The organism is Phormidium sp. CCY1219, from assembly GCF_055795085.1.
The window spans coordinates 1-54,318 of the sequence record NZ_JAYFEQ010000761.1 but is presented as its reverse complement, the minus strand read 5'-3'; the positions used below and the strand labels follow the sequence as shown (position 1 = coordinate 54,318).

Below are 54,318 nucleotides of genomic sequence, written 5' to 3'. Positions count from 1 at the left end.
CCATTTCCCCTGGCTCTCATCCCGACGCTCACCAAGCACGGGTAGAGCGCGGGGCTTCCCGCCGAGAAGCTAAAAAGAGTGCGTTTCCCTTAGCTTATCCACAACCGCTGACGCGCCGATGACGCATTTACGCCTCATATCTCCTTTGCGGTTCTATTGCTTGCTAAACTGAGCCGCTGAAATCTCAACTTAGCAAGCGTGTCTGCCGCCGACGCCAACTTATTCTTTTGATGACAACTTCTGCCCAGAAGAGATGACTGAGGGGTTAAAAGCTCTTCAAAGTCTTGCATTTTCCTAAAATACATGGTATGGTATGGTATTAAAGGTTTATAGTGGTTTTCATAGTGGTGCGGTAAAGAATTTCTCACCGATTCAGTGCATTCGCGGGAATGCTAGATGAGAGTTGCTTACCACATTAATTTGAAATCCGCTATAAGTAACCATAGGCTAGACTGTTTGGGCAGGTTATGCACCGTCTTATGCCAAATCAGGTGGAGATAGGTCGGTCTGAAAAGGCATCCCAGAAGGGAGAGTCAGGCGTTGGTTCAAACCAAGCCAGGTATTCGGCAATAGCCCTTCGTTGCCCTAGGCAGGCTACGTTAAAACAGACTTTTGACAAGCAGATTTTCTATACCTTACCCTAATGAGCTTTTTGAATCAGCAAAAGTATTCTGGGCATGGTTAAATCAAGGAAGCGCGATCGGGCAACCCTGTGTTCCTACATTAGGTTTTACATTGGATTGAGGACAAACAATGAATCGAGTTAGCGAAGAGACATCGGCAAATATTTTAGTCGTGGATGACGATTCCCATAATTTGCGGTTGTTGACCGAAGCATTGACTCGCCAGGGATATGAAGTTCGCCCAATTCCGAACGGTAACATGGCTTTAGCTGCAGTGCAGGCAGAAGCGCCCGACTTGATTTTACTCGATATTATGATGCCAGATAAAGATGGGTTTCAAGTTTGTGCAGAGCTAAAAGGCGATGAAAACACGCGGGATATTCCCGTTATTTTTCTCACGGCTTTGTCGGAAGCATTTGATAAAGTCAGAGCTTTTTCATTGGGAGTTTCTGATTATATTACAAAACCTTTTCAAATTGAAGAAGTTATTGTAAGAATCGAGCATAATTTAAAGTTATTTTGGTTGCAAAGAAAGCTGGTCATTCAAAACGATCGCTTACAAAAAGAAATTAAAGAGAGAAAATTAATGGAAGAGAAGCTGCTCTCTTCTCAGGCAGAAATTCGCGGCTTTTTTGAAGCAATGGCGGACATCGTGATGATGGTGGATGCTGATGGAAATACCCTAAAAATTGCCCCAACGAATCCAGAGCAATTATACGGCAATGACACGGATATTATCGGAAAAACTGTAGAACAGTTTTTTGGGTCTTCCGGGGAGAAATTTCGGGAAAAGATTCGCGAAGCCTTAGAGACGCAGGAAGTGGGAAATTGCGAGTATAGCCTCATGCTGGGAGAACGGCGAGTGTGGTTTTCAGCGAGTATTGCGCCGACTTCAAAGAACACCATCGCATGGGTGGCGCGCGACATCAGCGATCGCAAAGTATTAGAACAAGAAATTGCCGTGCGAGAAGCGCGATTAAACGGATTTTTTAATAGCGCGGCTGTGGGGATGAATATTGTAGACCGGGAACTGCGATTCATCCAAATTAACGATATTTTGGCAGAAATAAATGGATTGCCGGCACCGGAGCATATCGGAAAAAGTATCCGCGAGGTTGTCCCGGAAATCGCGCCTGTGGTGGAACCATTGTACCATCAAGTATTGAGAACGGGAAAACCGCTTATTAACCACGAAATTAGTGGGGAAGTGCATAGTCAACCAGGGGTAATGCGGTATTGGGTGGTGTCGTATTTTCCCATTTTCCAGGGAAACGAGGCTCCATCTAGTGTGGGTTCAGTGCTATTAGAAATTACCGATCGCAAGCGAGCCGAATTAGAATTGCGCTTAGCAAAAGAGCGCTTGCAATATTTGTTGGCGGCGAGTCCGGCGGTGATTTTTAGCTGCAAGCCGTCGGAGAATTGTCCCGTAACCTTTATGAGCGAAAACGTGAAAGAAGTGCTCGGTTACGAGGCTAGAGAATTCCTGGAAAACCCGAGCTTTTGGAAGGGGAAGATTTATCCAAAAGACCTGGAGAAAACTCACCTGAATGGGGAAGGAATAACCGAGGATATGATGGGTTATGAGTATCGCTTGCAGCATAAAAAGGGATATTACTGCTGGGTGTACAGCGAGCTTAAATTGCTGCGGGATGAAAGGGGAAATCCTTTGGAGTGGGTGGGGTATTTAATCGATATTAGCGTTCGCAAAGCTGCGGAGACAGCCCTGAGAGACAGTGAAGAACGATTTAACCTGGCGGTTTCCGGCACGAATGACGGGATTTGGGATTGGGATTTAAAAACAAATCGGGTGTATTATTCTCCGGTTTTGGTGCAGATTTTGGGATATGAAGAAGGGGAATTGCCCGCGAATTTTAGCACCTGGTCCGAGCGCATCCACCCCGACGATTGGTTAGTGACCCTCGCCGTGCTTGAAGAACACAGGCACAGTAGAAGTTCGACTTTCCAACATATCCATCGCCTGAAACACAAACAGGGGCATTGGTTGTGGGTGGAAGTGAAAGGGAAATACCTGGAGGATCGCGCGGGTGAACCCTACCGGGCGATCGGGACTTTAACGGATATTACGGCGCGCAAGCAAGCCGAAGACGCCCTGCGCGAAAGTGCCCAACGAGAGAAAGCCTTGTCTGCGGTGATTCAGAAAATGCGTAAAAGCTTGGATATTGACGAGATTTTTGCGGCGACGACTTCTGAATTGCGACAGGTGATAAACTGCGATCGCGTCTTAATTTATCAGTTCAATTCCGACTGGAGTGGCGAATTTGTGGCCGAATCTGTGGGTGAGGAATGGAAGCCGCTTTTGTATGGCGCGCCTCTGTCAAACACCATAATCGCACCGCAACAATGCCCGGTAAAAAGCTTAACCCCAGCTAACGCTTATCTGCGAGATACCTACCTGCAAGAAACCAAAGGTGGCGTTTACAACCGGGGAGTAAATTACCTAGCTGTGGCCGATATTTATCGCGAAGAGTTCGCCGATTGCTATATAGAAATGCTCGAGATGATGCAGGCAAAAGCTTACATTATTGTCCCGATTTTTCGGGGCGATCGCCTCTGGGGACTGCTTGCGAGTTACCAAAATAAAAGTGCAAGGGAATGGAAACCCGCCGAAATTTCAATGGTGATGCAAATTGGCAATCAACTGAGCATTGCTCTCCAGCAAGCCAAACTACTGGAACAAACGAAAAAGCAATCGCACGCCCTGCAAAAAGCGGTGCAATCTGCCGACTCCGCCAACCGCGCCAAAAGTGAATTCCTCGCCAATATGAGCCACGAATTGCGGACGCCGCTAAATGCAATTCTCGGCTTCGCTCAAATTATGAATACCAGTCAGTCGGTGTCTGTGGAACATCATAAAAACCTGACAATTATCAATCGGGCGGGGGAACATCTCCTGGCGTTAATCAATGATGTCTTAGACTTATCAAAAATTGAAGCCGGTCGCATGACCTTTAACCAGAGCGAATTCGACCTTTTGCAACTGCTAGACAGTTTAGAAAAAATGCTGCAATTAAAAGCGGCATCCAAAGGGTTGGAACTCATTTTTGACTATGGGGAAGGTCTTGTGCAGTATATCAAAACCGATGAAGGTAAGTTACGTCAGGTTTTGCTCAATTTGTTGGGCAATGCGATTAAATTTACTGCAGCGGGTCGGGTGACGCTACGGGTGTGGGTTAATTCGGACAAGCAAACTCCCCCTGCGGCGGGTTCCGAAGAGCGAACGATTAGCATTCATTTTGAAATCGAAGACACCGGCCCGGGGATTTCCCCAGAAGAGTTAAAGCTTTTATTTGAAGCTTTCGGACAAACCGAAACCGGACGAAAATCTCAGGAGGGAACTGGTTTAGGCTTGCCTATCAGCCAAAAATACGTGCAGTTAATGGGGGGAGAAATTCAAGTCACCAGTACCCTGGGTCAAGGCAGCATATTTGCTTTTGACATTCAATTCCAGTTAGGAGAAGGGGAGAAAAATCCGAGGGAGAAGAAGCCATCTTCTTCCATTCGCGGATTAGCCACCAATCAACCTGAGTATCGCATTTTGGTGGTTGACGATAATTCCGAAAGTCGCCTGTTATTGCGTCAAATTTTCACCGGAATTGGTTTTGCTGTCTGCGAGGCTGAAAATGGCAAAGAGGCGGTACAAAAGTGGCAAGAGTGGCTACCGCATTTGATTTTAATGGATATGCGAATGCCGGTGATGGATGGCTATGAAGCGACGCGACAAATTAGGAGACGGGAACGACAGTTGTCTCCTGACTCGGCGATGCCCAAAACCATCATTGTTGCCCTGACTGCTAGTGCTTTCATTGAAAGGCGAGACAAGATTTTAAACGCCGGATGCGATGATTTTATTGGCAAGCCATTTCAAGTGCCAGAGTTGCTGGAAACCATCGGCAAATATCTCGGGGTGGAATACGAACGAGAGGCAGATACTCCCGGAACAGAAGCGACATCCAACGGACCGCAAACCCTGAGTTCTGCTGAGGCGATCGCCCAGTTATCCGCCCAACCGCCAGAGTGGATCGAAAAACTCCAGCAAGCAGTCTGTCAGTGCAGTGACGAGCTGGTTTTGGAATGTCTAGAAGAATTGCCCGCACAACAAGCTCCTCTGGCAACGACTATCGCCAATTTAGCTGAAAATTTCGAGTTTCATAAAATTTTGTATCTCATCGAAGGCAAAGCTTTATGAGTAATCTAATTTCGTTTAGCCAAACTGAACGATGCAGAAACACCCTAAACAAGAGTCGGACGATAATTTAAGAGAAATATCCAGGTCACTGGGAATTTTTATTAAAAAAAAGCCGGTTTGAAACAATATTTTTCGGTATTTAATTAGTCCAATGCCACTTTTAAATTAATTTCAATTATCCCCATTCATTCCCTAAATTTAACCCTCCTGGGTCGCAGGAGGGCGGGCAAATCCTCCTCATTTATGCTACCATTGATTGGATGGCATCAAACCGTGCGCCGACATCTTGCCAATTCACCACATTCCACCATGCATCGAGATAGTCACCGCGTCGGTTGTTGTATTGCAGATAATAAGCATGTTCCCAAACATCAGTAATGAGCAAGGGAACGATGCCAGTCATCATGCTATTTTGATGATTCATCAATCCTTGGGTAATCAACCGACCTTGCATGGGTTCCCAGGCGAGCAAACCCCAACCGGAACCTTCTACACTACTGGCAGCTTGGGTAAATTGTTGTTTAAAGGTGTTAAAACTGCCAAAATCTCGATTGATTCGATCGCCTAACTGCCCGGTGGGTTCGCCGCCACCATTGGGACTCATGTTATTCCAATACAGGGTATGATTGACATGCCCCGCGCCGTGAAATGCCACGCGCCGTTCTAGATGTTGAATGTTGGAAAAATCTCCCCCCTGACGCGCTTGGGACAGTTCTTCTAAGGCAGTATTTAACCCTTTGACATACCCGGCGTGATGCCGATCGTGGTGCAGGCGCAAGGTTGCTTCATTGATATGAGGTTCCAGGGCATTGTAATCGTAAGGTAAAGGCGGTAAAGTGTACTTACCGGATTCATCTTGGGCGATCGCGCATCCGGGCGCAACCCCCATCGCTACTGCACTCGCACCCAGCATTAGCAGTAGATTTCGACGGTTGACGTTCATAATAAAACTCGACGATTGATAACGACAATTTAACTGTTCTCTTATTGTAGGATAAATGACCCAGCGCACCCAAACCCCTGTCACGCCTCGTCCTTTTCTCAAGTGGGCGGGGGGCAAAAGTCAGCTCATCGAGCAATATAAACCCTTATTCCCCAAGGGGTTTAAAAATTATTACGAGCCATTCTTGGGTGGCGGCGCTGTGTTTTTTTATTTGCATCAACAATTTACTGGTTTCAATGCATTTTTATCCGATATAAATCCGGAATTAATCAACGTTTATTGCTGCGTCAGAGATGATGTAGAAACTTTGATTGACTTGCTCGACAAGCATCAATTAAAACATGGAAAAATCCATTACTATCAAGTGCGAGGAAAACTGTTTCGCCGGAAAAAACACAGAGCTGCACGCCTGATTTATTTGAACAAAACCTGTTTTAACGGATTGTATCGGGAGAATTCTAAAGGCGAGTTTAACGTGCCGATGGGACGATATAAAAACCCGAAAATCTGCAATGCGGATTTACTGCGATCGGTCTCTGAGGCGCTGACCAAAGCTGAAATTAACCTACAGCCTTTCGACGCGGTTTTAGAACAAGCGAAAACCGCCGATGATTTTGTGTATTTCGATCCGCCCTATTATCCGCTCAATCCCACCAGTAATTTTACGGCATACAGTCGCTATTCTTTTAATGAAGAAAGCCAAAAAAAACTGCGCGATACCTTTGCTGAGTTGAGCGATCGCAACGTGCGGGTGATGCTTTCCAATTCCGATTGCGAGTTTATCCGAAACCTGTACAAAGACTTTCACATTCATACGGTTTATGCCACGCGATCGATTAATTCCAAGGGAAAGAAACGGGGAAAAATCTCCGAAGTAGTGGTCACTTCTTATTGAGGCGGAAAAGAGGCGGAACCTTCCCCGGAATTGGGGGAAGGCGTTGCATTAGGGGAGCGTTATTAGCATGAGCTGGTAACGAGTCGGCACCTTTCTCCAGTGGCGAGGCTCACCCTAGCATCTGCAATTATTTTTGCCCGAGTACATATCATATTTGCCCAGAGGCGACTTTTAGGGGACTAAATTTGCTCGGGCAAGGGAATAACCGCTTGGTCGATGATATGATTGTATTCATCAATGGCGCGGAGGATGATTTGGTCGGAATAAACCGCGATCGCGACAAAACTGAGCCAATCGAAGGCGCGGGCGGTCCAAGACGAGCGTCCCACGCGGCGAGTTTTGGCACCCGATCCACAGGTTAAATAGGTGGTTCCGTCAATGGGATGGGTGCGTTCGTAATTGTGATTGTGACCGTTCAAATAGAGGGGAACGCCATAAGTTTTTAAGAGCGGTTGTAGGCGACGACGCAAGCGGCGATCGCTCCAATGCAATCCAGAAGTGTACGGCGGATGATGTCCGAAGAGGATTTTCCAAGGAGCATCGCTCGATCGCAATTGATTTTCCAACCAAGGTAATTGATTGTCCCAATCTGCATTTTTATTGGTATCCAAGGCAAAAAACTGCACCGAATCGCGGCGGAAGGTATAGTATCGCCCTGTCATATTGAAACCGGGATAATTCAGTTGCGCGTTGCCATTATCCGTGCGGATATCGTGATTGCCCAGACAAGCATAAAATTGCACCCCCAACTCCAATAAAGGTTGATAAGGTCGCTCGAAAACCCGGGTAACTTTTTCGATTTCGCCATTGTTGTAGATATTATCCCCGGTTAAAATTGCGAAATCGAAGGGATGTTGCTGGTGGTAATCTTTCATCGCGCGGGCGATCGCATATTGCCCTTGTTTACCCGTACCCGTATCCCCCAAGCAGACAAAGCGCAAGCGAGGCGGTTGTGCGGGGAGTGCGATCGACTCCCAGTTGGAGTTGGGATATGCGGTTTCATTGCTGAGTGCTTGCAGGGTTTTGCCCACCACTGCAAATCCTACAGCCCCGAGTCCTGCGAATATAAAATTACGCCGATTGAATTTCATTGATGGATAACAATAGATTTACGAGCCTTGGAAGGCACTTCTGTGGCGGCCATCATTGGCTATTTTAGCATAGCGCCGCTTGGTTGCCGCTGGTTTTCGCGCCCAGACCTAGAGGAAATTTGCGATCGCGTTTCTCCCCATGCGCGCCCATGATAAATTAAGCCTAGAGAGGCAGCCTCTTTATCATTCCCGTAATCTGTCGCTCCCATTTATGGAGAATTCGATGTCAGAAGATCGAGAACGGCAAAATCCATCCGAATCCGAAACTTCCCCTTCCGAAACCCCTACCCCCGAAGCGAGTGAATCCGCCCCGGGTGAGGGTTCGCCAGCGCCTCCGCCCAAACCCTCCCCGTTTAAACAAGCAATTATTAATATTTTGCGCTCCACGATTAACCTGTTAGAAAGGGCGGTGAAAAAACTGGAGTCCGAACCGACATCGGAACCCGGGGAAGGGGTATTGGCATCGGTATTGGCACCGGTGCGAGGGATTTTGCCAGAATCCCTGAATCAAAGATTGCCCGATTGGGGATTAGCCACTGCGATCGCCTCGATTGTGGCGATCGTTATCTGGACCAGCAGCAGCTTGCTGTCACCAAAACCGCCAGAAATTGCCCAGCTTCCCTCAGAACAACCCACTCCCCCGGTAGAAGCGCCGACGGTAGAAGCGCCCCCGGTAGAAGCGCCGGAAATCCGAGAAATTCCACCGGTGGAACTGGAACAACCTACCGAAGAAATCCCCGAACCGGAACTCACCGAACCGGAAAAATCTCCCCCGGTGGTAGAAGAACCGCAACCGACGGAAACCGTTGCGCCACAGCTTCCGCTCACCCCGGAGCAAACCTTAATTGCAGCAATTCAAGAGCGAGTGGCGGAGGTGACGAGCGAATATGCAGATGGCCTGATTCAGTCTCTTAAAGCTAATTTTGCCGCCAGTTTGTTGCAGGTAAAAATTAGTCCCCAGTGGTATGAATTAAGCTTTTCTCGTCAAGATAAATTAGCCTCAGAAATCTTGCAGCGCGCCAGAGATTTGGACTTTTCTGAAGTTGAAATTACCGATTTGCAAGGGGATTTAGTGGCACGTACTGCCGTGGTTGGGTCGCAGATGATTATTTTAAAACGATAAAAAAAGTCGGTGAAAAGGTAGAGCCTCCGAGAGGGTTGCCCAGCATGAACTGGGAACGAGTCTCATTAGCCCGCGTCAGCGGGCTTTGTTGCATTTAGACCTACCCTGAACCCGGGGATTTTTCAGAGCAATCGAGCGGGGATGGGATTAAATAATCCTACGGATTCATAGCGCGATGATAGGCTTTTACTTTGGCATCGATGCCAGTGATATCGGTGCCGATGACCACTGCATCTGCACCGATCGCGAGGGCTTTTGCTGCCATATCTGGGGAAGCAATACCGCCTTCACAAATAATGAAAGAATCGGGTGGGAGTTGTTGAGTCATTTGGGCGAGCAAATCAAAGCCCGGGGGTGATAAATGTTGGGTGGCGCGGGTGTAGCCGTAGAGGGTGGTTCCGAGGATATCCGCGCCCAAATTCGCCGAGGAGATCGCCGCTTCGAGGGTATCCACATCTGCCATGACGAGTTTTCCCAGATTGTGGTGAATTTGGGCGATTAAATTGCCCAAGGTTTCGCCGTTGGGGCGTTCTCGCAGGGTCGCATCAATGGCGATAATATCCGCACCGGCTTGGGCGATCGCCGCCGCATGATGGAATTGCGGAGTAATGTACACTTCGCAATCGGGAATCGACTGTTTCCACAAGCCGATAATCGGGATAGTGGCATCGATGCGTTGGCGCACTGCTTGTACGTGGGCGGGGGTATCCAGGCGCAGGGCGAGTGCACCTTGATTGAGTGCAGCTTGCGCGATCGCCGCGATAATTTGGGGGTCGTGTAATGGCGAATCCGGAGGTGCCTGACAAGAGACGATCGGGCCGCCGCGCAAGGCGTCTCGTGTTATAGAACGACCTAACTTTTCCGGTGGTGTATTGTTCATTGATAGTTGTGAGTTAATCCGCTAAAGTTCAGAATTGAGAAAAAAATTGCTGTTGGTTGCTGATTTTTTGGCAGTTAAGCAAGCCTGCAAATTATGCGATCGCATTGATGGGAAAAAAGTAGACACCAGGATTATCGCGTCTTTACTAATCGGGTTGAAATAATGAATTGACTTTTCGCAATAACTTTTCGGGTTGAATGGGTTTGGGTAAATAATCCTCCGCACCTAATTCTAAAGCGCGGTTTTTTTCTTGCGACAATGATTGAGGAGATAAGACTAAAATTTTCAGATGTCGGGTAGCGGTGGAATTCCGGAGGTATTCAACAATTTCGCAAGCATCCCGTCCGGGCAATTGAAGATCCACAATCACCGCGCTGGGTTGCAGCACTTCAATTTGTTGAATCGCGGTGACGCCTTCGATCGTCCAGACCACTTGATACCCCGCAGTGGTGAGGATATCGCAAATTAAAATAGCGCTTTCTTCGTGGTCTTCAATCAACATAATGCGCCCGGGAACCACCTGACTATTGTGGCGATCCAAATTGCTTTCTCGACCCGGAGAAGAGATGGGTTGAGCGGGTAAGCGGACGGTAAAAACCGACCCTTTGCCCACCTTAGATTGGACGCCGATCCAGCCGCCGTGGAGTTCTACCAATTGTTTGGTTAATGCCAATCCCAGACCGGTTCCTCCATATTGACGATGATAGGAGGTATCCAATTGTTGGAATTTTTGAAACAACAGGGGGATTTGGTCTTCAGGAATGCCCACCCCGGTATCTTCCACTTGAAAAATAGCATGTTTACCTTCAATCAATACCCGGAGGGTAACGGTACCGCCTTTGGGGGTAAATTTGATAGAATTACTCAACAGATTTAAGAGAATTTGTTTGACGCGCTGTTGGTCGGCGGTCCAGCGATCGCCTTCCCGATCGAGAGAGAGCGTCATTTCCAACTTTAACCCAGCCGCCGCCGCTTTGGGGGCGAGAGTTTGTAGGGTGTATTGCGCTAACTGAGTCAGGGAAAATTCAGTAATGTTTAAAATTGCCTTGCCCGATTCGAGTTGAGATAAATCGAGGATATCGTTAATCAATTCGAGCAGATGTTCTCCACTATCGTGAATGGTTTTAATGTAATCCTGTTGTTTTTTGCTCATCTGACCGAAAGACCAGCGTAACAAGGTGGAGGACATGCCAATAACGCAGGTTAGCGGCGTCCGCAATTCGTGACTCATGGTGGCCAAAAATTCACTTTTGGCGCGATTCGCCGATTCAGCCGCCAATAAGGCATCGTGCAGGGCTTGAGTGCGATCGATAACTCGTTCTTCCAGGGTTTGTTTTTGGCGATTCACTTCAGCGTAGAGTTCGGCTTGATGAATGGCCAGGGATAAATGTTCGGCAATATGGCGGAGAAAATTCTGTTCGCTCGGGAGCCACTGACGCGGGGAAAAACAGTGGTGAGCGATGAGCAATCCCCAGAGTTTTTTTTGCACCACAATGGGAACGACTAATTTAGCGCGGATTTGATGCGATCGCAGTAATTGGAGTAACGATTCATCCTCCCCATAGGCAACTTCCACATCTTCGATCGCCTGAATAAACCCTTGGGAATATTGCCCTTTTAACTGCGGCGTATCGATAAAGCACCCTTCGCCTTCGGGTAAATGAAGCACCGAAGGAATCTCATCATTTGCGCGGCTTTCATAAGTCACTAGATCCTTGGGGAGTTCCGGCTCTGCAAGCGGGAGATCGTCCTCAGAAGAGTCCTCCAGATCCGAGACACTCCATTCCCCTTCGAGGCCCTCCCATTCAAATTGATAAATCACCAACCGATCGACCTGCAAAAACTGCCGCACCTGCTCCACGGCGGTATATAAAATTGTCGGCAATTCCAAACTTTGGCGAATCTGAGCGGTGACTTGATTGAGCAAGCGCTCTTGTTCGATTTGTTGGCGCAGTGCGTCTTCCATCGGTTGACACATGGAAATCCCGCCTTCCGATGGGGAAACAGCCTCCACTTGCGGACAGCGATCGCTGAGGATATCCAGTAATGAGAGGGTAAATTCGCTTTGGCGTTGCGGATCGTTGGGGTGCAGGGAAGCGCAGGCGCGATCGAGCCGCGCCGGATCCAGGGTCAGATCCCGACATTGGCGCAATTGAGATAAAAATGCTGCGATCGCCTCGCTATCGAAGGTTAAACCCACTTCATACAAGCTTCCCGACTCCGCCAACGGGGGATTCTCCCGAGTGTCCTCAATCGGCGACCCCAACAGCAAAACGCTAAACCCAGGCGAGACGATTGCGCTAAAGCATGTCCAATCGCGATCGAGGTCAATGGCATCGGCGGAGAGATTTTCTGCGGCGATCGTCACCGATTCTGGGTCGTTGTGGTGTTGCTGCAACAGCTCGCGCAGCCGCTCAAAGGTAGGATAAGGTAAAATTCGACGTTGGATTTCAAACGTAGGCATAGTTTGGAGTCGGTTGGCACAAGCTGGACGCTAGGGCGAGATGTGTTCTGTCACCTCAACCAAGGGACGATCTCATTTTCAAATCAGTGCAGGGATTTGGCTATAGATTCGAGCGGTTAACCTGGACAGAACTACAGTAAGTCTCATATCGATTGAAAAGTCTCAGCCATATATGAATTAATTCCTTATTAGCTATAGTATTGCTATTTTTGATTTTCTTGGCTTGTTTTAGCCTACTCTTTAGCTTTTCTTTAGACATCGCACGAAAAAAGCCGCCCCCTTGTCCCAACCCTGCCTCGAAACCGAAAGTCGATCTAAGATGAATTTTGGCGTAAATCTACCTCTAGATAGAGGTCAAGCCTCAAACGAGGGGAATGAGTGCGCCTCAGCATCCGCGCGATCGCCTTTGGGTCAATCTGGATTCCGAGGAATCCGCCCCGCGAGGGTGGCAAAGCGCGGCGCAGAAGTGCCGCAACCACAACCCTTCGCATCGATTGCGGTGCGAATACACTACAGGAGGAAATCAAGATGCATCGTTTAGCCGCCACACCAGGAGGTTGGAATCCACAAGAAGAAGGGGTCATTATCGTAACCCAAACCCCCGCCGAAATCGTCGTGTTGACGGCGGCGGATACGGATATTCAAGTGCTGGCATCTGCTGTAGAAAAGCTGCCCCCAGACTTCCCCTCCCTGCGGGTGGTGAATCTACTGCAACTGCAACAGCAGCTTAGTATCGATAGCTATGCAGAAACAGTGCTGAGCAAAGCGCGGGTGATTCTCTTGCGCCTGTTGGGGGGAAGAGCCTACTGGTCCTATGGGTTGGAAGTGGTGCGCGAAACCGTGGAAAACAGTGGTGCCCAGGCGATCGTGCTGCCGGGAGACGATCGCCCGGATCCGGATTTAATGGACCATTCTACCGTTTCTCTGTCTGCCGCCAATCAATTGTGGCGCTACTTCACCGAAGGCGGCGTGGAAAATGTTACCCATGCCCTGCAATTTCTCGCCGATGTTTGCTTGCGGGGTGATTATCAGCCCCCCGCCCCGAAAATCGTGCCTCGGGTGGGGGTTTATGCCACACAGGCGGGGAAAATGCCCCCGGGAGAGGTTCCCCTCGCCAAAGTCGGTATTTTGTTCTATCGCGCTCATTATCTGGCGGGGAATACTGCGGCGATCGATGCTCTGTGTCGCGGGTTAGCCCACCGAAAATTGCAGGCGGTGCCCTTGTTCGTGTCGTCTTTGCGGGATCTGGAGGTGCAAGCGGAGGTGTTGTCCTATCTGCAACCTGCCGAGGGGGAGGCGGTGCAGTTACTTCTCAATACCACAGGATTTGCAATTTGTCAAGTGGGCGAGACCCTGCGATCGCACCGACAACCCCCACCGTCCTCTCCGGATTTATGGCAAACTCTGGATGTGCCGGTGTTGCAGGCGATTCTCAGTGGTGGTACGGCGGAACAATGGGAAAAAGGATTTCAGGGCCTCTCGCCGCGCGATATGGCGATGAATGTAGCACTTCCGGAGGTGGATGGACGGATTATTACCCGGGCGATTTCCTTTAAGGCGGTGCAAGGGGAAAGTGACAAGCTGGAAACCCCGGTGGTGGTGTACGAACCCCAGAGCGATCGCGTGGATTTCGTGGCGGATTTGGCGGCGAATTGGATAACATTGCGCCAAACCCCGGTGAGCGATCGTAAAATTGCCTTGATTTTGGCCAATTATCCCACGCGCAACGGACGGTTGGCGAATGGCGTGGGTCTCGATACTCCTCAAAGTTGCGTGCAATTGCTCACAGCCCTGGCAGATGCCGGCTATTCCGTGACGGATATCCCGGAAACCGGGGATGAGTTAATCCAGCGCCTGACAGCGGGCGTGACTAACGATCCGGAAAGTCGAGAATTGCGACAAGCGTGGCAACAGGTATCTGCAGCAGCGTATCGGCAGTATTTCCAGCACTTGCCGCCATCCTTGCGCCAGGGAATTGCCGATCGCTGGGGGGAACCGCCGCAAGTCGGCGCGTCTTTTGCGATTCCGGGCATTCAACTGGGAAATGTGTTTGTGGGTATCCAACCGACTCGGGGATACGATGCGGATCCGAGTTTGAACTATCATGCGCCGGATTTAGAACCGACTCACGAGTATTTGGCGTTTTATTATTGGATTCGGGAACGATTTGCCGCCCAAGCGATCGCACATGTGGGCAAGCATGGCAATTTAGAATGGTTGCCCGGAAAAAGTGTGGCGCTGTCACAAGCGTGCTATCCGGAGGCAGCATTGGGCGCAATGCCTCATTTCTATCCGTTTATTGTCAACGATCCCGGAGAAGGATCCCAGGCGAAACGGCGATCGCAGGCGGTGATTTTAGACCATCTCACGCCGCCAATGACCCGCGCCGAACTCTACGGTCCAATGCAAAAACTCGAAGCTTGGATCGACGAGTATTACGACGCCCAAAGTTTAGACCCCGCGCGCTTACCTACTATTCGCGATCGCATCGCACAATTAATACGCGAAGAACATCTCGATCGCGATTTGTCTTGGCTCAATTCTTCTACCCCCGGGGCAAGCGACCCTCACGTTTCCCCCAGCAAATCGCCAGAATTTAGCGACTTTATCGCCAATATTGATGGCTATCTGTGCGAATTAAAAGAAGCGCAAATTCGCGATGGATTGCATATTTTGGGGCAATGTCCCCAGGGACGACAGTTGCGGGATTTGATGGTGGCGATCGCCCGTCATTCCGGACGCGATCGGGTGGGATTGACCCGCGCGATCGCCCTCGATTGGGAATGGGATTTCGACCCGCTCACCGCCGACCCCTCTCGCGTGTTATCCCCAGATGATTCTCTCGAAATCCCCCCATCTTTATCCGCCAAACCGGGATTAATTCTCGGCGACTTAATTGCCGAATTAGAACGAATTGCCGCTGAATTGGTAGAGGAAATCATTGCCAGTCAAACTGAATCAAACCACAATAACTTAGGGGTACAATTGGCGGAAAATCCGCAAATTGTGGGAGAAGAAACTCAGAAAGAACTGCACTGGATTCGCCACGCTCTGCTGCCTGCACTGCAAGAAACGAAGCAAGAAGTCATTCAATTTTTGCGCGGATTAGATGGCCGATATTTGCCCAGTGGGCCATCCGGTGCGCCGACGCGGGGACGCCCGGAAGTGTTGCCCACGGGACGGAATTTTTATTCCGTGGATATTCGCGCAATTCCCACCGAAACCGCTTGGGATGTGGGACGAAAAGCGGCGGCGGAATTAATCGAGCGTTACGCGCAGGAAAATGGGGAGTATCCGAAGAGTTTGGGATTGTCGGTTTGGGGAACTTCAACCATGCGAACCGGGGGAGATGATATTGCCGAAGCATTGGCATTGTTGGGGGTACAACCGGTGTGGGATGGTCCCTCGCGCCGAGTGGTGGATTTTGACATTTTGCCGGTGCGAATTTTAGGTCGTCCTCGGGTGGATGTGACGTTAAGAATTTCGGGATTTTTCCGCGATGCGTTTGGCAATGCGATCGATTTGTTCGATCGCGCGGTGGCGGCGGTTGCCAGTTTGGACGAACCGGCAGAAGACAACCCCTTGGCGGCGCGGGCAATGGCGGAAAAGCAACAGTGGCAAGCGCAAGGATACAGCGAACAACAAGCGGAAGTGCGATCGCGCTATCGCGTGTTTGGTTCGAAACCCGGGGCCTATGGTGCCGGTTTGCAAGGGTTGATTGACGCGCAAAACTGGACCGACGATGCGGACCTCGCCCGCGCTTATATTAACTGGAGTTGTTATGCTTACACCGGCTATGGTGAGGGACATTCCGCCCCGGAAGCCTTTACTCAGCGGTTGCGGGAAATGCAAGTGGTGTTGCACAACCAAGATAACCGAGAACACGATTTGCTCGATTCGGACGATTACTATCAGTTTCAAGGCGGTTTAACGGCGGCTGTACGTGCGGTGAAAGGGGAAAATCCTACTACCTATTTCGGGGACAATTCCCTGCCGGAAAACCCGAAAATTCGCCAGTTGCAAGCGGAAATTGCTCGGGTTTATCGTTCGCGCGTGGTGAATCCAAAATGGATTGCTGGGGCGATGCGACATGGGTACAAAGGTGCGTTTGAAATGGCGGCAACTTTGGATTATTTGTTTGCTTACGATGCTACGGCACGCTGTGTGGAAGATTTTATGTATGAAGGGGTAGCAAAGGCATATGTGTTGGATGATTCGGTGCGGGAGTTTATTCAGGAAAAGAATCCTTGGGCGTTGCGGGATATGGCGGAACGATTGTTAGAGGCAAATCAGCGGGGATTGTGGCAAGGGAGTGATGGCGCAATGTTGGAAGAATTGCGGGCGATCGCGCTTCATGCAGAAGGGGCGATCGAATCTACTACTAACCCGGTTTAAGTTAAAATAGCACCATCTCTGTGGTTCCCAGGTTTCCACCTGGGAACGAGAGAACACTCCCCCGCTTTTCTGACAAACCCACAGATAGTGGCAACTGACGCACCCCAATCCTATGCAGAATTAGCTGTTAATTATCGCCATTGCAAAGCAACCGGGTGGCATCTGACCCTGGCAAGGGCTTGCTAAACAAATATCCCTGCATTTCTTCACAGCCCAAGCATTCCAATAACCGTTGATGTTCTTCGGTTTCCACTCCTTCCGCCACTACGCGAAAATTAAACTTTTTCCCCAACAACATAATCGCATCAATGATACCGGCATCTTTAGACTGCATGGTCAGTTCGCGGACGAAAGATTTGTCGATTTTTAGGGTATTGAGCGGAAACTGTTTGAGATAAGCTAATGACGAATATCCAGTGCCAAAATCATCCACAGACAGGTGAACTCCCATTGCGTCCAACTGTTGCAATATCATGCGGGTTTTTTCGCCATTTTGCATGGCGGCGTTTTCGGTTATTTCTAATTCTAACCATTCCGGTTCTAGTCCGTTTTCGGACAAAATTGTGGCAATTGTTTCGATGAGATTGGGATGTTCGATTTGGCGGGCGCAGAAATTTACGGCGACTCGTATCGGTGGCAAACCAGCCTCTCTCCAGGCTTTCATTTGTCGGCAGACGGTTCGCAGTACCCATTCCCCAATCGGTACGATTAAGCCGGTTTCTTCGGCGAGGGGAATAAATTTTGCCGGCGATACTAATCCCAATTCTGGATGCTGCCAACGCACTAATGCTTCTATCCCCGATATTTCGCCGGTGGCAGTATTGATTTGGGGTTGATAGTACACCACAAATTCTTCTCGGGTCAAGGCATTATGCAGTTCGTTTTCTAGGACAAACAATTCGGAGGCTTTGGAATTGAGTGCCGGGGTATAAAACTGATAGTTATTCCGTCCCCGTTCTTTGGCGCGATATAATGCAGCATCGGCATTTTTTAATAGGTTTTCGGCAGTTAATTCGTCACTGGAAGAACACAGGGCAATGCCAATGCTACTGCTAATATGCAGGGGATGACCTTCTAGATCGAAGGTGGGTGTGAGTCGATCTAAAATTCGTTGGGCGATTTGTGCGGCATCGGCTTCGCCGTGAATATTGGGCAAGAGTAAGGTGAATTCATCGCCGCCCCAGCGCGCCAGGGTATCGGTTTCGCGCAGACAATTGGTGACTCGTTCGGTGACGGCTTCTAATAAGCGATCGCCCATTGCATGACCCAGGGTATCGTTAATCGTTTTAAACCGATCTAAATCGATAAACATCACCGCCAGTTTATTCTCGCTTTCAGGAAGCGTTTGCAATTCTTCTTGCAACCGTTTGTCGAATAGCATTCGGTTTGGCAAGCCGGTGAGTAAATCGTGAGTTGCCTGATAGCGAATGGTGGCTTCTGCTAATTTGCGTTCGGTGACATCTTCATAGGTGCCGAGAATTCCGATCGCATTTCCTTGGCTATCTTTCAGGGGAATTCGATTGCTTTCCACCCAATATTGCTTGCCATCCACACGATCTTGTGGCTCGATGGTATGATATTGTGGCTCGTTGGCATTCATCACGCAGAAATCGCACTGGCGGAAAAATGCCGCTTGTTGGGTTTTTAATGGAATCTCGTAGTCGGTTTTTCCGATAATCTCCTCGGGAGTCGCAAATCCGGCGGCGCGGGCAAAGTTGCCATTGCAACCCATATAGACGGCGTTTTTATCTTTCCAATAGATAGATTGGGGAATGTTGTCGATGACGAGTTGCAGCATCTGGCGCGACTGCTGTAATTCTTCTTGCACTCGCACGCGATCGCTGATGTCTTGCACGGTTCCTTCATATCCTACTAATTCCCCCGCATCGTTATAAACGCCGCAGGCATTCTCGGAAATCCAAATCACCGTGCCATCTTTTCGATAAATTTGCGATTCAAAGTCCCTAACCTCCCCTTGTCTTTCTATGCGGCGGATAAATTCCTCACGCCTCCCTGCATCCACATAAAGTTGTCTCTCGATGTCGCTCAACTCTTGGCGCAATTGTTCGGGCGAATCGTAGCCATAAATCCGGGCTAACATGGGATTTGCCGTGACGTAGTGACCCTCTAATGTGGTTTGAAAAATCCCTTCTACGGCATTTTCAAAAATGCTGCGATATTTGCGTTCTGCTTGTCGCAATGCTTGTTCGGCTTCGATGCGATCGCTGATGTCGCGCACCACTACGGAAATGACTTCTTTTCCCCCGTAAGAAATCAGGCTGAAACAGACTTCTACATTCACCAAGGAACCATCCTGACGACGATGGCATCCTGCGCTACATAAGCAGTTTTTTTCGGTTAAAAGCTGGTGAATAATGCCATCGAGTTCCTCGCGATCGCGCTCGACGAGCTCGTAAATCGTTCGGGTGCAAAGTTCCGCTTCGCTGTAACCGAGTAACTGGCAATACGCCGGATTTGCTTCTAAGATTCTCATGCTAGGAACATCGAGCAAAAATATCCCTTCAGACACTTGCTCGATAATGGCTCGATAGCGTCTTTCGCTCTCGGATAAAGCCGCTTCTGTGCGGGTTCTTTGGGTAATGTCGCGAAAGCTACACAGGCGACCCACGATTTCTTCCCCCTGCCATTGGGGTTTGGAATAGCGCTCAAAAATTCGCCCGTCTTTGAGTTCGTAAATTCCGTATCCTTCGGCATCGGGTTGAGAAAATGCATCTTGCCCCTGACAAAGAAAAGCATTTGGCTCTTTAAGTTGCTGTAGCATTAAAGGCAGGAGGTTTTCGAGTTTTCTAGAGGCGATCGCCGCTTCGGAAATTCCCCACATTTGCAAAAAATTTTGATTGAATGTGGCAATCTCGCTGCCGTTTTTGCTGACAATAATTCCATCGGGATTCGCTTCAAGGGTGCCGCGCAGCAGAGAAAGGGAATCCTCTAACTCTGCCTCAATTCGCGATCGACGGGCGATTTCTGCTTGCAATTGCTGGTTTGCTGTTTCTAATTGTGCCGATCGCTGCTCGATGGTGCGTTCTAATTCTTGTTTGACTGCATTCAGGGTGAGGGTCTCTGAGGCGAAATTCGCGATCGCGCTTGATTCCCCTCCCCCTTGCACCCAATCTTCCGATTTATTCATGTGGTGCAAAACGGTTACGCTTTCGCTACCATTGTCTTGCCCGATCGCCGCGTTTACAATGGCTAAGGTGCGATCGCCCTTCGCGCACGAAACACCCGGTTCAACTCTATTTTGTTCCGCGCGCAAACTCGCCTCCGAGTGGGTGGAATGAGTGGGTATTTCATCAAAAAGCTGCCAGGAAGAGCGATTTTCTTCTGAGACTAAATCGATTCTTTCTAGATTCTTTATGCCCCAGTTGTCCATTAAATGACTCATCGCTGCTTGCGAGATAGAACCTTCCCTCGCCACCAGCTTTCCTTGGCAGCGATCGCCAATTTCAATGACTAATTTTCCGGCAAAACCAAGCTCAACTAACTGGTTAATCAGTTCCACGGCTTAACTCCTTCTTGATTTCCATTCCTGGCCACATCCCATGTTTTATGCATTTATTTAACAATTCCGAGTTTTTTCACTCACGTTTGAGGGGTTTTTATTTATTTTTACGCTCATTATAAAATGCCAATCCGCAAAAGTCAATATTCTATGGAAAAAGCTTATTTATCTTTTTCCTGACAATCGATTAACTTATAATATTTTCATTTTCAATGGTACGGTTTTATTAGAACAAAACCCTCTATCGGGCGGCAGATTTAACCACTGATTCGGAATATGACTAGAGACTGAAAATGGCTTGTATTCGTGAAAGCAGGCTTGTAAATTCATCTACAAGGCGATCTCATCTCCGTAAATGTGACTCTCGTAAATTCACTGAACCCGTTCCGCAATTTATCCGTAAATTTTCGGTAATCTGGGGGGATTGTCTGCGTAAATTCACGGGAAATATCCGGTCTGGAGTTGCTGATTTGTCACTTGTCGGTTGTCATTGGTTCTTGGTCCTTGGCGGTGGTGATTGTCGCTCGGTCATCGGTTATTGACATTGCACTCCCCTCCACAGGAGGGAGGAGTTTCCCGGGATTGCGAGCAAGCGATCGCACTCGTTGAATTGAGAGTTATTGATGGATTTATTGCATTTCCAGATTACTCGTAGCACATGATGGGTTGCTTGAGATGCCAAAATGCCGGAATCTATCTCTATTTTTTACAGTTTTCTCTTTGATTGCACAAAAACATCCGCCGCGATCGCACCGCGCTGATGTGGAACATCGGCGCAGGTTATCTCGTTTGGCGATCGCGCCTGCTTGTGTCCGTAGGTCTTGGTCAAATGTCGTGTGAAACCGTGACCGATGACGAATGACTATCTCCTCCCGGGCAATATCGGCGCTTGCACTTGCCCTCACAAACCTCTCACGTCAATCCGCCTTTCATGGTGGGAACCTGAGCAGTCTCCGACTCCGTGGGACTCGCGGGCAGATTGGGAGTCTGTCGCACCGGCAATTTAATGCAAAACTCGGTACCCTCCCCAGGTGCGGAGACGCACTCGATCTCGCCTTTATGTCGTTCCACCACAATCTGATAGCTAATCGACATTCCCAACCCGGTCCCTTTCCCTTCCGGTTTGGTGGTAAAAAAGGCTTCAAAAAGCTGCTGCTGCACTACTTCAGACATGCCCGGACCATTATCGGAAATCCGAACCGTCACCCAGTCGGGATCGGGCCATTCCGTGCGGATGCGAATGGTTCGTCCTTTGTTATTGGTCATTTGTCCGTAGGTCTTGGTGGTTTGTCCAATGTCGTTTGAACCCTTGACCGATGACGAATGACCCGTGACGAATGACGAATGACTATCCACCGATGACTCTAACGCATCGATCGCGTTGCTGATAATGTTCATAAAAACTTGATTGAGCTGACTGGAGTAGCATTCGATGGCGGGGAGTTCGCCAAATTCCTTTTCTACCGCGATCGCTATACCGGTTCGATCGCCTTTCAGGCGATGGTGTAAAATCAATAAGGTGCTGGTAATTCCTTCGTGAATGTTGACCAGCTTGAGTTCCCCTTTATCGGTGCGAGAAAAGTTCCGCAGCGATCGCACCAATTCGCTAATCCGTTCTGCGCCAATTTTCATCGAAGACAGCATTTGCGGCATATCCTGCTTGAGAAATTCCAAGTCAATTTCCTCTACATACTGTTGAATGGCCGGTACGGGTTCGCCATAATGTTCTTCATACAGGCGAACCAGTTCGAGCAATTCTTGCAGATAATTATTGGCGTATGATAAATTCCCGTAAATAAAATTCACCGGGTTGTTAATTTCGTGGGCGACTCCCGCCACGAGGGTTCCCAATCCGGAGATTTTTTCGGTTTGAATTAATTGTGCCTGAGTTTGTTGCAACTCTTCCAGGGCTTTTTTTAGTTTTTCTGCTTGTGCGGTGGCGGCGGCGGCGGCGATACAACTGCGATCGTACAGTTGTGCTTGTTCGATCGCGATCGCCAGTTGCATGGCCACATCTTGCAGCAGTTCTATCTCGCTTTCGGTCCAGGGATGCCCAGAGGTTCCGTCCAAGCAGACGATCGCGCCGCGCTCTCCGGAATGAGTCTCCATTCCCACGCCTAACAGGGACTTGACCGATCGCGCTTCGAGCATCTGGCGCGTGGGGGGATCGAGTTGCGGATCGCCTTTGACATCATCGATTTTCAACAACTCCAGATGTCCCAGAGGTTGGGTCAGCGCCGCCATGTGGGTGAAGGCATTGTCGCCCCCCACGTGCGATCGCTGCGGATGCCAGGATTCTCGAGACAGTTCGTAGCGATTTTTGTCCTTCTTATACCACAAAAACTGACATCTGTCAATATCGAGCAAGGTGCGAATTTCGCCTACGGCAGTTTTGAGAATCGTCTCGATATTTAAAGAGGTGTGAATTTGACTGGATAAGCGGCGCTTGAGCAACTCCACCCGCGATCGCAGCAGGCGAAATTGCCGTTGAGATTCCAGCAATTCCTCTTGCGTGTGTTGCAGGCGTTGGTTCGTTTCTTTCAGTTGTGCCATTGCGGCTTCGAGTTGCTGGGATTTCGCTTCCATTTGGCAGCTATATTGAATCGCCTGGGACACTTCGGCGAGCATGTCGATCGCCACAGTAGAAACGCTCCCGCTTACCTCTTCCAAACCCAACCAGGGTAACGGTTTAATCGCCCCATCACTTTCCCAAACGATTTTAAATTGCCCGTTAGGCAAAATCTCACCAATGCGGCAAGGTTTCCACAGATGATTGTTCCGCTCGATTCTCACTACCCCGCCGGGAGCTTCAAAGGTTTGGTCGTATGCCGCTTCGCGCACGGCGTCCACCGCAAAAGTGCCGGCTTTTTCCACCGCTTGCTTCCATAAATATACCTGAGTGTAAGCCGCTTCAATCGGATCGCTGGTGACGCGATTTTCGCCGTAGCGCGCTTTAAAATTGCGGACGAATTTGTGGTTGGTTGGGGTATCCACACTTTGAAAATAGCTCCAGGTGGAATAGTGGCCGGTTGCTGCAGGGCCGATGCGCCGCAGTTCGTCTTCCGCCACGCTGACGGCGATAATGGGAATTTCCTCGCTCCCAATTCCCGCATTGCGGTACTGTTGGTAAAAAGCAATGTTGCTGTCCCCATTGAGGGTATTAAACACCACATCGGGTTGAGTTTTTTGGATGCGATGGATAATCTCGCCAAAGTCATTCCCGCCGAGGGGGGCGTATTCTTCTCCCACCACCGTAGCGCCTAGCTGTTTGAGGTGGGCTTTAATCATTTTATGGAGGGTGCGGGGAAAAACGTAATTGGAGCCTATCAGATAAAACCGTTTGCCTTTGTTGCGGACGGCCCAATTCACGGCGGGTTCGAGTTGCTGGTTCGGACAAATGCCCGTATAGAATATATGGGGCGAGGATTCGAGTCCTTCGTATTCCACGGGATACCACAGTTGCGCGTTGTACTCTTCGAGGATGGGCAATACTGCTTTGCGAGTCGCGGAGGTCCACCCGCCGAAGATAGCGACGACTCGTTCTGTTTGCAGCAGTTTTTTGGCTTTGCGGGCGAATTGCGGTGCTAAGGAGGCTCCATCTTCGACGATCGCCTCGATGGTTTTTCCCAGTACCCCACCTTGGGCGTTGATTTCGGCGATCGCCATCAGTTCCGCATCTTTGAGCGACACTTCCCCGATGGCCATCGTCCCGGTGAGGGAGTGAAGTATCCCCACCTTTACCCTGGACTTATCCCGATTCCCTGCGTGACTTGTTGCGATCATTGGTGACTCTCCCAACCCCTTTTTCAAAACTTGACAATTCCTCCCCACAGTTGTCTCGGGTTCTAACCCGTAAATTTTCCTCCTCGATGCTCTCGGTTCGCCAACCGGTCGGATTGGGCATGATGTTTCCTACCCAACTGCTTTATTTTTACATCGTTCGGATTAACATTTTTCTTCCTCTGTGCATTGGTGGTTAAGATTTGTGACGTCATTGGCTTTTTTTTTGGCAACACTTCACACGATAAAATTTCGCCGAATTTTGACAATGCACCCCACTTCAAGCCGCCCTCGGGGTTGGCCTTTCTGGTATGATTTTACTGCACTTTGTCCTTGTCTTGCACCCCTAGTCTGGATGGGGATTGCCCCGGTTCTTTATTCAAGTTTGGCCGATTTATGCCCACCAAACCGTAACGATTTATACAATATTAAGGTAAAATTAAAAAGGTTGCAGCCAAAGGAGCCACACAACCCGGTAGTGTCCGATCGAAGGGGGCGCTATCTCACATAAAGCCCGGGCGATCGCCGTCGGTGTGGCTTAACCCATTCCTTCCTCCACCGATTCCCTGGACTGAAATTGGCCCATTTCGTGAGAGGGCAAGGCTAAAATCGGGTGGCACACGCCATCGCGGGAGCGACCGGAGAGCAGATAGACGAGCATTTCGCCTTTGCCCTTAATCGGAATTGGCCCGCGTTGTTGGAAGCAATATTTCTCCCGCAACAGCTTGTAAGTGCTGCCCGACACCTGGATCCGGCCTGGGAGTCCGTGGGACTCCATGCGAGAGGCCAGGTTCACCGTATCGCCCCACAAATCGTAAATAAACTTATGGGTGCCGATCACCCCAGCGATCGTCGGACCGGTATGAATGCCGATCCGCATCGAGAACGCTTCCCCATGTTTGCGATTGAATCGGCCAATTTCCTCCTGCATGTCCAGGGCCATTTCCGCGATCGCCTCAGTGTGGTCGCTGCGATGCACCGGCAATCCCCCCACCACCATATAAGCATCGCCAATAGTTTTAATTTTCTCCAGTCCGTGTTTCGCCGCGAGGCCATCAAACGCGCTAAAAATCTCATTAAGTCGCTGCACCAATTCCGAAGGCGAAATTCTGGCGGCGAGCTTGGTAAAGCCCACAATATCCGCAAACAGCACCGTCACTTCCGGAAAGCTATCGGCAATGGTTTGGGTATCCTGTTTCAAGCGCTCGGCGATCGCTTTGGGCAAAACATTAAGCAGCAGGCGCTCTGACTTTGCTTGTTCGGTTTTTAACTGCTGCAACGCTTGGCGCAGTTTTTCCGCTTTCTCCGCCCGTTCTGTAGCCAGAGCTTCGATTTGCATCGTGCGCGAAACCGAAGTCAGCAAATAGGTCACTGGAATGTGAGTCCACAGCAATCCCATAATCAGCACCGCCCAAGAGCGCCAGTGCTTGCGAGAGCTGCGATAGTCGTCGGTGGGCAGGATGTAAAGCGCCCATTCCCGCCCTCCCATCTCCATTTTTTCCCGGCGGGCGTGGGGGTGGGAATCTCCTAACAACACCAACTGACCTTCTTTGCTGGCACTGTGCAATTGCTTCACCGGGCAGGTGGAAGGAACTGTTACGCCAAATGCCTCTCCATCGCTTCCGGAAATCACCAGTTCTTGAAATTCATAAATGGCGAGCAAGCGATTGTTGGGTTGCGCCCCGAGACTTGCTTCCGTAGCTGTGGGGGTTTCGTCGCACAGGTACATATTAAATTTACTGCTTCTAGAGTTCGCCGTGTCAAAGAGGGCGGAAATGTTCAGCTTCCCCACCACAAACCCTTGCAAATTTTCTGGATTGCGGGCAGCTACGCCATACTCAGCGGGGGTTTCGCTTGCATTTAACTTCAGTGTGAGGTTCTCGGGGTTGGCGTCCAGGTTGTAGGCGGGCAGGATAACTAAAATTCGTTCGTTTGACTCGCCATCGAGGCTCCAATCGAGCAATTCGGTCACCACCATCTCCCCCGTTTCCCGCGCCAGTTCCAAGCCGGCGGCGTAACGGGCAACGGAGCCTAAATCCACTCCCAGCAGGTGTTGATTTTGTACCCCCGGGGCAACTTGGGCGATGGGAAAATACTCCGATCGCTCGGAATCGAAGGGCAATACTGCTTCGCCGTTGTTTTGGCGGATTTGAAAATCGGGCACCTGAGGCGTACGCATCCAATATTCAAATTCATACACCTGCTCTGGCGGCACTCGTTCCACCCATGCCAACCATTGGACTGTCGCGCGATCGCCTAGGGGACGACGCACAAAACGCTCAAAAGCGCCGCGATCGACCGGATAAGTGGCTTCTAAGAAATCTCCGGTGTTGCGGATTAGCTCTAAATCTTTGTTGAGTTGCCGCTGAATTTTGCTGGCAATGATGTCCGCCCCCCGACTGAATTCATAGTCTCGGCGTCTGTCTTCCCACTCCCAGATGAGCAAGAATGCCACGAACGAGAGTCCCACACCGACACCGAAAACGATCGCGGCGGGAAGATAGCGAATCCAGGGTAAACGTGGTTGGTTTGGCATACTTGGCCCTTGACGCTAGGCATAAACTCTTGCATTGCACCGACGCTCAGGGAATGTTGGGAGTCGGCACTACAGAAAAATGCACCGTCTAGCAGCGCGATCGCTTCTGACTCCTATTGCGCTCCCCCCGGTGTTTGCACTTTCTTTTTCATAACATATGCCCACCGCTTCATCGAGTCTCCTACTCCGTCCACTGTCGCAAAATTTTTCCCGGTTCTTCCCGCAGTTTGTGGTGGGATTGTCCCTGGCGCGATCGCCTTTTTTAGGCTTCCCGAAATCTTCCCCCCGTACACCCCAACTCTGTCTATTTCCCCCGGGATTTTCGGCAATGGCATCCCCCCAACACCTCTATGCCACCCTATCACCTGCCGAGAACTCGCTGTGCCCCTTTCCTGTCGGTCCATTAATTCCCCTTTTTTTGAACCCCAATTGTGACTCGTCCCCCCTATTTTTCCCCGGAAAAATTAAACCCTTACACCAGCTTTCCGGTTCATTCTGGCCCGAACAATTCCGCCAACGAGCGCCTTTTTTTGCCGATTCAATGCACCTGATTCTTGGTAAAAATCGGTTTAAAGGTTAGAGGAAACTCTCCGGGGAATATGAGGCCATCGGATTAAACTTCTAGCCACTTGCATCCAAGGGATCGACTGTTAGCCATTGAATGGGGTAACAGTGGTGCCCGAGACGTCAGCGCGCTCTTCGGGCGTCTACGGGCAGGGCTATGCCGAAGGCTGTACCCACTCCGACAAGAAGTTGGCTTGCGGCTGTTTCCCAATGTAGATGCCCATCGGCTTCGTCAATCAAGCGGAGAATTCACCCTAAGAAAATATTACCACGAAAGCCGCTCGGTGATTCCACCCCTGACTCTATTGCCCGAGGGAGTTTCATTGACATTTTCCCGCACCCCAAACAATTGAGGTCTCATTTAATTTATTAAAAAATATTACAACCACCGAATCGCCCCTGCTTGCCCCGCTGCGGTTTATTTTCCCCGGAAAGGGTCTTCCGGCGGCGTCGGCCCACCGCCACCCCGGGCCGATAATGGCTTAAACTTGAGAACATCTGGGTCGAAGCTGACGCGCCGCCAAGGCGCTATAACCGAAAATAACTGTTGTCGAGGGAGGACGATCCGGTAAACAATGCTAATCAAACATGAGTTAGGTGAGGCTGAAGCAAAAGAATTATTGCAGTTGTGTTTGGATTACACCCCCACTGCTCTAGCCATTTGCGATCGCCGGGGGGATTATCTGGCCACCAGTCACCAGTGGGACACCCACATCGGCGAGGACAATTCCTGTTTGCTTACCACAGATACAGACCGCTGGCAAGCCTGTTTGGCCGGCAAGGCACAGCACTGGGAAGAACAGCGCCTCCACCCAAGCACCGGGCAACCGCAAACCGTGAGATGGCAGATGCATCCCTGGTGGCGGGATAACGGCACTTGCAGGGGGGCGATCGCGATCGCCGAGGTGAACCCCGCCGATTCCCTCCCTGACAACACTTTGTCAAAACCTCAGTCTTTTAGCTTAGCACAAAACAATCCCGCCGGACAAACTGCTGCCGACGGATTTCACCTGTTGTTCGAGAATGCGGCGATCGGCATGGCCCTGTTTGAACCCCAGGGCGATCGCATCCTCAGCGCCAACCGCGCTTTGTGTGACATGCTCGGCTTTTCCCCCACCGAACTCGCGGGGAAGGATTTTGCCGAAATCAGCCACCCAGAAGATCGGCAACCGGGTCTCAACCTCGCTCGAGAATTTGCCAGAACCGCGCAACCCAATGCCACCCTGGAAAAACGCTACCTGACCAAAAACAACCAAACCCTCTGGTGCAACCTACAGGTGAACTTCATCCGTCTTCCCGATGGAAGTATAACCTATGGGGTGGCTACCCTGGAAAATATCACCCCCCGCAAGAGCGCGATCGCGGTTTTGCAACAATACCGCGAAGAACTCGAAGACCAAGTGGCCGAACGAACCGCCCAACTGCAACAAACTAACGAGGAACTCCTTTACGAAATTCGCCAGCGCCAACAAGCGCAAGCAGAACTGGATCTGTTTTTCAATCTCTCGGTGGATCTGCTCTGTATCGCCGACCGACCGGGCTATTTTCAGCGACTCAATCCCGCCTGGGAAACCACCCTCGGCTATTCCATCGCGGAACTGATGGCCAAACCGATCCTGGAATGGGTGCATCCCGAGGACGCCGAAGCAACGGCGATCGCCCTGGAACAACTCGCCCAAGGTGAATCGGTGGTTAACTTTGAAAATCGCTATCTCGCCGCCGACGGATCGGAAAAATGGCTCACCTGGAATGCCGTTTCGGTGGAATCCCAATCGGTTATTATGGCGGTGGCGCGAGATGTCACCGAACGCAAGCAAGCGGAAGCCACCCGCAGCGAATTAATCGCTTCCCTGCAAGAGCGGGAAGAATTTTTACGCAGTATCTATGATGGCACAGAAAGCGCGATTTTCGTGGTGGACGTTCTGGAGAATGGCCAATTTCAGTATGCCGGATTCAACCGGGCCAACGAAAATATCACCAGCGTGAGCCGACAACAGGTGCGAGGCAAGACACCGGAAGCATTCTTTCCCCCAGACATCGCCGCCACTGTATCGCACAATTATGCCCGATGTGTGACGTCCGGCACTTCCCTCACCTACGAAGAATGTTTGCCCTTTCAGGGGGTGGAGAGTTGGTGGCTGACCACTCTCAATCCCCTGCGCGATCGCCACGGACGCATTTATCGAATCGTGGGCACCAGTACGGAAATTACCCCCCTCAAACAAGCCGAAGCGGAAAAAACCCGCTTAATCGAGTCGTTACAACACAGTGAAGAGCGCTTCCGCGCTATTTTCGAGCAAGCTGCAGTGGGCATGGCGCAGGTGAAAAAAGATGGAAGTTGGCTGCGGGTGAATCAGCACTTGTGCCACATCGTCGGCTATACTAAAGAAGAATTGCTCGCTCGCACCTTTGCCGATATTACCCATCCAGATGACTTGGAGGTGAGTTGCCGATGGTTGCATAAATTGTGGACGCAAGAGGTGGGAACCTATTGTTTGGAAAAACGGTATATCCACAAATCCGGGGCAGTGGTTTGGATTAATCTCACCGTGTCCTTGGTGCAAGACTCGGAAGAGGAACCCTGCGCGATCGCCGCCATCGAAGATATCAGCGATCGCAAACAAGCCGAAATTGCCCTGCGCGACAGCGAAGCCACCAATCGCTCTTTGCTCAGCGCCATTCCCGATTTGATGTTCCGGATTCGCGCCGATGGCACCTTTGTAGACTATAAAGACGCCGCAGAACACGGACTGCTGCTACCCCCGGAAGCATTTATCGGCAAAAACGTCGCCGATGTAATGCCGCCGATGGTGGCCGAACCTACCCTGGCGGGCTTGCGCTCAGCCCTGGCGACTGGCGAAACCCAGTTATTTGAATATCAGCTTCCCGATGAAAATGGCCAACTGCGCGACTACGAGGCGCGGTTGGTGAAGATTCAGGCGGTGGAGGATGGGAACCGCGATCGCGAAGTGCTGATCTTGGTGCGCGATATCAGCGATCGCAAACAGGCACTCCGACAGCTCAAAGAAAGCGAACGCCGCTTCCGCGCCATTTTTAATTCTACCTTTCAGTTTATCGGCTTGCTCGAACCCGACGGTAGCGTTCTCGAAGTCAATCAAACCGCCTTGGATTTTTCCGGACAGCAGCATTGCGATCTCACCGGGCATCCCTTGTGGGAATCCCGAGGATGGCGAGACGTGCCAGACTCGCAAGCCTGCCTGCAGCGCAGCATCGCCCGCGCCAGTCAAGGCGAATTGGTGCGCGATGAAGCCCTGTTGTGCGGCGCAGGTGGCACAACGATGACCGTGGACTTTTCTCTCAAACCGGTGTTCGATTCCTGCGGCAATGTGGTATTGCTGATTGCCGAAGGCCGCGATATCAGCGATCGCAAAGCCCTGGAACGCGAATTGCTCTGGCGCGATGCTCTCTGGAATGCCTTTTTTAATGCTGTTCCCGCCGGATTGGCCATTCTAGACGAGGAACTGCGTTTTGTCAAGATTAACGAAACCCTCGCCCGGGTGAATCGCAAATCGCCCTCGGCGCATCTGGGCAAAACCCTCGCCGAAGTTCTGCCCGAATTCGCCCCGACCCTCCAACCCGTCTTCGAGCAAGTGCTGCATACCGGTGAGCCAATTTTGCATGTGGAAGACGCTTCGGAACATCCCGATCGCCCGGGGGAATTCGAGTATTGGTTGGCCTCTTATTTTCCCCTGGCCACCGTAGAGGGCCAAATGCGCGGCGTGGGGGTCGTCACCCTGGATATCAGCGATCGCAAGCAAGCGGAAGAAGCGCAGCGCCAATCTGAAGCCCGAGAACGACAAAAAGCACAAGCCCTGCAACACACCTTAAAGAAACTGCAAAAAACCCAATCACAACTGATTCAAAGCGAAAAAATGGCCAGTCTCGGTCAATTGGTGGCCGGCGTCGCCCATGAAATTAACAATCCGGTGAATTTTATCTACGGCAATATCGAGCCGCTCCATCAATATATCGAAGATTTGTTGGCGCTGATTCATCTGTATCAAGAGCATTATCCCGAACCGGTGGACGCCATTCAGTCGGAAATCGAAGCCATCGAACTCGATTTTCTGGAAGAAGACCTGCCGCAAATTCTGCGATCGATGCAAATGGGAGCCGATCGCATCCGCGAAATTGTCTTATCCCTGCGAACCTTTTCTCGTCTCGACGAATCCGACATGAAACCCCTCAATCTCCATGAGGGTATCGAAAGCACTTTGCTGATTTTAAACGGAAGGCTGAAAGCCAAAGGAAATAAACTCGGCATTCGCACGATTAAAGAATACGGTGAATTGCCCGAAGTAGAATGCAATGGCGGTCAAATCAATCAAGTGTTTATGAATATCATTACCAATGGGATTGATGCCTTAGAATCTGCTAGTAAAAATCCCGAATTCCTCAACTCCCAGCCAGACTCAGCGTCTTTTGTTCCGACTATCCGCATTCGCACGGCGATGAAAGGAAAGGGACATGTAGAAATCCGCATTTCTGATAACGGTCCGGGGATTCCCGCAGAATATCGCTCCCGCTTGTTTGACCCATTTTTTACCACCAAAGCGGTGGGAAAAGGCACCGGGTTGGGATTGGCAATTAGCTATCAAATTGTGGTGGACAAACATGGCGGGAGGTTGGATTATCAAAGTCAGCCCGGAAAAGGCACTGAATTTGCGATCGTGCTTCCCTTGCGTCAGAAACGCAAACGCAATGGAGAAACCTAAGCAAGGATCCAGAAAGGAGGGGTGACGGGAAAACATTTTATTTCACGTGAAACAAATAGAGGGGGGAAATTTATCGGATTTCTCGTCTACAATAGACCCACAGGACGATCGCTTTGGCTGTGTCGCAGATGCTTCGGGAATGCGTATGCGTATGCCCCCGGGCAGGAGTTGAGTCGCTCTGTCATTCCCCTCGTCCATCCAGTGGGAAAACCTCAAAAGTTAGAGCAGGAGGCAGTCTTGCACGACGAAAGCAGCTTTGTGGCAACTGTTCTCAACAGTGTCGGCACCTTAGTAGTGATGAGCGACCCAAAGGGTCGCATTCTCCATTGCAATCGCGCTTGCGAACGAGTCACGGGGGTTTCCGGCGCGGCGGTGAAAAATCGATATGTTTGGGAGGTGTTTTTGCCTCCGGAAGCGGCGCGCGAGTGGGGCAATTTTTCTCAACATCGTTATGAGAACGCTTGGATGGGTTCTGAGGATACCGAACCGATATGGATTTTTTGGAGTGTAGAACCGATAAACAATGACGAAGGGGTTTGTACCGGCGCGATCGCCACTGGCATTGAAATGGGCCAACTCAAACCAGCGCAACCAGACCGAACATCCGGCGAAACCTTGCGGGATGGGGCGATAAATGGCATTGATTCTGGCGGTAGGGCGATCGCGATGGTGGGCAATCGCGAGATTAGCGATCGCCAGCAGAGGCAAGCGGATCTGCAAACTCGGGAACGAGAACATCACCAGCTTATCGACACCCTGCCCTATGGAATTGAGGAAATCGACCTAGATGGTTATATTACGTTTAGCAATGCGGCACATCACCAGATTCTCGGTTATCTGCCGGGAGAATTAGTGGGCAAAGGCATTTGGGAAGTGGAATCCGAGCGCGATCGCCAACAGATGCAGGCATTCTTAACCGAATTAGCGACCCAACAGCCCCCGCCGACGCCCTATATCAGCAAAAATATTACCAAGCAAGGGAAAACTATCGACCTGCGGGTAGATTGGAATTACAAGCGCGATGCGGCAGGTAACGTGACCGGATTTGTGGCGGCGATCGCCGACATCAGCGATCGCCTGCAAGCCGAGGCAGCCCTGCGCGAAAGCGAAAACCAGTATCGCATGTTACTCGAACAAGCCGCCGATGGGATATTTATTGCCGACGAGGCCGGAAATTATATCGCGGTTAACTCAAAAGCCTGTCAGATGACCGGGTATGCGCGCCGCGAACTGTTGCAAATGAATATTGTCGATTTAATCTCCCCAGAGGAGAGCCGTTGGCTTCCTTGGTATATGCGGCAAGTGCGGGCTGGGCGCACGATCCGAGAAGAAGTCCGCCTGCGCCGTCGCGATGACACCTTCTTGCTCGTGGAACTGAGCGCCAAGAGTCTGCCCGATGGGCGAATTCAGGGGATTACCCGGGATATCACCGATCGCAAGCAAGCCGAGCGGGAATTGCAAGAATACCGCGAAACCCTGGAGCAGCGAGTGGCGCAGCGCACCGCAGAACTGGAGGAAACCAACGATCGCCTGCTGCAAGAAATTCGCGATCGCGCGCGAGTGCAAGCCGAATTGCAGCAAAGCCAACAGTATAACCGCCTGCTGTTTGAAGCCTCTCCCATCGGCTTAGTCTTGTATCGCCTAAATGGCACCCTGCTCGATGTCAATCCGGCGTTTGCCCGGATTCTCGGTCGCACGGTGGAAGAAACCCTGGAACTTACCTATTGGCAAATAACCCCATCCAGTTTCGCCGAATCCGAACGGCAACAGATCCAGCGCCTGCAAGAAACCGGCCATTCTACCGCTTACGAAAAACAATTCCGGCACAAAGACGGACATGGGATACAGGTGCGCTTGTCCGGCGTGCTGCTATCCCGGGACGGAGAGCCGCTGATATTATCTTGTGTAGAGGATATCACCGAGCGGCAGAAAGCACAAGCAGCCCTGCAGCGACAAGCACAAATTCTCGCACAAGTGCAAGATGCGGTGGTATCGGTCGATCGCCAAGGTCGGATAACGAGCTGGAACAAGGGAGCGCAGCGGCTATACGGCTATGAGGAATCCGAGGCGATCGGGCAGCCGGTTGCCCTGCTGGAGGCGGATTCGGAGGCAAAAAGCCAGCAAGCCCAGGCGATGACGGCATTGTTTGAAACCAGCAGTTGCGAACTGGAAGTGCAGCACGTTCGTCGCTCCGGAGAAATTTTTCACGCCCTGCTATCGTTATCCCTGTTGCGGGATGCGGCGGGAGAGGCGATCGGCAGCATCGGTATCGTCAAAGATATCAGCGATCGCAAGCGATCGCAAGCCGCCCTGCGCCAGAGCGAAGCCAAACATCGCGCCTTGCTCGATTTAATTCCCGATACCATCCTTCGCATGAATCGCGATGGCGTTTATCTGGAATTTCAGGGCAGCAAAAATTCCGATCTGCCCTTCGATCTGGAGTTCTTGCTGGGGAAAAACATCCGAGACATGTTCCCGCAACTGGCACCTGAAGTATTACACTATATAGAAATTGCCTTGTCTACCGGCAAGATGCAGGTGTTTGAATATCCCCTGGAAATCGCCGATGAAATCCGTTATTTCGAGTCGCGAATTTTGGTGAATGGGTCGGATGAGGTGATGGCGATCGTGCGAGACCTCACCGATCGCACGCGGGCGGAACAAGCCCTGCGCCAGCAAGAGCGTCAGTTGCGCGCTCTTGCCCGTCGCCAAACCCTACAGGGCGAACTCACAGAACAAATTCGCAATTCATTAGAACTCGATACCATTCTGGAAACCGCAGTGCAGCAAATTCGCAATTTATTGCAGATTAATGCCTGTTTGTTTGCCTGGTACCGCCCGGAAGGAATCGGCAAATCTACCCCAACCGCCTCACCCCTGAGTGCCGCGTCTTCCCCTTGTTGGCAAGTGGTGAAAGAAGCGATCGCCCCAAAAATTCCCAGCTTTTTGGGGTGCTATTCCCAGGAGGACCTCGGCGCAGCGGGCGATCGCCTGCTACAAATGGAGATAGTGCGGGTGGATGACGTGCTCGCTGCAGCAAATCCCGAGATGCGGCAATTTCAGCAAAAGTGGGGCATCCGGGCGATTGTTATCTTGCCCATTCAAACTCACGGCGGTAAGATAGGGGCGATCGTTGGCTTGCAGTTAGGAGAACAACCGCGCCCCTGGTTCGACAGCGAGGTACAACTGTTACAGGGAGTGGCGGGACAACTGGCGATCGCGATCGCCCAAGCCGAACTCTACTCCCAAAGTCAGCAAAGTGCGATTTTGGCGCGGGAAAAAGCCACCGCCTTGGAAACCGCCCTGGAAGAACTCAAACAAACCCAAGCCCAACTCATTCAAACCGAAAAAATGTCCAGCATCGGTCAACTGGTGGCCGGTGTCGCTCACGAAATCAACAATCCCACCAGCTTTATCTACGGCAATATAAACCCGGCCCGCGATTATATTAATGACTTGATTGGCATTCTCGAACTCTATCAGAAACATTACCCCAATCCAGTGACGGAAATCGAATCAGAAGCCGAAGAAATAGAGCTAGAGTTTCTCATGGAAGACTTGCCCAACCTGCTCGATTCTATCGAAATCGGAGCGAATCGTATCCGCGAAATTGTCTTGAGCTTGCGAAACTTCTCCCGTCACGATGAAGCGCAAATGAAATTAGTAGACATTCACACCGGGATTGACAGCACCTTGCGACTCTTGCAAAATCGCCTGAAAGAAAACGGCGGACGACCCGGAATTGCTATTGTGAAGTGCTACGGAGATTTGCCGGAAGTGGAATGCTATCCCGGTCAGGTCAATCAAGTATTTATGAATATTTTTAGCAACGCGATCGATGCGATTGAGGACTACAACAAAAACCGTTCCTTAGCAGAAATTAAAGCCGCTCCTTGTGCGATTACCATTACCACCGAATTGCGCGATCGCCCCGCCGAATCCGGCACCGATTCTTTGCCCTTCGCCGTTATCCGAATTGCCGATAACGGTCCGGGCATGACGGAAAGTGTCAAAAACCACTTGTTCGATCCGTTCTTTACCACCAAACCCATCGGCAAAGGAACCGGATTGGGATTGGCCATTTCTCATTCGATTATCCAAGAAAAGCATCACGGAAACTTACGCTGCGAAAGCCAACTCGGTCAAGGAACCGAATTTATCCTCGAAATTCCCCTGCGAAAAATCTAAGCGCGAGTCGTAGCGAGTCGTAGGGTGGGCAGTTGTCGTTTTAGGGTCTGTACTGCTCACCTAAAGTTACTACCCACCCTACAGTTAGAGTCGATCCGATAGACCCGTTTTTTAAACTTTTGTTAAGTTTCCGATTGTGGGCAGGTTTTAGGGCATCCTAAAATAGAAATCAAAACTCATGGCATATCTGGGGTGCTGAAACGCCACCCAATCGCGGGCAAATCGGGGGCATATTCCGCAAATTTTACCCTCACCCAGGGAAACCTCGAATTGCCGATAGATTTGTGGCGCTATGGCGATCGCCTGAAGCGCCCCATCACTTTCCCCATTAAAACACTACCCTTTTCTCGAAAACACCCATGAATAGTTTGTTTCCCGGCTACCAAATCGAATCCCGACTGCATGAAGGAGAAAAAACCGTGATTTATTGCGGCATTCAACAGCCGCAAAACACCCGGGTTGTGATTAAAACCCTACAAGCCGAATATCCCAGCCTCGAAGAAATTACCCGGTTAAGACATGAATACAAAATTTTGCGGGACTTACAAATCGAAGGAGTGGCCAAACCGATAGAGGCGATCGCCCACGGTCATAAACTTGCCTTAATTTTAGAATACTTTACCGGACAATCCTTGAAAGAATGGCTCGCCGACAACCCAGTAGACCTCCCGGAATTTTTCTCGATCGCCATTCAACTGGCGTCAATTTTAGCCAAACTCCATCAAAACCACGTCATTCATAAAGATATTAAACCCCAAAATATTCTCATCAATCCCACCACTTTACAAATTCGCCTGATTGACTTTAGTATTTCCTCCCGCTTATCCAGAGAAAATCCCACCCTCAGCAATCCGGAATTGCTCGAAGGCACCCTCGCCTATCTGTCCCCAGAGCAAACCGGCAGAATGAACCGCTGCATCGATTACCGCACCGATTTTTACTCCACCGGCATCACCTTTTATGAAATGTTGTGCGGGCAACTGCCGTTTTCCACCACCGACTTACTCGAATTAGTCCACCATCATATTGCCAAAAAACCCATTCCCCCGCACCAACTCAATCCCAAAATTCCCCCCGCCCTGTCCCAAATCGTGATGAAACTGCTAGCCAAAACCGCCGAAGAGCGCTATCAAAGTGCCCGGGGACTGCTAGCGGATTTAGAAACCTGCCGCGATCGCCTCGCCGACGCCACATTTCTCGAAAGTTTTATTCCCGGCACTCGCGATAACTCCGGGCAATTTCTCCTTCCTCAAAAACTCTACGGGCGCGAAACAGAAGTCGCCCAAATCCTGGATGCCTTCGCTCGCATCAGCGGCAAAAACTCCTCGGAAATTTCCGCTGAAGCCTCCCCCAATCGCAGCGAAATTATGCTGGTGAGCGGTTATTCCGGAATCGGGAAAACCAGCGTCATTAACGAAGTGCATAAACCCATTGTCGCCGCACGGGGATATTTTATTGCCGGAAAATTCGACCAATTTAAACGAAATATTCCCTATGCATCTTTAATTCAAGCTTTTGACTCGTTAATCGAGTATATTTTAACCGAAACAAGCTCGAAAATTGCCCGGTGGAAGGAGAAGATTTTAAACGCGATCGGCGAAAACGGGCAAGTCATCATCGATGTGATTCCCCAATTGGAACGGATTATCGGCACACAACCTTTAGTTCCCACTTTAGGACCGACGGAATCGCAAAATCGCTTTAACCGCGTTTTCCAGAATTTTATCCGCGTGTTTGCCCAGTCGGATCATCCCCTGGTGATTTTTCTCGATGATTTGCAATGGGCTGATTCTGCAACCCTGAAGTTACTCGAATTGCTGATGAGCGATCGCCACAGCCAATATTTGTTAATGATTGGCGCGTATCGCGATAACGAAGTCAGCCCCACTCATCCCACCATCCAAACCCTCGATCGCCTTCAAAAAAGTGGCGCAGTAATCAACAATATTGTCCTCCAACCCTTGGCGCGATCGGATATCGAGCAATTCCTCGCCGACACCCTCACGCAACCCTCAGAATTCCGCCAACCCGAGGATGTAGAATCCCAACCCATCCATCGACTTGCCGAACTGTTGTTTAACAAAACCGGCGGGAATCCCTTTTTCCTCACCCAGCTTTTGCAAACCTTATATGAAGAAAATCTCCTCCAGTTTAACTTTAATATCGGCACCTGGGAATGGGATATACAAGAAATTCAATCTCTGGGGATTACCGATTATAATGTAGTGGAACTGATTGCTAGAAACCTGCAAAAACTGCCCGCAGCCACGCAACAGATTCTCCAACTTGCCGCCTGCATTGGCAACCCGTTTAATTTAGACGTGTTAGCATTAGCAAAACGCTCCCTAGAACCCGATGCAGAAACTTCCGCCGGCGACACTGCGGTAGAGTTATGGGATGCACTGCAAGCCGGTTTAGTTTTGCCATTAAGCAACAACTACAAAATGCCGTTAGTGTGGGACGATGGAACTCGAGAGACAGAAGATGCGATCGCCTTAATTTCATCCTCCGCCCACCGAAAATCCGAGGAGACAATTTCTTATAAATTCCTCCACGATCGCGTGCAGCAGGCAGCATATTCTTTAATTCCCACAAACCAAAGAATTCAAACCCACTGCAAAATCGGCAAACTGCTGCTCGATTCCACCCCGGAGGAGCAACTCCCAGAGCGGATTTTCGATATAGTGAATCAGCTCGATATTGGAATTGAGGCGATAGATTCCCGGGAAGAAAAACACCGACTTGCCGAATTAAACTTAATGGCGGGGAAAAAAGCCAAAGCCGCCACCGCCTATGATTCGGCGGCAAACTATCTGAATATTGCCTTAGATTTATTGCCAGCAACAAGCTGGGAAACCGATTACGAACTCACCCGGGATATCTATACCGAAGCGGTAGAAGCGCAATACTTGAATACCGATTTTGACCGGGCGCAGCAGCTTGCCGAGGTGGTGTTGCAGCAGGGGAAAGACTTGCTGGAAAAGCTGAAAATTTACGAAACGCAAATCCAGTTTTATATCGCGCAAAACCAAATTAAATCCGCAATGGAAATCGGACTGCGAGTTTTGAAGCAGTTGGGGGTAGATTTACCCGAAAATCCGAGCAAATTGGATATTTTAGCCGCATTGGTTGCCACTAAATTAAACCGAGGACGAAAAGCGATCGCCGATTTCGAGGAATTGCCCCCGATGAACGATCCGTATAAAATCGCTGCCATGCGAATTTTAAGTGTCCTCCTCGTGCCGGCATTTCTCATCTGCCCTAATTTGTTTCCGATTGTCACCTTTAAAATGGTGAATTTGGCGATTAAATATGGAAACTCCGCCTTTGCTGCATATGGTTACGCCCTTTACGGATGGATTTTGTGCGGCGTGCTTTCCGATATAGAAGCCGGCTATCAATTCGGTCAATTGGCTTGTCAGCTAACCGAAAAATACGAAAACCGAGAACTGAACGTTAAAATTTATAGCGTGTTTAATGCGTTTATCCGTCCTTGGAAAGAGCCGATACAACACTCCCTACAGCCGTTTATTGAAGCGCTGAACCGCAGCCTGGAAACCGGGACGTTAGATTATACCGGGCATAGTGCCATCAATTACTGCAGCTACATGTTTTTGGCTGGGAAACATTTAGAAGAAGTCAGCCTGAAATGTCACGATTATCTCGCACTGCTGGAAAAAATACAGCAACAGAACGCTATAGAAATTGTGAAAATTATCGAGAACATTGCAGTGAAGTTGCAGCAGCGCGACTCGGTGGAGAAAAAGGGCATATGGGGGGACGAATCCCAAGAAGCCGCATTGTTCCAGGAATTGGAGAATACCCAGATGCTGCAAGCATTGTTTTATGGGTATTTAGGGGCGGAAATTTTTGCCTATTTATTTGCCGATGTCCCCGGGGCGATCGCCTATGGGAAACAAGCGGAAAACTATACCACAAGCATGCTGGGCGTGGTGTCGGTTGCGGTTCACAATTTTTATTATTCCCTGGCATTATTGGCGCGCTATCCGAAGGTGTCAAAGGGCGATCGCCGTCAAATTTTAAAGCAAGTCGCCCGCCAGCAAAAACAACTGAAACGCTGGGCAAAGCACGCCCCGGAAAACTATCAGCATAAATACCAGTTAGTGGAAGCCGAAAAAGCGCGGGTTTTAGGACAAGATGCCCGCGCGATCGCCCTTTACGATCGCGCCATCACTGGCGCAAAAGAGCAAGGCTATATCCCGGAAGCGGCGATCGCCAACGAACGATTTGCCGAGTTTCATTTTTCCCGCCAACAAGACAACCAAGCCCGATTTTATCTCACTGAAGCCTATTACGGTTACATTCGCTGGGGCGCTTCTGCCAAAGTCGCCGCGTTAGAATCAAAATATCCGCAAATCTTTTCGCAATTGCGATCGCAAACCTCCACCCGCACCCCCTCGTGCGATCGCACCGTGCATCTCACTCGCACCACCACCTCCACCGCCTCGGTTTCCGCCGTGATGGATCTCAGTGCGGCAATCTCCGCCTCCCAAGCGATTTCCTCAGAAATCGTCCTGGATCGATTGCTGTTGAAATTAATGCACATTCTCATGGAAAATGCAGGGGCAGACAAAGGATTTATCCTCCTCTCCAAATCCGGTCAATTAGTGATAGAAGCCGCCGGAGATATCGAAAGCCAGCAGTATCAACGCTTACCTTCTATTCCCGTGGAAACCTCTGCCGAATTGCCACAGGCGATCGTCAACTACATCGATCGCACCCGAGAAGCGATCGCGATCGACAATCCGCAACTGGACAACCGCTTTGCCCGCGACCCCTATATCGCCCAACATCAACCCCCCTCAGTTTTGGGATTGCCACTCATCCATCACGGCAAATTTATCGGCATTCTCTATTTAGAAAATCACCTCAGTCCCGGCGCATTTACTCGAGAACGATTGAACGTCTTAAATCTCTTAGCCGCTCAAGTGGCAATTTCGCTCGACAATGCCGCACTTTACCAAGAATTGCAGGGCTATTCTATCCAACTCGAGCGCAAAAATGCCGACTTGCGCGCATCCGAAGCGCGAGAGCGAGAAAAAGCCACCCAACTCGAAACCGCCTTGCGCGATTTGCAACAAACTCAAGCCCAATTAATCCAAACTGAAAAAATCTCCAGCTTGGGGCAATTAGTGGCCGGTGTTGCCCATGAAGTGAACAATCCCGTGGGATTTATCGCCGGTAATTTGACCATCGCTTCCGAGTCGGTCAGCGATTTAATCGATTTGCTCCATCTTTATCGCCATTACTTCCCCGAACCTCCCGCCAAAATTCAAGAGAAAATTGAGGAAATCGATTTAGACTTTTTGGTCGCCGATTTACCGCAAATGCTCTCCTCGATGACGATGGGAACCGATCGCATTCGCGAGATTATGCAGTCTTTACGCAATTTTTCCCGCGTGGATGCAGAAAAACCCAAACCCGCCAACCTTCACGCAGGACTCGACAGCACCTTGATGATTCTGTCCTCTCGCTTGAAAGCGAAAGGAACCAGAAAGGCAATTGTTACGGTTAAAGAATACGGAGAATTGCCGAAAGTCAGTTGTTTCCCGGGACAGCTCAATCAAGTGTTTATGAATCTGATTGCCAATGCGATCGATGCCTTGGAAGAACCGCGACAAATTCGCGAGAAAGAAATTCGGATTCGCACAGAAGTGATTGTCGATTCCTCTTCTTCCCTCCCTTACGCCCAGATTCGGATTAAAGACAATGGGCCGGGCATGTTCGAAACAGTGCGTCAGCAGTTGTTTGACCCCTTTTTTACCACGAAACCCGAAGGCAAAGGCACGGGGTTGGGTTTGTCTATCAGTTACCAAATTGTTGTGGAGAAACACCAGGGTATGTTAGAATGTATTTCTGCCCCCGGAGAAGGAGCGGAATTTATCATTTCCCTACCGATTAAACCCCATTAAACTGTTTCCACTCGTTCCCAGGTGGAACCTCCACTCGTTCCCAGGTGGAACCTGGGAACGAGTTTAACGAGTTTATGCAGGGGAGAAATGCAGGGATTACTCGCTGCTTTCTGCATCTTGGGCTTTTACGGTTTCTTTCACCTGGTTTAAATCGATATCGAAGTGATTCGCGATCGCCTCCATTACTTGTTGTTCTTCTTCCGTAGTCACGCAATCGATTTGAGAGATGCGATAGCATTGCGCCAACAACGGAAAGGCAAAATCGCGATCGAGAGACTGGATTAACTCTTCTAAAGGCAGGGGACTTTCCAGTTCGGACTCCATCAATTTTAGCGCATCTGCCGTGAAATTCATCTGTTTTAACTCCGGTAAAATCTCCTTCCAAGAGGTATCCGGACGAGAGGCTAAAATCATCTGCACCAAAATGCGATCCATGATTTCTTTTTGCGCGATCGCTTTTTCCAAGTATTTTTCGCTTTCCAGCTTCAGCTCATCCGGCGTTATCTCGGCTATTTCCGGACTGCTTTTCGCCTCATAAAAGCGCGATGCTGCATATCCGAGAGTGTACAGCATTACCGCATTCGTACTCGCACCGATCGCCATGCCCGCCATTGGCAGATTTCGCAGTATCCCCAACCCGGTTTTTAGCGCCGTCGAACCGCCAAGGGATAGCCCAAAAATCATCACCACTTCCCCCTTGCGCGCCGGATCTTCTAAATCCATGTTATACGCCGCCGCAATCTGATAAATCATCTCTCCCTGCAACACCGTTGTTGCGGCTAAATCCACTCCCAGCAGCGCCAAAGCTACCCCCGGCACCATGCTACTGACCAATCCAATTCCGCCAGCATACAATGACTTTTCTATCATAATCCGATGGGAAACTTCATCGGCAGATTCTTGGGGATATTTCTGCTTTAATTTCTCCACCGCTAACTGCGCTTTCGATACATCCACCTGCCCGGTAAGTTGCAGCAACCATTGAGCTTTAAAGGTTTTCGCAATTTGTTGTAGTACCGGGTTATCGCCGACAAAAGACAGGGTTTTTCCCACTTCTGTGGTGGCGCGTTCTAACCACTCTTCCGATTCATGGGCGATTCCCGCTGCTGCTTCACTGGCAGTTTGTGCCGCTCCTTCACCGATTTTAGACCCCACTTTGCCCAGCTCTTCTGCTGCTTGTGCCGCGCGATCGAATGCCTCTTGACCCTGGCGGGTTGCCTCAGCTACACCTTCTAGCGCGCCGGCAACTATATCTATCGCCACTTTATTCGCTTCTAACGCGGCTTTATTCACCGTTTCTGTCACTCCTTCGCAAGCCGTTTCTGTGGTCTCTGAAACCTGTGGCGAGGCAGGTATCGCGGCATTTCCGGCTGGCATGGGTTCTAGGGGTTGATTCTTTTCTGAGTTCATTTTTGCTCTCCTCTCGGCGTGCAATATTTAGGATTAGAATAGCGCTTTTTTTACCTTAACCCGAGGTGGTAGGTTGGGCAAAATAAAGGGAAAAATGAATTATCCAACCGCCACACCCGTACTCGGTGCTGCAGGTTGCGGTTCTCCCATGCCCAAAGAGGCTTGATACAAACTGGCAAGACGCTGTTCGGACTCGGCGAGATCCTGTTCGAGGGTGGTAAAAATCATGGTGGAGACCGGATCGGTGTATTTTGTCCGCAAATTATAACAATCCACCATACCGGTTTGAATATCGCCGAGAGCGCGACGCAAAATTTCTATATCTTCGCTCGACTGCAGCCAGCTCATCGCGTTTGCCAATGCACCCGCCGCTACTGAGGGGAAAAACAATTGTTCCCCGATCGCCTGAAGTCTGCCTTCGAGTAACTCGATGTGACTTGCTTTTTTCTCCACAATTTCCAGCAGCAGCAATCGCAGGGCGGTATCGCTAGTGCGCTCGGCGTAATGTTGGAATGCTTCGTGGGTATAGCGTTCCCCAGCCAGTGCGGTATTCAGACCTTCGACGATTTCGCTGCGGCTGGAACCACCCCAGGAGGCGGCTAGTTCCCACCATTCTACCTGGGTATCGCTTTCTTCCGGTAGGGTGCGATCGGGAATTTGGAGCATCAGGCGCGACAGAATAGCGGTGGTGAAAATGGCCAGATCCCCTGGTTGTCGCGAGGTAATCAAAGTGCCATCGATCGCCAGGGGTTCGTCGATATAGGTCGCACCTGCATTTTCCATGTCTTTGCGGATGGAGGTAAAACCCGTAACCCGGCGATCGCGCAGCAAGTCGGCTTCGATTAAAACCTGCGGCCCGTGACAAACGGCGGCTACAATTTTATCCTCGGCGATCGCTTCTTTGACAAAATTCACCGTATTCGGGTTATTTCGCATCGTATCCGGTGCCAAACCCCCCGGAATAATTACCGCATCGAAATCTTGCACCCGCGCTTCTGTGGTGGTTCCATCCGGTTTAATCGAAACTTTCCCCTGTTTTCCCCTATACTCCTGATTCATCCGCGACCCGAGAACCCACACTTTTGCTCCCGCTTGTCGCAGTGCGGTATAAGGAACCTTAAACTCGGAATCCTCAAACCCATCTTCGATTAAAATGGCTACTTTCTTCCTGGCATTTTGGCTGGCTTCAACCATAATAAATTTCCTCAATTTTTACTTTAGGACTGACGCAAATCGGATCGGGAAGCACGACAATAACGGGTGGGCAGTGCCCCCCTACCCGTGAGCGTAGCCCTGCGTAGGATGGGCACTGCCCACCTACCGAGCTGTGCTCATAAAATCGTTTTTTGCCTACCCCATTGCAATGATTGGGTAGCAATTATTTCTCAGTCTAAATTTATGCGGGCAATATTTAGTCTTACCTGGGTAAAGAAGAAAGGGGAAAATATATTTCCCCTTCGCTCGTCCTATGTTTAGTACAAGTAAACCTCACCCGTTTCATCAATTCTCATTGCCGTAACGTCTCGATCTAACCTGCTCGTTTCATCCAAGTTCAACCGGATTTCACCCGGACCGATAACTTCGGGTTCGACCTGTAACAATGCGGCACTCGACGAGCGGACAAAGGTGACTGTGACGGGAATATCGATCCGGCGAACCGTGGCTGTACCGCCCTCAGAAATTAAGCGTTCGTCCGTATCGCCAATTACTTGATAAGTGATGCGATCGTTGGTATTATTAACCAGAGTGATTTCCACTGGCATGTTTTGCGATCGCAGCAGCGCCACAGGTCGATCGAGATTGTCTCGCGGTCCGGTTCTAAACTGCGCGATCGTAGATTCGCGATCGCCTCGGTTGCTCTCTAGGTTAGGATTGGGTTTGCTCTCGGCAATTCCAGCCATTGGCAATAGAGTCATCGAGAAAAGGGTACTCCCTAAAATGGCTCCCAATATTCCCATGTTTTTTTGGTTCAAAAGTTGCTTGAATTTCATACTGTTTTCTCCTTGCTATTGCGTTTTAAATTATTCAGTTTAGAAAGGCAATGCCTCTATAGGCTGGTAATTTGCCTATTATAAAAATCAATTTTTTTGAAAAATTGAAGATTTAATCAGTGCCGTTTCTCTATTTTCAAAAATCCAGTCATTTGGATTTCGGTAGAGTTGAAATTTGCCCGATAATCCTCTGGGAGAGTTTAGATTTCAGAATGAGAATTAAAGCCGCTTGACTAGAATTGCCCACTCTAAAACCTAAACTCGAAGATTGCGAGCCAAGAATTAGCTGGCTAACATGCTGCGGAGCATCCAAGCAGTTTTCTCGTGGACTTGCATCCGTTGCGTCAGCAGATCTAACGTGGGTTGATCGTTGGCGCTTTCTGCAATTGGCAGCACTTCGCGAGCGGTGCGAACCACCGTTTCTTGACCTTCAATCAGAAACCGAATCATATCTTCGGCGGCGGGAATGCCTTCGGTTTCCGTGAGGGAAGTCAAGCGAGAGAACTCACCATAAGTCCCGGGAGCGGGAAAACCCAAGGTGCGGATTCGTTCTGCAATATCATCCACGGCGATCGCCAGTTCTTGGTATTGCTCCTCAAACATCAGGTGCAGCGTATTAAACAACGGCCCCGTGACGTTCCAGTGGAAATTATGCGTCCTCAAATACAGAGTATAGGTATCGGCTAATACCCGAGACAGCCCATCGGCAATCTCTTTGCGCGTGTTTTCCTCAATACCGATATTCACGGGCATTTGCTTTTGAGCAGAAGTATCGATAGTCGTAGTCATAAATTTTTTCCTCCAATGTTCGACTAAATTCGGGTAAAAAGTTCCCGAAAAGATTAATCCCTTTTAACTTAGGAAACGCCAGCAGGAATGGGAGCTTTTGACCACACTCCATTTTCGTCTTTTTCGTAGTTCTCTTCCACAGAGCGCCACGCAATTAAGGACGCTTGATTGGCATCCTCTTTTTGGGTCAATGCTTCGTTATAAGCTTTGCGAAATGTTTCCTGAGCCTCGGGAGACAGATGGCTGCGAAGTTCCGGAGACAACTCTTCTGTACTGTCTAAAGGGTGTTCCGGTTGACGGGGAATCTTCATATCGCAACTGAGGATTTCGTCACCGCCGATGCGTTCGAGTAGCAATTGAATTTCACCAATTTTTTCGGCAGGAACTTCTACCACCAAAAGCGTTTCTCCGGCTTGCAGGCGGGTTTGATAAATGGCAGCTTTGTCTTCGGGCATTCCTAATGCGACTAATGCGGAAACTAAACCCGCACCCGCCGAACCGGCGATCGCACCAGTAGTCGCTCCTAACAAAGCGGCTCCTAATGGTCCTGCAGCCACAACGGAACCGATAAAGGGAATGAATAACACCCCCACTCCTGTTAGCAGGCTCAATACCGAACCAAACAACGAACCAAAAATTGCCCCGGATTTTAAGCCATCTAAGATGACATCTTTCTTCGTCACAAATCCCGAAATTTTGGTTTCGCTGTGAAAGTTCCGACCCACAATCGAAATGTTTTCGCGATCGACACCGCGTTCGAGCAGGCGGTTAACTGCATCGTTCACTTGCTCTTGGGTTTCAAACACAGCCGAAACACAACGATTTGTTTTTTGTTGCGCGTCTTGAGCTTCGGTTGTATTAGAAGCGGTTGTCATTCGTATCCTCCTGATTTCTTCTTCTGCGGTTGCATCGGCGAATCATCTTCCCTCGGCTTCGCCCTGTTGTATTGTTATACCCCACGGGAGTCCCCCCCCACAGCAACTTGGGGAAGGGAGGGGAGAGAATTGATGCAACCTTGGGAGCCGCGATCCCGTCACTGACCCCCTGCGCCCAAAATTTGGACGCAAAGCGGGCAGGTTGCTGTGCCACGTTTAGATAACGCCAGGACCTTTTGTGCGATTATCTTTGTCCATCGTCAATCGTCCTTGCTCGTCGTTCTCATGCGCCTCTACATATTCGTCAGCGCGTTCTTTTTTCAGTTGTTGTTCTTTTTCGCGCAAGTCGCCGGGTTCGTTGACGTACATTTCCGGTTCGATCGCGAAATTATTCACCAACCCTTCGTTATCTACGGTGAAACCGCGCCGAGTCGCATCGGTATCCACTTGCGCTTCATCTTCGTTTTTCGGCGCTTCCATGAATTTATCGCCTTCTCGCTCTTGGCGCGCCGCCACTTCTGCGGGTACGATTTCGCGATCGTAATGCGGTGCGCTATTGCTGTCAACGACTTCTTTTTGAGTATTGTTAACGTTGTTTTCTTTATTTTGCGTTTGCTTATTCATGCAAATTGCTCCTGAATGCAATCGTTGTGTTCACTATAGCCGGATCGACCTACGAAATAAAACTATCTATAGTAGTAGATTTTCGCTTACGACTATCGAGAGAGTACGATCGCTCCTCGTCCAATCCCGCCACCTTCCCCGAGTCCACCCTACAAGCGCTAGCGGGACTTCAGCATCCGCTATCCATATAGAATGGGTAATGCCTACCCTCCAGACGAACCGAGGCGCGATCGCCCATTATTTAGCGATCGCTGCCATTACCGCGACTCCCCACGCCCTCGGAAACGCGATCGCCCCTAGCACCCTCGTCAAACATGGCATGGCTAGTCGGGACAATGCGCGAACCATATCGGTTTGCATAAACCTGAGTAAACTCCGCACCAAAAAACAAGATTTGCGCCGAATAATTAATCCACAGCAGCAGCACCACAAAAGATCCCGCCGCACCGTAAGTCGATCCCACACTACTATTGCCGAGATAAAGACCAATTAAATATTTTCCGAGCGCAAACAGTACCGAAGTAATTGCCCCACCAATCCAAACATCGCTCCAGGCAATTTTTACATCCGGCAGCACTTTATAAATCATCGCAAACAGCAGGGTAATCACCCCCAACGAGATGACAAAATTCAACGTTTGCCACAAGAACATTAACTCCGGTACCAGATTGTCAAAATACTTTCCGATCGCTGCCAATGCCGCGCTCACTACCAGGGATGCTAGCAGCAAAAAACCGATCGCCACCACCATCGCAAAGGATAAAACCCGGGTTTTCAGCAGTTTTTTTACCCCCTCATCCGGTTTTGGCTTCACATCCCAAATCGTATTTAAAGCGTCTTGCAACTGAGTAAACAACCCCGTTGCCCCAAACAGCAACAAGGCAATACTGATAATTGTCGCCCAAATTCCCGACCTCGGCTGGCGCGCATTTTCGATCGCCGTTTCGATGACTTGTGCCCCTTCTCTCCCTACTAAATCTTGCAATTGCGCCACAATTTCTCCTTGCGCCGCTTCTTGACCGAAAACCAAACCCGCCACGGCGATCGCGATAATTAACATCGGCGCTAGGGAAAACGCCGTGTAGTACGCTAAAGCCGCCGCCAGTCGCGATGCTTTATCTTTTTGCCATTCCGCAAAGGTTCGCTTGAGCAACCTCCAAATTACTTTTAATCTCACGATTTAATACTCCTTTTCCAACATTATTCCGGCAATTGAAGCCTATCATAAAAGCTTCATCAAACTGTCACTATACCCCAGCAACTGGTGATTCGCTTTAGTTCAAACGCTAGCACCCCGGGGGGTTGACCGGAATAATTATTAATGTTGCGAGCCTAGATATCGTCTTTTATCTGGACTCTATTTAACTTTTTTCGATTTTTTTGTAAAGTTACGAATTGCCCATTATTTCGGCATTTCACATTCTGATGTTATTTCAGGGAAAAATTTTTATTCTACCTTGCCCACTTCCCTTTGTCAGTTGCCGCTCGAAAACCAGCCGATCGCCTTTTATCCCGATAGAAAAGTGACCTCGGCGATCGGCTAAAGAATGGAACGGGTCAGAATGGTTGCCTGTCCAAAATAGTAGCCAACATCAGACCTTCGTTCTCGCCCCACCCGTTAAAATGGACTTGGATTTTTAGGAACGAGTTTAACCGCTTGTGTGTTTATTTAAAATTTATCTTTAGCTTCGCCTTCCGTATCAGAATAAGCGAACCGCCTACAGTTTGTCTTCTATCTCGGGATATATTGACAGAATCGGGGTTTTCGGCGTCATCCCCTTCCCTTGAACCAAAAGAGGGGCATGGCACCGCCAAAGCCCCTACAGTACAAGCCGGATAAATTGGAGCGTCGATGGTCTGTCATTTCCGCCCCCCGGTTTGGCTATCCAAGCGATGAAGACGCACCCTAGTAGAAATCCAGGGCGTCGCCTCGATCCGCTCCTGCTGGAAGAATTTTCCCGTCCCTCCCCACACCCCAGAACCGCAAATTTATCCCACTAACCCCGAACGCAGGGCTAAAACAGCAGCTTGGGTGCGATCGTTGGCACACAGCTTATTTAAGATATTGCGGACGTGGGTTTTCACCGTGCCCACCGTAATGTACAGCTTTTCGGAAATTTCCGCATTATTGTACCCTTGCACGATCAGTTCAAGCACTTCTAACTCCCGTTCCGTTAGAGGATAGGCTTCAATAATTTGGCTGAATTCCGGTTCCGGAGCCTTGATCGACACCGTTTCCTTCTTAGAGCTGCTGGGGGTGGCTTCGCTAGGAGTCGTGCGTGCCTGTCTGAGTACGATCCCCGCGATCGCCGGATCGATCCACGAGTTTCCCTCATAGGTCAAGCGCACCACCCCGAGCAATTCCTCAAAACTGATATCTTTCATACAGTAAGAGTCCGCACCCGCCGCAAACGCCGCCAACACTGCATCTTCGTTATCTTGGAACGTCAAAATCAAGACCTTGGTTTTCGGTTCAAGTTTTTCCGCTTCTTGCACCTGGCGCAGTCGCTGCGTCACCTCAATGCCATCCATATCTGGCAAACCAATATCCACGATCGCGATATCCGGATGCGACTCGGAAAGCAACTTTAACCCTGAATTGCCATTCGCCGCATCTCCGACGACCACAATTCCATCCGACTGTTGTAACGCCGTCCGAATCCCGATGCGAGTCAGGTCATGGTCTTCAACTAAAGCAACACGAATTTCACTCATTTTTGATATGACTTCAAAGAACTATCAAGGGAATTTCACCAAACTACACCTATGGGTAGATGTCGTCGATTGCCTTTCCCGATACACTTAGATTATCCAAAATTTTGACTTTTTTGTGGTTAATTAACCTACATTGACACTTCTAACCTAGCTTACCAGTAAATCTTAAAACCTAGCCAGTGAATCCTCAATTTTTCTGCCGCTCCGGTTTGGCAACCAGCCAGCCACGATGGAATTGCCCGATAGAAGGATGAGTCCGTTCTATCCCGCCTTCAGGCTTTGATTTCTGTTTAAATAACACCACTGCCTTCCTCTCCTTCTCCCATCCCCCTCATCCTCTGTGTGGAGACAACATCCCCCAGGGGTTTTTATGGCGGAGGATTTTATCTGTGTTTCTCTAGGGGCGATCGCACCCCCTCCCTCAGACAAACCACAAACCACCCCTCTACCTCCTTGTCGCGTACCCAACACAAGTCGCCTCCCCGCTTTCAGGAAAAAAATCATCCGGATCCAGGGATTGACGCTCGAATCTAACCGCGTCGCAAAAATTCCTTGCCTTACGGCGAGATTGAGCCTGCAATTGCAGGCTTTTCCCCCACTGCGGAATTGTCGGCGAGGCGCGAATAACATCTATTTTAACGCAGCACAATATAGCCGAGCGACCCTGGGTTGCGAGTTGCACTAACGCAAGGTTCGATTCCCGCGCTTTTCCCCTCATCGATTATTGCCATCAACAGCGCCGCAAATCACCCGAAAACCCGACTCAATTTTTCCGCCTGACTCTCCCCAGCTTGAAGCGATCGGGTAAAATAATCAGAGAATCCGACAAGTAAAAATGTTGTCATCATTGAATCCTCAAATCCTCTGCCCTTGAACGGACCAGTTTGGATACGAAGAGATTTACCATTCGAGAATCCACCACCAGAATTGGCGATTGAAAGCCATCTTGTATTAGTAATTATTAGGAAACATCTATGACGGCTCCCATTCTTGCTTTTTTTAATATAAAAAAGGCGGTCTAGGGAAAACTTCTCTCGTCTATACATCTAGCCTGGATGTATTGCAATTTAGACTGGCGCGTTGTCCCAGCCGATTTAGACCCCTAAGCTATCGGGTAACGCTTAAACCCTTTTATCGTTATAAATAATGGCAACTTTTACCCAACATTGATTACGTTTATCTGGCGACACAAGCAGGCTAGGGTTTTAGTTTAACCCTAGCCTTTTACTCGTACATTCCGGATTTTGTGTTTAGCCGCTTGGGATTACAAGCTCGGCGTTTTCCCAGTTTCACTTTGACTGGGAACTTCTCCAACTTCGCTGTAGCCCATATTCATTGCAGCTTCGCGCAAAATGGAAATTTGCTCTTCAAATTCTGCATTTTCGATTTGCGAGAGGAAATTTTTAGCTCCTTCGGTCGCTTCGTAATCGTTGGGCATATCCACCACGCGATCGCCCATCGCTACTGCCCACGCATACCACACGAGTAACTGATTGTTGGCGCTTAAGGCCCCGTAGTCGCGAGAATATTCCGTGTCTTTTCGGTTGACGATATCTCGCATAACATTGAGCTGCTCGTCTTTGGATAAGTTATAAAAGTTATCGAGCAGGATGGGCGCAACTTGAGGATTGGCTGCTGTGGGTGCTGCTGGAGTAATCGAGTCTCCCATTTTTTCATAGACCCAATAGAGTACCGCCAGTTTATCATCGGTACCTAAGCCTTCAAATGCTTGAACGATTTTTTGAGTGTTTTCCGAACGAATTTGGGTTTTTCCGCTTGTGTTTATCGAAGACATAAATTAGGTTCTTGGTTAACTTTAAATTGCTTTCACTTTATAATACTTAACAAACTTTACCGATTGCTGTCAAGCCGCTCTCGGGAACGAGATTGGAAAGAAGGATGCAGAAATCTGTCTCGAGATAGATGTATGAGCAACAAAAATTGTAAATTTACCTCAAACTCATTATTCAATTAATTCTTTTTTGTCTTCTAGCTAAAGATAGATATTTCAATCGGGCTAACCTAAAAAAAATACCTCTAAAGATAGTGATGTGGGGGAGATGGAGGCACCTGAAACTACCACGACTCCGTAAAAGAGGTGCAGAAGCACGCGAAGTGGCGATCGCGCGTGGGGGCGGGTGGAGAAATTACCTGCATTCCCAAAAAAAAGACGAGCGGTCTGTTTAGGCTTTTGTGTGGAGGCGACCCCACTTTAGATGCCAACCCTATCCTGAGTTGGTGGAAAAATCCATTGCAAGAGCGATGGGGGGGATAAAGATGATAAAATCTAAAGAGCAATTCCCAACTTCCGGGTTAATGCTATCGGCGTGACGATTGGCGATCGCTATTTTGCGAGCCACCAATTGCCACCCCCCGAAATGCCCGAACCACGCGAGCCTCGTTCCTCGCCAACTTCCTGCACCGCTCGAACGTGAAGCGCGATCGCACCTGTAACTCAATGCAGAAGCGGAAACACCAAACCTCTAGCTGTGCAGATGGGGCGAGTCCCTCCAGAGTCTAAGCAAGACAAGGCGATCGACACTGTAGCCCCTGTAACTGGAACCATCGCTCTCCCACAAACTGAGAGTGCTAGGGACAGAGAAATTCAAAACGTGGTTCTCCCCAATTCGGAAATAAAATCTTTCTCCAGACTGAGCCAAATTACGCGATCGAGTGAGAGAATTTGGCTTAGAGTCGAAATCTGTTGCTTGCAGCCCATCCCTGTACTTAGATGATTGATCCCTCCCGTTCTCAAAACCATCCAGCAAACCGCATCCTCGTGGTAGATGATTCTCCAGATAACGTATTGTTAGTCAAGACAATTCTGGAAGAAGAGGGATATGACATCGCTCAGGCAGACAGTGGATATGCTGCCTTAGCTCAGATTGAAGAGTTACCACCGGATCTGGTGCTGCTCGACATTATGATGCCCGGGATGGACGGTTACGAAGTCACCCGACGGATCCGCAACAACGATCGGTTGCCATTTATCCCCATTTTGCTGATTACCGCCCACGATCAACCCAGTGTGGTGGAAGGATTAGATCTCGGCGCGGATGATTTTATCCGCAAACCCGTAGAACTCGACGAACTTCTCGCAAGAGTCCGCAGTCTCCTGCGGCTCAAACATAGCGTAGACGAACGGGATGAAATCGCCCGTCAGCGGGAAGATTTTGTCTCGCGGCTGACCCACGACTTGCGAACCCCCTTGGTTGCTGCCGATCGCATGTTAACTTTACTCCAGCAAGGAGCCTTGGGAGAAATTACCCCAGAAATGGACGAAGCCTTCGCCACGATGGTTCGCAGCAATCAAAACTTGCTGAGCATGGTCAATACCTTGCTTGAAGTTTACCGCTACGAAGCCGATCGCAAAAACTTAAATTTCTCCGAAGTAGACCTGCGTCAGCTCATCCAAGAATTAATCGAAGAACTCGCCCCAATGGCGGAAGAAAAAGATTGTCAGCTCAAAGTCTCCTATGGAGATGCCCCCGACGGGAAGCGAAAAACCTCCGGGCTAGTATATGGCGATCGCCTCGAACTACGTCGTCTGCTGACCAACTTAGTCGGTAACTCGATTAAATTTACCGATCGCGGTTCCGTCGAGATCCGCCTGAGTCAAGAACCACCCCCCGCCGACGTTGCAGATCCCGCCGATCCAGGCACGGTCAAAATTGAAGTCGAAGATACCGGCACCGGCATCAGCGAAGAAGAACAAGCCTTATTATTTGAAAGATTCCGCCCGGGAAAACACAAACGATCCGGGAGTGGTCTCGGGTTGCACCTGTGTAAGCGCATCGCACAAGCTCATCAAGGCACCATTAGCGTCAACTCGGAGTTAGGCAAAGGCAGCTTATTCACCCTACGCTTGAATGCGTGGCGCGATTAAAACATCTCTCGCCTCTGTGGCGGCGACACGAAAAAAACTCGGGAGCTTGGTAGCCCCGTCTCTTTAGAGCGGCGCTACCAAGCGACGGGCGCGGCTTTAGCCGCAATGATATGATAGACTCCTATCACCAACTCTTTGACCCAAATGAAA

Annotated in this window: 26 protein-coding genes; 9 read left to right on the top strand and 17 right to left on the bottom strand. The window is 49.9% G+C overall.

Annotated features, from left to right (window positions below):
• The first annotated feature begins 753 nt into the window (after positions 1 to 753).
• Positions 754 to 4,830, top strand: a complete 4,077-nt coding sequence (locus AC0QH1_RS23255; RefSeq protein WP_324633758.1) for a response regulator — start codon at positions 754 to 756, stop codon at positions 4,828 to 4,830.
• Between the two features lie 241 nt (positions 4,831 to 5,071).
• Here the strand turns inward: AC0QH1_RS23255 and AC0QH1_RS23250 are convergent, their stop codons facing one another.
• Complete coding sequence (locus AC0QH1_RS23250; RefSeq protein ID WP_324633757.1) at positions 5,072 to 5,773, bottom strand: superoxide dismutase; 702 nt, start codon at positions 5,771 to 5,773, stop codon at positions 5,072 to 5,074.
• Between the two features lie 55 nt (positions 5,774 to 5,828).
• Here AC0QH1_RS23250 and AC0QH1_RS23245 point away from each other — a divergent pair, with 55 nt between their 5' ends.
• A complete protein-coding gene (locus AC0QH1_RS23245; protein ID WP_324633756.1) occupies positions 5,829 to 6,668 on the top strand; it encodes a DNA adenine methylase in 840 nt (279 codons plus the stop codon).
• 179 nt (positions 6,669 to 6,847) lie between these two features.
• Here the strand turns inward: AC0QH1_RS23245 and AC0QH1_RS23240 are convergent, their stop codons facing one another.
• Entirely contained in the window at positions 6,848 to 7,759 is a 912-nt protein-coding gene (locus AC0QH1_RS23240; protein ID WP_324633755.1) for a metallophosphoesterase family protein, read from the bottom strand.
• 223 nt (positions 7,760 to 7,982) lie between these two features.
• Here AC0QH1_RS23240 and AC0QH1_RS23235 point away from each other — a divergent pair, with 223 nt between their 5' ends.
• The gene (locus tag AC0QH1_RS23235; protein ID WP_324633754.1) at positions 7,983 to 8,882 is read left to right on the top strand and encodes a hypothetical protein; all 900 of its coding nucleotides are present in this window, start codon (positions 7,983 to 7,985) and stop codon (positions 8,880 to 8,882) included.
• Positions 8,883 to 9,039: 157 nt separating this feature from the next.
• Here AC0QH1_RS23235 and AC0QH1_RS23230 read toward each other — a convergent pair whose 3' ends face one another.
• Positions 9,040 to 9,762, bottom strand: a complete 723-nt coding sequence (locus AC0QH1_RS23230; RefSeq protein WP_324633753.1) for an N-acetylmannosamine-6-phosphate 2-epimerase — start codon at positions 9,760 to 9,762, stop codon at positions 9,040 to 9,042.
• 145 nt (positions 9,763 to 9,907) lie between these two features.
• Positions 9,908 to 12,226: a hybrid sensor histidine kinase/response regulator gene (locus AC0QH1_RS23225; RefSeq protein WP_324633752.1), complete on the bottom strand. Its 2,319-nt coding sequence runs from the start codon at positions 12,224 to 12,226 to the stop codon at positions 9,908 to 9,910.
• Between the two features lie 528 nt (positions 12,227 to 12,754).
• On the opposite strand from AC0QH1_RS23225, the gene cobN reads away from it, so the two are divergent.
• The gene (gene cobN / locus AC0QH1_RS23220) at positions 12,755 to 16,621 is read left to right on the top strand and encodes a cobaltochelatase subunit CobN (RefSeq protein WP_324633751.1); all 3,867 of its coding nucleotides are present in this window, start codon (positions 12,755 to 12,757) and stop codon (positions 16,619 to 16,621) included.
• A gap of 127 nt (positions 16,622 to 16,748) precedes the next feature.
• Here the strand turns inward: cobN and AC0QH1_RS23215 are convergent, their stop codons facing one another.
• The gene (locus tag AC0QH1_RS23215; protein ID WP_324633750.1) at positions 16,749 to 20,141 is read right to left on the bottom strand and encodes an EAL domain-containing protein; all 3,393 of its coding nucleotides are present in this window, start codon (positions 20,139 to 20,141) and stop codon (positions 16,749 to 16,751) included.
• Positions 20,142 to 20,865: 724 nt separating this feature from the next.
• Between AC0QH1_RS23215 and AC0QH1_RS23210 the strand changes: the two genes are divergently transcribed.
• Positions 20,866 to 21,003 carry a hypothetical protein gene (locus AC0QH1_RS23210; RefSeq protein ID WP_324633749.1) on the top strand — a complete coding sequence of 46 codons (138 nt, stop codon included), beginning with the start codon at positions 20,866 to 20,868 and terminating at the stop codon, positions 21,001 to 21,003.
• Between the two features lie 50 nt (positions 21,004 to 21,053).
• Here the strand turns inward: AC0QH1_RS23210 and urtA are convergent, their stop codons facing one another.
• Positions 21,054 to 23,924 carry an urea ABC transporter substrate-binding protein gene (gene urtA / locus AC0QH1_RS23205; RefSeq protein WP_324633748.1) on the bottom strand — a complete coding sequence of 957 codons (2,871 nt, stop codon included), beginning with the start codon at positions 23,922 to 23,924 and terminating at the stop codon, positions 21,054 to 21,056.
• Between the two features lie 535 nt (positions 23,925 to 24,459).
• Positions 24,460 to 26,457 (bottom strand): adenylate/guanylate cyclase domain-containing protein, encoded by a 1,998-nt coding sequence (locus tag AC0QH1_RS23200; protein WP_324633747.1) that lies wholly within the window; start codon positions 26,455 to 26,457, stop codon positions 24,460 to 24,462.
• 1,139 nt (positions 26,458 to 27,596) lie between these two features.
• Between AC0QH1_RS23200 and AC0QH1_RS23195 the strand changes: the two genes are divergently transcribed.
• The 3 genes from AC0QH1_RS23195 (at position 27,597) to AC0QH1_RS23185 (ending at position 41,878) form a co-directional block, all read left to right on the top strand.
• Positions 27,597 to 31,757, top strand: coding sequence for a PAS domain S-box protein (locus tag AC0QH1_RS23195; protein WP_324633746.1), 4,161 nt, complete (start codon positions 27,597 to 27,599; stop codon positions 31,755 to 31,757).
• Positions 31,758 to 31,925: 168 nt separating this feature from the next.
• The gene (locus tag AC0QH1_RS23190; RefSeq protein WP_324633745.1) at positions 31,926 to 35,945 is read left to right on the top strand and encodes a PAS domain S-box protein; all 4,020 of its coding nucleotides are present in this window, start codon (positions 31,926 to 31,928) and stop codon (positions 35,943 to 35,945) included.
• Between the two features lie 359 nt (positions 35,946 to 36,304).
• Complete coding sequence (locus AC0QH1_RS23185) at positions 36,305 to 41,878, top strand: trifunctional serine/threonine-protein kinase/ATP-binding protein/sensor histidine kinase (RefSeq protein WP_324633743.1); 5,574 nt, start codon at positions 36,305 to 36,307, stop codon at positions 41,876 to 41,878.
• Positions 41,879 to 41,974: 96 nt separating this feature from the next.
• Here AC0QH1_RS23185 and AC0QH1_RS23180 read toward each other — a convergent pair whose 3' ends face one another.
• The 10 genes from AC0QH1_RS23180 to AC0QH1_RS23135 all read right to left on the bottom strand — a co-directional run bounded on the left by AC0QH1_RS23180 (position 41,975) and on the right by AC0QH1_RS23135 (position 52,642).
• Positions 41,975 to 43,288 (bottom strand): hypothetical protein, encoded by a 1,314-nt coding sequence (locus AC0QH1_RS23180; protein ID WP_324633742.1) that lies wholly within the window; start codon positions 43,286 to 43,288, stop codon positions 41,975 to 41,977.
• 99 nt (positions 43,289 to 43,387) lie between these two features.
• Positions 43,388 to 44,482 (bottom strand): DJ-1/PfpI/YhbO family deglycase/protease, encoded by a 1,095-nt coding sequence (locus AC0QH1_RS23175; protein ID WP_324633740.1) that lies wholly within the window; start codon positions 44,480 to 44,482, stop codon positions 43,388 to 43,390.
• Positions 44,483 to 44,760: 278 nt separating this feature from the next.
• Complete coding sequence (locus AC0QH1_RS23170; protein ID WP_324633739.1) at positions 44,761 to 45,279, bottom strand: hypothetical protein; 519 nt, start codon at positions 45,277 to 45,279, stop codon at positions 44,761 to 44,763.
• 282 nt (positions 45,280 to 45,561) lie between these two features.
• Positions 45,562 to 46,068, bottom strand: a complete 507-nt coding sequence (locus AC0QH1_RS23165; protein WP_324633738.1) for a Dps family protein — start codon at positions 46,066 to 46,068, stop codon at positions 45,562 to 45,564.
• A 68-nt stretch (positions 46,069 to 46,136) separates the two neighbouring features.
• The gene (locus tag AC0QH1_RS23160; protein ID WP_324633737.1) at positions 46,137 to 46,943 is read right to left on the bottom strand and encodes a ChaB family protein; all 807 of its coding nucleotides are present in this window, start codon (positions 46,941 to 46,943) and stop codon (positions 46,137 to 46,139) included.
• Positions 46,944 to 47,159: 216 nt separating this feature from the next.
• A complete protein-coding gene (locus tag AC0QH1_RS23155; RefSeq protein ID WP_324633736.1) occupies positions 47,160 to 47,567 on the bottom strand; it encodes a hypothetical protein in 408 nt (135 codons plus the stop codon).
• A 241-nt stretch (positions 47,568 to 47,808) separates the two neighbouring features.
• The gene (locus AC0QH1_RS23150; RefSeq protein ID WP_324633735.1) at positions 47,809 to 48,744 is read right to left on the bottom strand and encodes a YihY/virulence factor BrkB family protein; all 936 of its coding nucleotides are present in this window, start codon (positions 48,742 to 48,744) and stop codon (positions 47,809 to 47,811) included.
• Positions 48,745 to 49,556: 812 nt separating this feature from the next.
• Entirely contained in the window at positions 49,557 to 50,282 is a 726-nt protein-coding gene (locus AC0QH1_RS23145) for a response regulator transcription factor (RefSeq protein WP_324633734.1), read from the bottom strand.
• Between the two features lie 1,264 nt (positions 50,283 to 51,546).
• A complete protein-coding gene (locus AC0QH1_RS23140) occupies positions 51,547 to 52,077 on the bottom strand; it encodes an orange carotenoid protein N-terminal domain-containing protein (protein WP_324633733.1) in 531 nt (176 codons plus the stop codon).
• A 430-nt stretch (positions 52,078 to 52,507) separates the two neighbouring features.
• Positions 52,508 to 52,642, bottom strand: coding sequence for a hypothetical protein (locus AC0QH1_RS23135; protein WP_324633732.1), 135 nt, complete (start codon positions 52,640 to 52,642; stop codon positions 52,508 to 52,510).
• 371 nt (positions 52,643 to 53,013) lie between these two features.
• Between AC0QH1_RS23135 and AC0QH1_RS23130 the strand changes: the two genes are divergently transcribed.
• Positions 53,014 to 54,168: a sensor histidine kinase gene (locus AC0QH1_RS23130; protein ID WP_324633731.1), complete on the top strand. Its 1,155-nt coding sequence runs from the start codon at positions 53,014 to 53,016 to the stop codon at positions 54,166 to 54,168.
• The last annotated feature ends 150 nt before the right edge of the window (positions 54,169 to 54,318 follow it).

Excerpts from the sequence above, each read along its gene's own strand:
- AC0QH1_RS23165 (WP_324633738.1), bottom strand. The coding sequence starts at position 46,068 with ATGACTACGACTATCGATACTTCTGCTCAAAAGCAAATGCCCGTGAAT.
- AC0QH1_RS23185 (WP_324633743.1), top strand. The coding sequence starts at position 36,305 with ATGAATAGTTTGTTTCCCGGCTACCAAATCGAATCCCGACTGCATGAA.
- urtA (WP_324633748.1), bottom strand. The coding sequence starts at position 23,924 with ATGATCGCAACAAGTCACGCAGGGAATCGGGATAAGTCCAGGGTAAAG.
- AC0QH1_RS23155 (WP_324633736.1), bottom strand. The coding sequence starts at position 47,567 with ATGAATAAGCAAACGCAAAATAAAGAAAACAACGTTAACAATACTCAA.
- AC0QH1_RS23195 (WP_324633746.1), top strand. The coding sequence starts at position 27,597 with ATGCTAATCAAACATGAGTTAGGTGAGGCTGAAGCAAAAGAATTATTG.
- AC0QH1_RS23225 (WP_324633752.1), bottom strand. The coding sequence starts at position 12,226 with ATGCCTACGTTTGAAATCCAACGTCGAATTTTACCTTATCCTACCTTT.
- AC0QH1_RS23145 (WP_324633734.1), bottom strand. The coding sequence starts at position 50,282 with ATGAGTGAAATTCGTGTTGCTTTAGTTGAAGACCATGACCTGACTCGC.
- AC0QH1_RS23250 (WP_324633757.1), bottom strand. The coding sequence starts at position 5,773 with ATGAACGTCAACCGTCGAAATCTACTGCTAATGCTGGGTGCGAGTGCA.
- AC0QH1_RS23180 (WP_324633742.1), bottom strand. The coding sequence starts at position 43,288 with ATGAACTCAGAAAAGAATCAACCCCTAGAACCCATGCCAGCCGGAAAT.
- AC0QH1_RS23240 (WP_324633755.1), bottom strand. The coding sequence starts at position 7,759 with ATGAAATTCAATCGGCGTAATTTTATATTCGCAGGACTCGGGGCTGTA.
- AC0QH1_RS23230 (WP_324633753.1), bottom strand. The coding sequence starts at position 9,762 with ATGAACAATACACCACCGGAAAAGTTAGGTCGTTCTATAACACGAGAC.
- AC0QH1_RS23140 (WP_324633733.1), bottom strand. The coding sequence starts at position 52,077 with ATGTCTTCGATAAACACAAGCGGAAAAACCCAAATTCGTTCGGAAAAC.
- AC0QH1_RS23255 (WP_324633758.1), top strand. The coding sequence starts at position 754 with ATGAATCGAGTTAGCGAAGAGACATCGGCAAATATTTTAGTCGTGGAT.
- AC0QH1_RS23200 (WP_324633747.1), bottom strand. The coding sequence starts at position 26,457 with ATGCCAAACCAACCACGTTTACCCTGGATTCGCTATCTTCCCGCCGCG.
- AC0QH1_RS23235 (WP_324633754.1), top strand. The coding sequence starts at position 7,983 with ATGTCAGAAGATCGAGAACGGCAAAATCCATCCGAATCCGAAACTTCC.
- AC0QH1_RS23160 (WP_324633737.1), bottom strand. The coding sequence starts at position 46,943 with ATGACAACCGCTTCTAATACAACCGAAGCTCAAGACGCGCAACAAAAA.
- AC0QH1_RS23245 (WP_324633756.1), top strand. The coding sequence starts at position 5,829 with ATGACCCAGCGCACCCAAACCCCTGTCACGCCTCGTCCTTTTCTCAAG.
- AC0QH1_RS23170 (WP_324633739.1), bottom strand. The coding sequence starts at position 45,279 with ATGAAATTCAAGCAACTTTTGAACCAAAAAAACATGGGAATATTGGGA.
- cobN (WP_324633751.1), top strand. The coding sequence starts at position 12,755 with ATGCATCGTTTAGCCGCCACACCAGGAGGTTGGAATCCACAAGAAGAA.
- AC0QH1_RS23175 (WP_324633740.1), bottom strand. The coding sequence starts at position 44,482 with ATGGTTGAAGCCAGCCAAAATGCCAGGAAGAAAGTAGCCATTTTAATC.
- AC0QH1_RS23130 (WP_324633731.1), top strand. The coding sequence starts at position 53,014 with ATGATTGATCCCTCCCGTTCTCAAAACCATCCAGCAAACCGCATCCTC.